This is a genomic window from Candidatus Pelagibacter sp. HTCC7211 (assembly GCF_000155895.1).
Lineage (GTDB): Bacteria > Pseudomonadota > Alphaproteobacteria > Pelagibacterales > Pelagibacteraceae > Pelagibacter.
The window spans coordinates 1,378,358-1,436,028 of sequence record NZ_DS995298.1 but is presented as its reverse complement, the minus strand read 5'-3'; the positions used below and the strand labels follow the sequence as shown (position 1 = coordinate 1,436,028).

Below are 57,671 nucleotides of genomic sequence, written 5' to 3'. Positions count from 1 at the left end.
TCAAAATTTAAAATTTTCTCCAGATAATAAAAAAATTTATTTTGAAATTGATCAAATTTTGAAAAATATAAATAAAATAATTAAAAAATATAAACTTATTATGAAATAAATTTCTATAAAATACTAATACTATTAAATTAATGTATAAATTTAAACCACTTGTATCCATTATAATTCCAACTTTTAATCATGCGGATTATCTCAACAAGGCATTACAATCAGTTCTTCATCAAACATACACAAATTGGGAAGCAATCGTAATCGATAATCATTCAACAGATGATACAGGTAAGGTAATTGCTAGATTCAATGATCATAGAATCAAGTACTTAAAAATCCAAAATTATGGAGTAATTGCTAAATCTAGGAATATAGGTATTAAATCAGCAAAAGGGGATTGGGTAGCTTTTTTGGACTCTGATGATTCTTGGACAAGTGATAAACTTAAAACCTGCATAGAGAATATTAATAATCAAATAGATTTAATTTATCATGATTTGGAAGTTACGTCTGATAGACAAATATTTTTTAAAGGCAAAATAAATAAATCTCGTCAATTAAAAAAACCAATATTAATAGATTTATTAGTAAATGGTAATGTGATCAGTAATTCCTCTGTGATTGTTAGAAAAAAAGTACTTACAAAAATTGGTTTAATTGAGGAAAATAAAGATTTAATTGCAGCTGAGGATTATAACACTTGGTTAAAAATTTCAAAATTTACCGACCAATTTTTATACATTCCCAAAAAACTTGGATATTATTATATACATCACGAAGGAGTATCTCGAAGAAATATGTCTATGCCAACTCAAAAAGCAACACAAGACTTTTTGTGTATTTTAAATAATAAGCAAAAAAAAAAATTAGAAGCAAATATTAAGTATATATCAGGTCGATTTAATTATTTAAATTTTAACTATAAACAAGCAAAAAAAGATTTAGTATTTGTATTAAGATATAGTTCTTTTAAATTGAGATTGAAATCATTAATTATGATTACTCATATAATGATTAGTTCCAATAGATGATTCAATTTAAAAAATTATATATAATAAATCTTTGTTGAATAAATGCATACTCGAATAAAAATTATTTCTATTTTACTAATTGCTTTAGCATTAATTAGCCCACCATTTGTATTCTCTCAACTTCCATTTTTTGGAAAAGAAATAAGAGGGTTGATTGGTGTAGTAATTATATTATTACTTTATCTTGAGAATACAAAATTTAAATTTTTAGAAATTAATTTTTTTATTCTTTTGATGATTATTTTAATTCTGGAGATTTTCTCTCAGAGGAGTAGCTTAAATAATGTTCTATCTGCATATGCGGTAATTTTTGTTGCTTATTCAATATTTAGAGTTTTAAGAACAAATAATTTTAGTAATGAAACTTTTCTTCGATTATGGATACGTTTTTCATTCATAATTTCAATTTTAGCAATTATTTCTTTTTTTGTTAATCAGTTCACAAATTTTAATACTTCTTTAGTAAGTTTCAATTCATCTGAGTCTTTATTTAACCCAGCTTACGATTATAAAATTAGTATTTTTGGTTTTACAGTCTTTAAACAATTTGCTTTTATTGGATTAGAGAGAGTTAGTAGTTTTTTTACTGAACCACAATATGCAGGTATGTTTTTTGCATTTAATTTATTGATTATCTCAAAGAATAGAAATTTATTTCCAATAAAATATTATCTTACAAGTTTGTTAGCTGGTTTGTTGACTTTTTCACTTACATTTTATTTGGTTTTAATAATTATTCTTATTCTAGATTTAAAATTTAAACAAATTAATGTTGTACTTACTGTATTAATGTCATCATTATTAATTTTAATTGTTTCTTATTTGTTTAATGTAAATTTTGAGTCATTCAATTTACATTTTTCTGAAACCTCATTTCTAGATCGAATGGAACGAAATTTCTTTGCTATTGAAGTTTTAAAGGATGCCTCTATTTCCAAACTTTTATTTGGTCATGGAATAAATAATTTTATCAAATATTCTGATGATGAACTAGGTAGAGGATTATCTTCAGGTTTTTTATATCTTTTCTTTGAATTTGGAATTTTAATTTCTTGCTTAGTGCTATTTATGTCCATATCTTTTTCAAATACAAATCGTACTCTCTTATTAATAAGTATGATTTATCTTCTGGCTATCCCTTGGTATAGATATTATTTTTGTTGGTATGCAATTATCTTGTGTGGTTTAAATCATTATAATTACAAAAGACCTGTTAACGTAAGTAATTTAAAAAACAAAAACACAATTAAGGATCTTATCAGTTGATACGTGTTGCTAACATTATAGAAGAAGCAAGAATAGGTGGTCCACAGATTCGAAATTTAAAAGTTGCAAAAGTTTTAAGAGGACAGGTTGATGTAACATTAATTTTCCCAAATCAAAATTCAAGAGCTATAAAAAAACAATGTAAATTACTTGGTGTTAATTATTTATCGTTATCTTTAACTACAATAAAACGTAATTTGATTGATATTTTACTTTATATAATTTTTTTTCCATTTGAGGTTATTATGCTAGCTAAAATATTGAAAAAATATAACTTTGACCTTGTACACGTAAGTGGTGGCTGTTGGCAAAGTAAAGGAATTTTTGCTGCAAAATTAGCTTCTATCAAGGTTATTTGGGAATTAAATGATACATATTCTCCTACTTTAATTAGAAATATATTTTTTTTTTTAAGTCATTTAGCAAATGGGTTTATTTTTGCTTCGGAGAAGACAAAAGATTATTATAAGAAATTAATACCTAATCGTAAAAGTTTTATAATTCAGTCACCTGTTGATACAAATTTTTTTAATCCTTATTTGAAATATCCAAAAGAGAAATTTATAAATAAAAAAATTGAAAAAAAAAAAATTATTATTGGTACAGTTTCAAATATAAATCCAGTTAAAAACCTTGAAATGTTTATAAAGGCTGCAAAAAAACTATCTTTTTACTCAGATAAAATAGTTTTTATTGTAATAGGTAATATTTACGCTAGTCAAAATGAATATTTTAAGAAATTAAATAGTTTAATAAAAGAACTGTCAATAAAAAATTTTTTTTTTCTGAATTATAGAGAAGATGTTAGGCCTTTGCTTAAGCTAATTAATATATATGTTTGTACTTCTAGAAATGAATCTTCACCCTTATCTGTATGGGAAGCTATGTCAATGGAGAAGGCAATAGTTTCCACTGATGTTGGTGACATTAAAAAATTTATTAATAATGGCAATAATGGTTTGGTTGTTAGAGTAGGAAATGATAAAAATTTGGCAAAAGGTATAAAAAAGCTTATTGATAGATCTAAACTAAGACAAAGATTTGGTAAAAAATCAAGACAAATAGCTGAAAATAAACTTAATTTAAAGAGATGTGGGGAACTTCATTCACTAGCTTATAAATACATATCTAATTATAAATAAAAATTAAGAGGGTAGAAAACTTATGTACATAATTGGCATCAATGCATTTCATGGAGATTCCTCAGCTTGCATTTTAAAGGATGGTCGTTTAATTGCAGCAGCGGAGGAGGAACGTTTTAGACGAATTAAGCATTGGGCTGGATTTCCATCAGAGGCGATTAAATGGTGCTTATCTGAAGCAGGGATTGGTTTAGAAAATGTGGAACACATTGCATTAAATCAAGATGTAAAAGCTAACCTTCTAAGAAAAATTATATTTACATTTAAAAATCGCCCAAATTTGAAAATGCTTTTAGACCGTCTTAAAAATAAGCGGAAGCGTCTTAATATTAATGACCAAATTTTAAAAGTATTTTCAAATTCAAAATTTAATGGCTCTATTCATGCAGTCGAACACCATGCTGCACACTTATCGTCTGCCTTTCATACATCTAATTTTAATGAGGCAGTAGTAGTTTCAGTAGATGGTTTCGGAGACTTTGCAAGTACTGCTTTTGGTATTGGAAAGGGTACAAAAATTAACTTAGCAGATCGTGTTTATTTTCCTCATTCGTTGGGTATTTTTTATCAAGCATTAACGCAGTATATTGGATTTCATAATTATGGAGATGAATATAAGGTCATGGGTTTAGCCCCATATGGTAAACCAGTTTATATCAAACAATTAAGAGATATAGTAAAATTAAAATCAGATGGCACATTTGAATTAAATCTTAAATATTTTAGACATCATCGTGAAAAAATTGATTATGAATGGGAAAAAGGATCACCTCATATTGGAACTTTATTCTCGCCTGATCTTGAAAAACTTTTAGGTTCAGCTCGAGGTAATAATCAAGAATTAACTCAAAAACATAAAGATATAGCACACTCTGTGCAGTTAATGTACGAAGAAGCATTCTTTCATTTATTAAACAAATTATATAAAAGATATAAAATAGATAATCTCTCGATTTCTGGTGGCTGTGGAATGAATTCAGTTGCAAATGGAAAAGTATCTTTAAAAACTCCGTTTAAGAAAATTTATATTCAAGCTGCAGCAGGTGATGCGGGTGGTGCAATTGGAGCAGCATTGATGACATGGCATAAAATTGGCGGTAAAAAATCAAAAGAAAGAGTTTTACCACATGATCATGCTTACTGGGGACCCTCTTTTACAGACGATTATATTAGCGATTTATTAAAATTACAAAAAAATAAAATAAAAAAAGAAAATTGTCTTATAGAAAATTTTTCTGAGATCACACAACTGACAAAACATATAGCTTCAGAGATTGCAGAAGGAAAAGTAATTGGATGGTTTCAGGGAAAAATGGAATGGGGACCAAGAGCTTTAGGAAATCGCAGCATTGTCTGCGACCCTCGCAGATCTGATATGAAAGATATATTAAATCTTAAGATAAAAAGAAGAGAGTCTTTCAGACCTTTTGCACCCTCAATTCTTAGTAAAGAAGTATCTGAATGGTTTGAGCAAAACGATGATGTGCCATTTATGATGCAGGTTTATCAAATTAAAAAAAATAAAAGATCAATAATTCCTGCAGTTACACATGTAGATGGGTCTGGGCGATTACAAACTGTAGATAAAAAAAATAACCCAAGATATTATTCATTAATAAATGAATTTAAAAATCTAACAGGAGTTCCAATGGTTTTAAATACTTCGTTTAATGAAAATGAGCCAGTTGTTTGTAAACCTGAAGAAGCACTCGAAACTTTTTTACGCACTAAAATGGATATCTTGGTGATAGGAGACTGGATAATAAAAAGAAATAATTAAAAGAGTATCAAAATATGAATAAATTTTTTTTATTAATTAAAAAAGACAATTTATATCAAAGTAAAATATCAATTTTAATAGGATTAATTTTTGGTTTTTTTTTCCTTACTTTTGTTACACATAATAGCAAAAAAGATATTAAATTTGAGGAATTAGCTCTAGGTGATGATAATAAAAAATCAATGGGGATAGAAGATGGTGAAAGAGTTCATTGTGGTGACTTAAGCGATTTAGATAGTTGTATTGATAGTTATAAAAACACTAATGATAAAATGCCAGTAATTTTATGGCTAGGCAATTCTCAACTGCACGCAATAAATCAACCTCAACCTGATGATGAAGTTTCACCATTAAAATTACATAAAAAACTGAAAAAATTTGGAATATATACTTTGACTTTTTCTCAACCAAATGCAAATTTACAAGAGCATTTTTTGCTTTTTGCACATTTAATAAAAAAATTTCCAATCGAAACTTTGATATTACCTTTAGTTTTTGATGATATGCGCGAAGATGTATTAAGATCAAACATTATAAGCGCCTTAGAAGATCAACAAACTTTAGAAAGTATTAAAAAAACGTTTACAGGCAAAAATCTAATTTTTCTCAATGATGCAAAAGATATAGTTGGAAATGAGTCAAAAATTGAAAAAAACACTAAACAAAATAATTGGGAAAATTTCTTAAATAAAGAACTTGGTGAAATTTGGTCGTTATGGAAAGATAGAGAGGTTTTAAGAGGAAAATTTTTTGGATTATTATATCAACTTAGAAATTCAATATTTGGTATTAATGCAACCTCGACTCGTAGAATGATTAAAGGACCTTATATAAAAAATCAAAAAGCGTATGAAGATATTCTAAATTTAGCCATCAAAAATAAAATAAAAGTATTAGTTTATATTCCACCATTAAGAAATGATGTGAAGATCCCTTATAATATTAATGAGTATTCTAATTTTAAAATAGAAACTAAAAATATCGCTGATAAATATTATGTTAATTTTGTTTCTTTAGAAAAGATTATCCCAAGTAAACTATGGGGATTTAAAGGTTCAACTAATTTAAAAAAAAAACAAGAATTAGATTTTATGCACTTTAAAGGTGAAGGACATAGTTTGTTAGCTGAAGCTTTATATGTCGAGATTCTAAAAATTATAGAATAATTGTTTGGTTATGATTTTTAATTCATTAACTTATATATTATTGCTATTTTTAGTTGTCGCTTTGTATTGGTCGCTACCTTACAAGGCTCGTCTAATTCTTATTTTTATTTCAAGTTTAGTATTTTATGGATTTTGGAAAATTTCATTTATTCCAATCTTATTAATTTCGGTAATTGTTGATTGGTGGGTTGCTCAAAAAATATATAAATGTCAAAAAAAACATAGGTTTTCCTTATTACTGATTAGTTTAACAACCAATCTTGGACTTTTAGTTTATTTTAAATATTTAATTTTCTTTGCGAACAATGCACTTGGTTTTGCTAATCTTTTAGGTGCTGAAATAGATCCTATTGCTCTAAAGATTATTCTTCCTTTGGGTATTAGTTTTTATACATTTCAAACAATAAGTTACACAGTAGATGTTTACAGGGGCTTCATTAAACCAGAAAAAGATTTTATTCTATTTGCATGTTATGTAACCTTTTTTCCTCAATTAGTTGCTGGTCCAATATTGCGTGCAAAAGAAGTAATTCCTCAATTTGTTAATCGATCATCATTTTCACTTGATCACCTTATGATTGGATTGCGATTTATATTATTTGGTTTATTTTTAAAGGTTGTTCTAGCAGATAATATTTCAATTCTTGTTGACAGGGGCTTTATAATAAACGTTGCTGATTTGTCAGCTATAGATGTTTGGACCTTAGCATTTTTGTTTGGTTTCCAGATTTACTTTGATTTTAGCGGATATTCTTATATAGCAATAGGTAGCGCAAGAATGATGGGAATAGTATTTCCTAATAATTTCAATTTTCCTTACATTTCAAGCTCTCCAAAGGAATTTTGGCAAAGATGGCATATCTCTTTATCAAGTTGGATACGTGATTATCTTTATTTACCTTTAAATAAAAAAAAAGTTGAAAATCGATCAGTAGGTGGATTTAAAAAAAGTTTAAAAAGTTCAGGAAGCAACAAATCTTTGTTTATAACATGGGGAATTATGGGGCTTTGGCACGGTGCAAATTGGACATTTGTAATATGGGGAATTTATCATGCAATTTTAATAAGTATTTATAGATTTATAGAACCATCTAAACGAAATCTTTCACATAGGTTAAGATCATTTTTAGGAATTATAATAACCATTCCACTAATAATGTTATCATGGATTCCGTTTCGAGCTAATTCTTTATCTGATAGTATAGAGATGTGGCTAAAAGTTATTAACCCATTTGCATATTTGTGGCTTGGTATGCGAGAAAATGTTTATTTAATTACTTTTCTAATCTTACTAAATTTTTATTTAGTTTATTTATTTAAAGAAAAAATTATTCCGAAATTAAATTCAAAAAAATTAATAACTATTTCGCTTGATATTGTTTTAATAACAATTATTTTTTCAACAGTTGTGATTTTCTTCAGATCAATAAATCAATTTATATATTTTCAGTTTTAAATGAAAGTATCTATCATTACAGTAGCATTTAATAGTTTTTCCGTTATTAATGATTGTTTAGCTTCAGTTAAATTACAAAAATATTCTGATATTGAACATATCATAATTGATGGAGCTAGTACTGATGGAACTTTATCAATTTTAGAGTCAAAACGTCATCAATTTGCATCATTAATTAGCGAGAAAGACGGAGGCATTTATCATGCTATGAATAAGGGAATTGGTATTGCATCAGGTGATATTATTGGTTTTTTAAATTCTGATGATTTTTATATAAACAATAATGTAATTTCTGAAGTTGTGAAAGAATTTAAGAAAGACTCTTCAATAGATGCTTGTTATGCAGATTTAATATATGTTGGAAAATCTGATACCTCAAAGATTATTCGTTATGTAAAATCCTGTGAATTTAAAGAAGGTTTATTTTCAAAAGGATGGTGCCCGCCGCACCCAACTTTTTTTGTTCGTCGTTCCGTATATGAAGATTTGGGTAATTTTGATATCAATTATAATATAGCTTCAGATGTCGAGCTTATGATGAGATTTCTTGAAGTTCATAAAATTAAGTCTAGATACGTACCTAAAGTTTGGATTAAGATGCGAATCGGCGGTACCACAAATAAAAGTATACGAAATATTTGGACTCAAAATATGGAAGTTTTTAATTCATTTAAAAAAAATGGCTTATCAGTAAACCCAATAAGTTTTTTTATTAATAAGTTAATTTCTCGATTTAATCAATTTTTAAAAAGGTAATTTTAGTGAAAAAAATTTTAATTACAGGAACATCGGGATTTATTGGAAAATCTCTAAGCGAGAAATTGTCAAAATCAGGCAAACATATTCGTGGCACAGTAAGAACTATTAATTCATTTTCAAAAAATACTGATATTGAATATGTATTAGTAGAAGATATTAGTCTTAAAACAAACTGGAAAGATATTTTAGTTGATGTTGATTGCATTATTCATTGTGCTGGAAGAGCGCATATAATGAATGAAAAGAAAAATGATACATCTAAAATTTTTCAATCAGTAAATGTCGAAGGCACCAAACAACTTGCTGAACAAGCGTCTAAAGCAGAAGTTAAAAGATTTATATTTTTAAGTTCAGTAAAGGTTAATGGAGAGTGTACTTATAATATTGATAATAAAGATATTTCTTATCATCAGAGAAAGAAAATATTTAGTTATAATGACTTACCAAATCCACAAGACTCTTATGCAGTATCTAAATTTGAAGCTGAAAATGCTTTGTGGGAAATTTCTTCCAGAACAGGATTAGAAGTTTCAATACTTCGCTTGCCATTAGTGTATGGTTATGGCGCAAAAGGAAACTTAGCAAATTTGTTAAAACTTGTAGCATTCCGCATCCCCCTTCCATTGAGAATGGTTAAAAATCAACGCTCTATGATTGGAATAGATAATTTAGTTGATCTATTAATTACATGTGTTGATCATCCTAACGCTGCTGGAAAAACTTTTTTAGTTTCAGATGGAGAAGATTTATCTACACCTGATTTTATAAGATATATTGCAAATTCAATGGGACATAGAGCTCGATTTTTTCCTATTCCTTTTTTTTTACTTAAACTGCTAGGCTTAATTTTTGGTAAACAAGCAGAAATTAATCGATTAGTTGGATCTTTAAAAATAGATAGCAGGTATACTCAAAAGGAATTAAATTGGACACCTCCTTTAAGTGTTGTAGAAGGTATAAGAAGAATGATTCAGGGTAAATGATCCGTATTTTTGATATTTTTTTTTCATTAACAGGGATAATTTTTTTATCACCTTTTTTAATTTTGCTATGGATGATAGGTGCATTTGATAATGGTTCTCCAATATTTTTACAGAAACGAGTTGGTCGAAATCTTAAATCTTTTACATTAATAAAATTTAGAACAATGCCAAAAAAAACCAAATCAGTTGGGACACATTTAATAAGGGATATAAAATTTACCTCCTTTGGTTATTTTCTAAGGAGAACTAAATTAGATGAAATTCCACAATTATTTAATGTGCTTTTAGGTGATATGAGTTTAGTTGGGCCCAGACCCTGCTTATTAAATCAAGAAAAATTAATTGCTGAACGAAAAAAAAGAGGAGTATTTAAAGTAAAACCAGGAATTACTGGTCTTGCTCAAATATCAGGTGTCAATATGCAAACGCCTACACAGTTAGCAAAAACAGACTCTAAAATGATAAAGAATATGAATTTATTTTATTATTTTTACTATATATTGAGAACAATCTTAAAATTATAACGCTATGTCATTTTTAACAGAAGCTTCAAAAAATATAATTAATTTACCACGTTTTGCTAAGAGGATTATTACCATTATTATTGATTTAGGTTTATGTATTTCATGTACTTGGCTAGCTTTTTATTTGAGATTAGAACAATTTATAAAAATTAATGATATAACTATTCTTGCAGTATTAATTTCCACAATTATAGCTATACCAATTTTTTGGCTTCATGGTTTATATAGAACAATACTACGTTTTGGAGGAACATCTATAATTTTTACTGTATCAGTTGCCGTATTAGTATATGGAATAATTTATTTTTCAATTATAAGTATTTTTGGAATACAAGGCATTCCTAGATCTATTGGAATTATTCAACCATTATTATTATTTCTAGGAATTACAAGTTCAAGAATAGCAATTAAATTTTTGTTTCCAATTAACACATCTATAAAAAATATAGAAAATAAAAAAAAATTATTAATTTATGGAGCTGGTAATGCCGGTAGACAGTTGTTACTTAGTTTAGAAAATAATCCTGAAATGAAAGCGGTAGGTTTTTTAGATGACAATAAACAATTTCACAACCAAACAGTATTGGGTCAAACAGTTTTTGACCCAATTAATATAAGTAAATTAATAAATTCAAAAAATATTGATCTAGTTTTACTTGCACTTCCATCAATTAGTCGAAAAAAGAGAAATGAAATTATTAATGATTTAAATAAACATAAAATATCGGTTAAAACATTGCCAAGTATTCAGGATATTGTAGATGGAAAAATATCAGTTTCTGATATTAAAGATTTAATTATTGAAGATCTTTTAAACAGAGAACAAGTTAAACCAGATATTGAATTGTTATCTAAAAATGTTAGCTCTAAAGTTGTGGTAGTAACAGGTGCAGGAGGCTCAATTGGTTCTGAATTATGTCGTCAAATAACAAGATTAAAACCAAAAAAATTGTTACTCATAGAGTTAAATGAGTTTGCCCTTTATAATATTTATGAAGAGCTAAAAAATTTAAATCAAAATTTAAATTATGTTCCTTTACTGCTTAATGTTCAAAGCATATCAAGGTTGAACGAAGTTTTTAGAACTTTTAAAGTAGATACGGTTTATCATGCTGCAGCTTATAAACATGTACCTTTAGTTGAAGAAAATATTTGTGAAAGCATTAAAAATAATGTTTTTGGAACTTTTTCAATTGCACAAACTGCGATTCAAAATAATGTTTCAAATTTTGTTCTGATCTCTAGTGATAAAGCAGTAAGATCAACGAATGTTATGGGTGCGAGTAAACGACTTGCTGAAATTTGTATACAAGCTCTTTATAATAAAGAAAATAAAAACACAAAATTTGCTATTGTTCGTTTTGGCAATGTTTTACAATCATCAGGTTCTGTAATTCCAAAATTTAAAAAACAAATTAGACAGGGAGGCCCAGTAACTTTAACTCATCCAGAGGTCACAAGATATTTTATGACGATAATTGAGGCATCACAATTGGTTATACAAGCAGGTGCGATGTCTGAAGCTTGTGAGGTATTTGTTCTTGATATGGGAAAAAGTGTAAAAATTAGAGATTTAATTAATAAAATGATTAAACTTTCAGGTTTATCTGTCAAAGATAATAATAATTTAGGGGGAGACATAGAAGTCAAGATTATAGGACTTAGACCAGGAGAAAAATTATATGAAGAACTATTGTTAGGAGATAATCCTCAAAAAACTTATCATGATAAAATTCAAAAAGCTCAAGACCCCTTCATTCCATTTGATCAACTTAAAATAGAATTGGATAATTTATCAGTTTTAGTTGAAGATAATAGGGCATCTGAAATTAAAGATATGTTGCATAGATTGGTCCCTAGTTATAAATCAAATTCAAAAATTGTTGATCTTTATTATGAAGAGAGTCTAAAAAATAAAAATGATTTAAAAAAATCTACTAAAGTTAAGGATCAAGAAAATAAAGTAGTAAGGATCAAGACTTAATACTTTTTATAAATTTAATTCTAAATTTTTTATGAATAAATTTAAATACTCGAATAAAATTTTAATTAATTTAATAGTTGTGTCTGTAATTCCCTTTTTAATTTCGGGGCCTTTTTTTCCAGATTTAATAGTAAGTGTTTCATCTTTATTTTTTTTATATTTTGTATTGCAAAATAATAATTTTTATTATTTTAATAACATACCATTTATTATATTTTTATCATTTTGTATTATATCTACTTTATTAAGCTTAGAGGCTGAAGATATATCTTTAAGTGTAAAAAGTTCTTTATTTTATTTTAGAATAGGAATATTCAGCTGTTTGATTTGGTATTTGATAGATAAAGATAAAAGTATTTTAATTTATTTTTATTATGCTTTAATTTTATGTTTTTCAGTTTTGGTAATTGATGGTTATTTTCAATATTTAACGGGAAAAAATTTATTAGGATTGGAAACAATAGGAAATAGGATTTCATCCTTATTTGGTGATGAACTTGTCATGGGCTCTTATTTATCAAGATTGTTTCCTTTATTATTTGCTTTATTTTTAATCAAACCAAAACAAAAATTTGAAATTTATTTTATAGGAATTTTATTTATTTTAGTTGATGTTTTAATATTTATGTCTGGCGAAAGGACTGCATTCTTTTTTTTAAATTTATCAACTGTATTTATAATTCTTTTGATCAAAAAATATCAAAAATTTAGATTAGTCACATTTATTGTGGCAATGTTTTTTGTCGTTATTTTAAGTCTAAATTCATCTAATTTAACTGATAGGATGTTTTTGTCGCCTGCTAAAAACATGGGTTTAATCAAAAGCTCAAACCAAAAAACAATTTTTACTCCTGTTCATGATAGTCATTTAAAAACAGCATATAAAATGTTTCAAGACAAACCTATTTTTGGTCATGGCCCCAAAATGTTTAGAATAAAATGTTCCGACTCCAAATATTCAACAGGACAACAACCATGTAGTACTCATCCTCATAATTTTTATGTACAATTATTAGCAGAAACTGGAATTGTAGGATTTATTTTTTTGTTAAGCGCAATATGTTATGTTCTATATTCTGCTTTAAGACAGATTAAGACTATTTTATTTAAACAAAAAAGATATTTTACAGATTATCAAGTATGTTTGTTAGCTGGATTATTAATAACTACATGGCCATTTTCTCCAAATGGCAATTTTTTCAATAATTGGCTAATAATAGTTTACAGTCTACCTGTAGGTTTTTATCTTCAATCTATTTATTCAAAAAAAAATATTTTTAAAAAAAAAAGTGTTAATTAATGTCTTGTAATCAAGTGAAATTTTATAAGAAATATTTATTTGTAATTTTGATTGATTAGTTTAATAAAACATAATTATAAATTATGTTAAAAATTTACGATTAAATTCAATGAAAAAAAAAATTCCTTTATACAGATACAATAATGACATAGAATTTATTGAAATTTTGCAAATAATTTGGAATGGAAAAGTAAAAATTTTTTTAATAACAATTATCTTCACATTAATTGGCGTAGGTTATACTAGTAAAATACCAAATTCATTTAAGCTTTCAATTACTATTCAACCAAGTAAGAATTCAAATTTTGTTAAATTTATACCTATAAATCAAATGTTAATTTCAAGTTTGTTAAATAATTCAACTCAAAAACATTTTACAAACCAGCAATTGGAAATTAACCAAGAACTCCAAGTAAACGAAATAACAATGATAGATCGATTTGTTAAAGAATTTTTAGATTTTGAGGAATTTATAAACGTTTTAGAAAGTAATTCTTATATAGATGAAAATACTCTTCAAACTGAAATTGAAAGACAAAGACAAATGCTGAAATATTCAAAATTACTTTCTCTTCAAAGATTAGATGAAACTAATAAAGATCTTGGATATGTCATAAAACTTATATGGGGAGATAGCGAGGAAGGTCTAAAAATTCTAAGCGAAACATTAAATCTCACAAAGATTAATTTACATAAATCAGTTTTTAAAGATTTAGATTATTTTTTAAAAATTAAAAAGGAGATAAAAATTAGCGAAAATGAAAGTAGAATACTATTTTTAACAGAACAAAGTGCAATTGCAAAAGAACTAAATATAGCAGAAAATCAAGTAGATACTGTTAATTTGCCACAAGATAAAATCGCAGTAAATGTTACCACCAACAACATTGGATACTATTTGCAAGGATATAAAGCAATAGACAAAGAAATTTCGCTAATAGAAAATCGAGAGTATAAGGATATTAAAAAGATAAAAGAAAGAATAGAAATATTAAAAACTGAAAAAATTAATTTAGTCGATTATAATTTATTTTTAATATCCGTAAATTCATTAAAAGATGAAAAGAAGTATTTATACTTTTCGATTTTCATTGGTATTATATTTGGAGTAATTTATGTTATTTTCTCAAATATATTAGGACAAAATAAATTAAATAGAAAAAACTAAATTAATAGAGCCTATAACTAAACTTCAATTGTCATATTTTGGGTTTTTTAAATATTTTAATAAACATAAATAAATCTTTACATTGTTAACTAATTTTAGTAATAGACAGTGCCTGGTAATTATTGCGAAAGTGTAATACCCGATCCCATTCCGAACTCGGAAGTCAAGCCTTTCAGCGCCAATGGTACTTTGTCTTAAGACACGGAAGAGTAGGACATTGCCAGGCATATTCTAAAATGAAAAATCTCATAATTGTAACTGGTGGTGCTGGATTTGTTGGCTCGAATTTAATTAAATCATTATTAAAAAAAACTAATAAAAAAATCATAAGTTTAGATAATTATTCCTCAGGAAATAAAAATAATCATTTAAAAAATATCAGAGTAAAGTATGTGAAAGGAAATACTGTTAATATTTCAAATCTTTTTAACAAGATAAAGAGTCAAATTCATTCAATTTTTCATTTTGGAGAATTTGCTAGAATTTATCAAAGTTTTAAAAGATTTGATGAATGCTTTAAATCAAATTCTATTGGTTCAAATGAAGTTTTTAAATTTTGTTTAGATAATAATATAAAACTTATTTATTCAGCAACTTCTGCATCTTTAGGAAATAAGGGTGGCGATAAAAATTTATCTCCATATGCCTTTACAAAGTCTAAAAATTTAGAATTATTAGAAAATTTAAGAAAATGGTTTAATTTTAAATTTGAAGTTATTTATTTTTACAATGTTTACGGTCCAGGTCAAATCAAAGTAGGAAACATGGCTACAGTTGTTGGAATTTTTGAAAATCAATATTCAAATAATAAACCTCTAACAATTGTAAAACCTGGAACTCAAACCAGAAGATTCACTCATATAGATGATACTATTAATGTTTGTATTGATGCTTGGAAGAAAAATAAATGTCATCATTATAGTATTAGTCATAAAAAATCGTATTCCATTATAAGTCTTGCTAAAATGTTTAAGTCAAAAGTAATCTATCTAAATCCTAGACTAGGTGAACGATATGCATCAGCATTAACTAAAATGTCAAATAATCGTAAAATAATTAATAAATATGGAAAAATAGATTTGAAAGATTATGTAACTTCGTTTATTAAAGGTGAAAAATTATGAAAATAAAAAGCTCATTAAAGTCGATTAAAAAAAGAGATCTTAATTCTAAACTAGTTAGAAGAAGAGGTCGTGTGTACGTTATCAATAAAACTAATCCAAAATTTAAAGCAAGACAGAAGTAATTTTTATGGATAATGAAAACCATAAAAATACCTGGAATAATTTCACAAAATTTGTGTTGTGGGGAACAGTCGCAGTTATTGGTGTTTTAGTTTTAATGGCAATATTCTTAATATAAGATTAATGTATGAAAATTGCTTCTATTTTAGAAAATCAAAAAATTGAAAAAAGAATTGCAATTACCCCTGAGATTGCAAAAAAATATATATCTCTTGGTCTTGGAGTTTCATTAGCTGAAAATTATGGAAGCCATCTTGGAATTAAAGATGAAGAGTATAAAGAATTAGGCGTATCAATTTCACAAGATGAAAAAGAAATCATATCTAGTGCAGATATTATTGTCCAATTAGGCTTATTCGATGATGACAAAAGTTCTTCATTAAAAGAAAATCAAACATTTATTGGAGTGTTAAACCCATATGATAATAAAGAGAAGATAAATGATTTAGTTAAAAAAAAAATTAATATTTTTTCACTTGAATTACTTCCAAGAATAACAAGAGCTCAATCAATGGATATACTATCTTCACAAGCAAACCTTGCAGGTTATAAAGCGGTAGTAGAGTCGTTCGCTCATTTTGAAAAAGCAATTCCAATGATGATGACTGCAGCAGGAACAATACCCGCTGCAAAAGTATTAGTTGTTGGAGCAGGGGTGGCAGGATTGCAAGCAATTGCAACTGCAAAACGAATGGGTGCAATTGTATTTGCGACAGATGTTAGAATGGCTTCTAAAGAACAGGTTGAAAGTTTAGGGGGAAAATTTTTAACAGTTGAAGGAGCTGAAAATTTAGAGACAGAAGGAGGTTATGCTAAAGAAGCATCAGATGATTTTAAAAAGAAGCAAGAAGAATTATTGTCAGAAACATTAAAGAAAATTGACATTGTAATTTGCACAGCTTTAATTCCTGGGAAAAAAGCACCAGTGATAATTAAAGAAGCCATGATTAATAATATGAATTCTGGTTCGATAATTTATGATTTAGCAGCCATTCAAGGTGGAAATACAGCACACACTAAAGTTAATGAAATTGTTGATAGCAATGGTGTTAAAATAATGGGGGAAAGTAATATTTTAAACAAGCTTCCAACTTCAGCATCCAATTTATATGCTAAAAATGTATTTAATTTTGTTTCGAATTTATATGATAAAGAAAATAATAGAATTAATATTAATTTAGAAGACGAGATAGTTGAAAAAACGTTAATAAAATGAAATTATGGAAATAGATCCTTTTATATTTAGATTAAGTATTTTTATCCTTTCAATTTTTATAGGATATTATGTGGTTTGGAGTGTTACGCCATCACTTCACACACCTTTAATGTCAGTTACCAATGCTATTTCATCTGTCATAATTGTAGGCGCGATCATTGCAGGATTAGCAGGGGACTCTGATACTATATTTAACACTTCAAGTATCTTTGGGTTTTTAGCAATATCACTAGCAGCTATTAATATATTTGGCGGTTTTTTAGTAACGCAGAGAATGCTTGCAATGTATAAAAAAAAGAAAAAGGATAAATAATGTTATCAGCAAATTTATCAGCCATATTTTATCTAATTTCAGGTGTATTATTTATTCTTGCTTTAAGGGGACTTTCATCACCAGAAACATCCAGACAAGGAAATTTCTTTGGTATTTTAGGAATGATTATTGCAATTACAGTTACTTTTTTATCAATTGGAAATTTTTCAACTGGATTTGCAGTTGTTTTAATATTTCTTTTAATAGGTGGATTAATAGGTGCGTTTATTGCTTATAAAATCCCTATGACAGCAATGCCAGAATTAGTAGCTGGTTTTCATAGTTTAGTTGGTCTTGCAGCAGTATTTGTTGCCATAGCTGCTTTTTTAAATCCAGATGCCTTCAATTTAGGATCACCAGGCAATATTAAACTTGGAAGCTTGATTGAAATGTCAATTGGTGCAGCAGTAGGTGCAATCACTTTTTCAGGTTCAATTATTGCTTTTTTAAAACTTCAAGGAATAATGTCAGGTTCACCTATAACTTTTAAGGGACAACATCCACTAAATGCCCTAATTTTGATTTCAATAATTGTATTAACTTATCTACTTTGCTCTACACAATCTTCTAATTTATTTTGGATACTGTTAGCTGTATCTTTTTTAATTGGTTTTTTACTTATCATTCCAATAGGTGGTGCAGATATGCCGGTAGTGATTTCAATGCTAAACTCATATTCTGGTTGGGCAGCGGCTGGAATTGGTTTTACTTTGGAAAATACAGCATTAATTATTACAGGTGCATTAGTTGGATCATCTGGAGCAATATTATCTTACATAATGTGTAAAGGAATGAATAGATCATTCTTTAATGTTATTTTAGGTGGATTTGGTGCAACTGAACAATCTTCATCATCACAAAACAAAGAACAAAGACCAGTTAAAAGTGGAAATGCAGATGATGCCGCATTTTTAATGAAGAATGCCTCATCAGTTATAATTGTACCAGGTTACGGAATGGCTGTAGCACAAGCACAACATGCTTTAAGAGAAATGGTTGATACATTAAAAAAAAATGACATAAAAGTTTCCTATGCAATCCATCCTGTTGCGGGACGAATGCCAGGTCATATGAACGTTTTACTTGCTGAGGCAAATGTTCCATATGATGAGGTATTTGAGCTTGAAGAGATCAATAATGATTTTGCAAATGCAGACGTAGCTTTTGTAATAGGTGCCAATGATGTAACAAATCCAGTTGCAAAAACAGATCCTCAAAGTCCAATTTATGGCATGCCAGTTCTTGATGTTGAAAAATGTAAATCAGTATTATTTGTTAAAAGAAGTTTATCCCCTGGCTACGCAGGAATTGATAATGATCTATTTTACAAAGAAAATACTCTAATGTTGTTTGCAGATGCAAAAAAAATGACAGAAGATATCACTAAGAATCTATAGGTATAAATTTGATTACTAAAATATTTTGTGACATTGCAGAATTAAATCAAATTAAAAGATTCAATAAAAAAAAAATTGTTAAAGGTTTTACAACAAACCCTAGCTTAATGAGAAAAGCTGGAGCAAAAAATTACAAATCTTATTCAAAAAAAATTCTTAAAATTTGTAATAACAAACCAGTATCACTTGAGGTATTTGCTGATGAATATGAAGAAATGAAAATTCAAGCAATGAAAATCAATAGTTGGGGAAAAAATGTTTATGTAAAAGTGCCAGTTGCCAATTCAAAAGGTAAATTTATGGGTAGAATTATTAAAGAATTAAATAGTCATGATATTAAACTTAATATAACAGCAGTCTATAGCGCTAAACAAACCAAAAACATTTTAAAATTAATTAATAAAAAAACAAAAGTGATTATCTCTATTTTTGCAGGAAGAGCAGGCGACGTTGGCAAAGATCCAGTGCCAGAATTTGTTAAGAGTATTAAATTGGCTAAGAGGTTTAAGAATGTTGAGATTTTATGGGCAAGTGTTCGTGAGCCTTACAATTATTTACAGGCAAAACAATTAGGTTGCCATATAATTACTGTGCCACCAACTATCATTGAAAAAATAGAAAAATTTGGAAAGTCATTTGACCAACTTACAAAAGAAACAGTTAGAGCTTTTATAATAGACAGTAAAAAATCTAATTTTAAAATTTAGTCTGGAATTGGTTGCGGGGGACGGATTTGAACCGCCGACCTTCAGGTTATGAGCCTGACGAGCTACCAGACTGCTCCACCCCGCGGTATACTTAAATTCTATTTTTAAGTTTATTTAACTTCTTAACTCTTTTTATATTTTCTTGAAGAATTCTTTTTTTCTTCTCAGATGGTTTCTCATAAGTATTTTTTAATTTTATTACTTTAAAAAAACCGTCGCGTTGTAGCTTTCTTTTAAGAACCCTAAGCGCTTGTTCAATGTTATTATCTTTAACTTCTATTTTCATATATTTTTTTAAAGTGAGTAATTATCACTATAAAATTTTGATGTCTATTAAATTTATTCAATGTTTGAAATTTCTTTAGCTTGTTTTTCTTTTTCTTTTTCTTTTTTTTCTCTTTTAATTCTTCTCTCAGCTTTTTCTAGTGCTTCTATCAGATCTTTCTGCGAAAATAAGTTTAAAGCAACAGGGTCTTTTGGATTTAAATTATTATAGTTCCAATAGCTTTTGTTTCTTATAGAGGTGACCGAATTTTTTGTTATACCAATTAGTTTTGCAATCTGAGAGTCTTTTAGCTTGGTATGTTGTCTGATTAACCATAATGCAGAGTCCGGCTTGTCTTGTCTCTTAGAGAGAGGTATATATTTTTTAGTTTTTTTCTCAATATTGGATATTTCAATATCTGTGCTTTTGATTTGAAGATCTCTATTTTCATCATTTGATGATAATTCAATTTCTTCTCTAGTGAGTTGACCTGAAATTATTGGGTTATAAGCTTTAATTCCCTTTGCAACTTCACCGTCTGCTATTCCTTGAACTTCAACTTCATGTAGGTTACAAAAATTTGCAATTTGTTTAAAAGTAAGTGTTGTATTTTCAACTAACCAAACAGCTGTAGCCATTGGCATCAAAGGTGCATTTGACATTTAATTTTTTTTATCTGATTTAAAATTTTGAAATTTTTTGTTAAATTTACTTATTCTGCCTTTATCCATTAGCTTTTGTTTTCCACCTGTCCACGCAGAATGTGATTTTGGATCGATTTCTAATTTAAGCAAATCACCTTCAGCACCCCAAGTTGATTTTGTTTCAAATTGAGTTCCGTCAGTCATTTCGACTTTAATTGTGTGGTAGTTTGGATGTATGTCTTTTTTCATACCGAGACTTATAGCAAAAGAATTTTATAACACAATTAAAAGTTAACTAAATTTTCCAACATTTTATCATTTATTGCAGCACTTGAAGCCCTAATATCAATATTATTTACTTCAAATTTATGAATATCATTCACTATTCCACCTGCCTCAGTTATCATCAATATTCCTGCGGCCACATCCCATATATTAATCTTATTCTGAAAGTATCCATCAAGTCTACCTGCAGCCACATAAGCTAAATCTAATGAAGCAGACCCACTACATCTCATATTTAAATTGCTAAATTTTACACCTTCATTATTACTTGAAAACAAACATTCATCTAAAGAATTTTTTTTTGAAACTCTTAATCTTTGATTATTTAAAAAAGCACCATTATTTTTTTCGGCAAAAAACATTTCATCCTTAATTGGATCAAAAATTAAACCACTTAATAATTCATCTTTTGACATAAGTGCAATAGAAATTGCAAAGTGAGGTATGCCGTGAAGAAAATTAGTTGTTCCATCAATTGGATCAATTATCCAAGTATTTTCATTATCTTTATTTTTAATAATACCAGTTTCTTCAGTCAAAAAAGAATAATTCTTTTTTGTTTTTGACAATTCTTCAATTAATATTTTTTCAACATGTTTATCTGTTTTAGTCACGAAATCATGTGGTCCTTTTTTAGATACTTGCAACTTTTCAATTTCTCCAAAATCTCTTATTATTGATTTAGATGCTTTTTCAGCAGCCTTAATCATTATGTTGAGATTTGCAGAGATAGATAACATTGAATTATATTTTTTTTATGTATTCAAGGGTTCTTGTATCAACAATTACTTCATCTCCAGAATCTATAAATGGTGGTACTTGAATATTCATGCCATTATCAAGTGTAGCAGGCTTGTAGGATGAAGAAACAGTTTGTCCCCTAAGAGCAGCATCTGTAGTTTCAATTTTACATTTTACCTGATTAGGAAGTTCAACTGAAATTGGACTTTCATTATGAAAGTTTACTTTGACCTCAAGATTTTCAGTCAATAACTCTCCTTTTTCACCAATTATATCTTTTTTAATTTCAATTTGTTCAAATGTTTTTGGATCCATAAAAATATAATTGACCTCATCATCATATAAATAATTATAATTTGTTTCTTCAAGCGATGCTTTTTCAACTGTTTCGCTAGATCTAAATCTTTCATTTAATTTTGTGTTTTTACCCACACTTTTCATTTCTACTTGAGCAAATGCTCCACCCTTACCAGGTTTTACATGTTGAGTTTTTAGCACTAACCATAAATCATTTTTGTATTCTAAGAGCATTCCTACTCTTATTTCTCCAGCATTTATTTTCATTTAATTTTTTCTATAGTTTTATAGGGTTTATATTTTTTATTATTCCAAACGTAGCCTGAAATAGCCAATAAATTAACATTGTTCAATAACAGTTTTTTATAATTACTTATATTAATTCCCCCAATGGCCACTATTGGTATTTTGGTTAACTTTTTTACTTTGTCTACAATTTTGGTTGTTGCTTTATATTTTACTTTTTTTGTTTTAGTAGAGAAGAAAGAACCAAAGGCAATATAATCTGCTTTTCTTTTAATAGCAGCTTTTGCTAAATTAATTGAGTTATGACAAGTAACCCCTATAATTTTATTTCCAATTATTTTTCTTGCTTCTACTATACTCATATCTTGTTGACCAATGTGACATCCATCAGCATTAATTTTTTTTGAAAGTGTTGGGTCATCATTTACTAAAAATTTTACCTTATTTTTTTTACATATTGGGTGAATTTTTTTTCCAATTGCAATTTTTTGTTTAAGTGAATATCTTTTAAATCTTAATTGAAATAGACTAATCTTGCCGGTTTCAAAGACTTTATTTAAATCATGATAAAATTTAGGGTAAATTTTGTTTGGGGAAATAAGATAAATAAATTTTTTTTTATTTATTCTCAAGCTCGTTAGTCCATTTTCCTTGAGCAGCTAAAGTATTCATTTTTGCTCTATGATTAAAAATAATTTGGGTTCCTTTAATATCTTTTATATCTTTCGACCAAAATTTTAGAGCACTTTGTTGAAGAGCTCTTCCATACGAATAAGTCATTATAAAATTAGTATCATTATTTTTATTAATTAAATTTAAATTTTCAGTTGCTTCTACCTCCGATTGACCACCAGATAAGAAAGCAATTCCAGGGACCTCATTCGGAACAGAATTTTTTAAACATTCGAGTGTTTTAGAGGCAACCTCTTCATTGGAAATTTTATTTTTTGATTTATTTCCTGCCAGGATCATGTTTGGTTTTAAAATTACTCCTGTTAAATCAATTTTATGAATTATAAGTTCTTCAAAGCATTTTTTAATTACTTCAGAAGTTTTTATTAAACAGTCATCTGCTGAATGCTCACCATCCATTAATACTTCTGGTTCTACAATTGGTACCATCCCACTTTCTTGAGCTAAAGCAGAATATCTTGCTAATGCATGTGCATTTGAATTGATAGCAATTTTGCTTGGGTATTTTTCTCCAATACTATATACCCCTCTCCATTTTGTGAATCTTGCCCCAAGCTCGTAATATCTTTTTAATCTTTCTCTTAGCCCATCTAAGCCCTCTGTAATTTTTTCATCTAATGAATTTGCTAAATCTTTTGCTCCAGTGTCTACTTTAATTCCTGGGACTGCTCCTATTTCTGAGATCATAGTTGGAATTGTTTTTCCATAATTTGATGTTTGATTTATTGTCTCATCAAATAAAATAACTCCACCAATACATTTTGACATACTTTCAGAAGCAAAAAGTGTTTCTCTAAAAAGAAGTCTATTTTCTGGTGATGATTGAATGTTAACTGCCTCAAGTCTTTTTGTCATAGTTCCATTACTTTCATCTGCAGCAAGTATACCTTTACCGTTTGAAAGAATTTTTAAAGCGATTGTATTAAGATCTGACATATTATTTTAAAGCTTTTATACCAGGAAGTTTTTTACCTTCAAGATATTCTAAGAAGGCTCCACCAGCAGTTGAAACAAAGTTAAAATTATTTATTGCATTTAAGCTATTTATCAATGAAACTGTATCTCCTCCTCCAGCAACTGAATAAATATTATTAGATTTATTATTTTCAATCATTTTTTTTGCAATTTTAATACTACCATTAGCAAACTTTGGGTTTTCAAAATACCCAGCAGGCCCATTCCATAAAATGGTTTTACTTTCATCAATTATATTATTAATAATTTTAATCGTTTTTGGGCCAATATCTAAAATCATGTCATCTGATAAAATTTCATTTAATTCTTTTATTTGTGGATTTCCGTCTAAATTCTTTCCTACAAGGACGTCCTTTGGGTATATTATTTTACAGTTTGTTTTTTCTGAAAGTAATAAAATTTCTTCGATAATTTTATCTGAGCCTTCTTCATGTAAAGATTTTCCAATATTATTTCCCATAAATTTAATAATATTATTAGCCATTCCACCAACAATTATAATATTATCAAATTTTGGTATTAAATTTTTAATTATATTAATTTTAGTTGAGACTTTTGAGCCTCCAATTATACATGTGATAGGTTTTTTAATTTCAGAAGTGATTTTTTTTAAAGCATTAACTTCTTGATCAAACTGTAAGCCAGAATAAGAAGGTAAAAAATTAGTGATCTCATCAATTGAAGCGTGAGATCTATGAGAACATGAAAAAGCGTCATTTACATAGATGTCAGCTAAGGTTGCAAGATGTTTTGCAAACTGTTCATCGTTTTTTTCTTCCTCAGAATAAAATCTTATATTTTCTAACATCATTATTCTTTCATCATTATTATTAAATAACTCTTTTGAATTGATTTCTTTAACATTTTTTGAAATAAGCTTTACATTTTGATTTGATTTTTTACTCAATTCTTCACATATTAGTTTAAGTGATAGCTCGTTAACAATTTTACCTTTTGGTCTTCCTACATGAGAAATAATTATGATTTTAGTATTTTGATCAATTAAAAATCTTAAAGTAGGTAAAATTTTATCTATTCTTGTAGTGTCCATAATTTTATTGTCAACTATAGGAACATTTAAATCTAATCTTAATAATATTTTTTTATTTTCGAGATTTACTTCTTCTTTTATGCTTTTCATTAAGAGATCTTATTGACATACTCAGCTATATCACACATTCTATTTGAAAATCCCCACTCATTATCATACCAGGCAGAAATTTTTCCCATATTTTTACCTACAACGCTAGTAAGTGATGAGTCAATAATTGCTGATGATGAATTATGATTAAAATCAATAGACACGAGTTTTTCAGAAGTTATCTCTAATATTTTTTTAGACTGAGTTTTTGAAACTTCTCTAAATGCATTATTAATTTTTTCTTTATTAATATCTTTTTTTGTACAAAAAACTAATTCAATAAGAGATACATTTGGAGTTGGAACCCGCATAGCTATACCCTCTAGTTTGCCTTTTAATGATGGAATTATTTCTCCAATTGCCTTTGATGCCCCAGTAGATGTTGGAACAATTGATTGACTTGCTGATCTTGCTCTTCTAGGATCTTTATGAGAATTATCTAAAATTCTTTGATCACTTGTAAAAGCGTGAATTGTGGTCATAAAACCTTTTTCTATTTCAAAATTTTTGTGAAGGACATTTGCAACAGGTGCCAAACAGTTTGTTGTACAAGAAGCAGCAGAAATTATTTGATCTTTTATTGTAAGCTCTTCTTCATTTACACCAAAAACAATTGTTTTATCAGCATTTTTACAAGGAGCAGATACAATAACCTTTTTTGCACCATTATTAATGTGTGCTAATAGTTTTTCTTTTGAATTAAATTTTCCAGTGCACTCAAAAACGTAATCAACACCAAATTTTTTCCAATTTATATCTTCAATTTTTGATTCTTGTGAAAAAGAGATTTTATCATTATTTATAATCAAATGATTTTCATTATAATTTAGGTTTGCATTAAACTTACCGTGGACTGAGTCATATTTAATTAGAGTACAGCTTGCCTCCAAATTAGATCTATTATTAATGTGTCTTATCTTTATATTTTTATTTTTGCTTTCAATAATTGCCCTGATAACCATTCGGCCAATTCTACCCATTCCATTGATACCAACATTTATTGTCATTTTTTTATTCTTAAAATTTTTTTTGATTTATTAGCAATATTTGTTGCTGTTAAACCAAAATGTTTATAAATTTCTTTATATGGAGCACTTTTACCAAAAGTATCAATTCCAAAAGCCAAACCATTATTTCCAATATATTTTTTCCAACTATCTGTTGATGCAGCTTCAATAGAAATTTTCATTTTTGTTTCATTAATTATTTTTTGTTTGTATGAATTAGACTGTAAGTCAAAAAGATCCTGGCATGGCATTGATATCACCTTTGAGTATATCTTTTCTTTGGCCAATTTATGACTAGTTTCAATTGCTAAATTAACCTCAGATCCACTTGCAAGTATAGTTAAATGAATTTTTTTGTTTGTTCTTAAAACTTCATAAGCTCCAAAAGAACATTTATTGGTTTTTGAGTATTTTTTTCTTATTGGATCTAGATTTTGTCTAGTTAAAGATAAGATGCTTGGTGTTTTTGGAGTATTTAATGCATGCTCCCAACATTCAATAGTTTCCATTCTATCTGCAGGTCTGAAAACATTTAGATTTGGAATAGAACGTAAACCTGATAATTGTTCTATGGGTTGATGAGTTGGACCATCTTCACCAAGGCCAATTGAGTCGTGTGTCATTACATATATAACTCTTTGCTCCATTAATGCTGATAATCTTATTGAGGGCTTACAATAATCTGAAAATATCAGAAAAGTTCCACCATAAGGAATAAAATTACTATGTAAAGCTAGCCCATTCATTATTCCACACATAGCATGCTCTCTCACACCATAGTGAATGTAATCACTATTAAAATCACCAGGTTTTATAATTTTATGATACTTTGTTTTAGTATTGTTTGATCCAGCCAAATCAGCAGAACCTCCAATTAAATTATTTTTTACACTAGTTAATTTATTTAAAGTTAGTTCAGATGATTTTCTTGTTGCTAAACTACTCAATTCATTAATTGCGCTGAGTTTTTCTGATTTTAAAATGTTTGAAAAATTATTTTTTAGCAGTTTGTTTATTAATACTTTTTTCTTTTTATATATTTTGTTCCAATTATTCTCAAGTTTCTGACCTTTCTTACCGATTTTTTTCCATTCGTTTAAAACTTTATTTGGAATTTCAAAAGGCTTGTAATTCCAGTTTAGAGCATTTCTTACTAACTTTATTTCATCTAAACCTAATGGGCTACCATGAGATGAGGATTTACCCGATTTATTTGGAGAGCCATAACCAATTTTAGTTTTACAAGAAATAATAGTTGGTTTTTTTGCTTTTTGAACTTTCTTTAAAGCTTTGAATATTTGTTTTTCGTTATGACCATCAATTAGAATATAATCCCACCCATAGCTTTCAAACCTCTTCTTAAAGTTATCTGACACAGCCAAACTAGTTGGTCCATCAATAGATATTGAATTGTTATCAAAAAGCATAACTAAATTTTTTAGCTTTAAATGTCCAGCTAAACTCATTGCCTCATGACTTATACCCTCCATTAAACAACCGTCTCCAGCAAGAACATAGGTTTTGTGGTCTATAATCTCTTTACCTAATTTTCTTTTTAAAATTTCCTCTGCAATTGAAAATCCAACAGCATTTGCGATGCCTTGACCAAGTGGTCCTGTTGTAGTTTCAATGCCAGTATTTGGATGATACTCTGGGTGTCCAGCACAAATTGAGTTAAGTTTTCTAAATTTTTTTATACTATTAAGTGTAACACTTTTATAACCAGTCAAATAAAGCAAAGAGTAAAGTAACATAGATCCATGACCTGCAGACAGAACAAATCTATCTCTATTAAGCCAATTAGGGTTTTTTGGATTAAATCTTAAAAAATTTTTAAAAAGAACAGTTGCTACATCTGCCATGCCCATTGGCATACCTGGATGACCCGAATTTGCTTTTTGCACTGCATCTATTGATAGAAATCTAATGCAATTTGCTAAATCATTGTGTAGTTTATTCAAAATTATCCTGACTAGACTAAGAAGATTCTATTTAATAATATAAACATATATATATGAATTCTATAATCGAAAAAGAAAAAAAATTAAATGAAGCCTTATTAGAACTAAAAAATTTAGATCTAAGTAATCCTGATTTACAAAATAATATTGAAAATTTAAGTATTCAAAAAAATCAATTAGAAATTGAAAAATCTGAATTAGAACAAAAATATAAAATTTTAATAGAAGAACATGAAAGTTTAACAAAAAAACTAGAAGAAATTCAAAATCAAGAAAAAAAAGAACAGAAAAAACAGGCTGAATTTTCTGAAAAAATTGATGAATTAAATCAAGAAACAGATACTTTATTAGATGAAATAGACAAATGGCAAATGTAAGTATTAAATTTAACAATAAAGAGTTTTTATTGTCTTGTGAGGACGGTCAAGAAGAACATCTTGAAGAGTTATTAATCCATATAAATCAAAAATTTAATAATTTGAAAAACGACCTAGGTAATTTGGGAGAAAATAAATTACTTTTAATCACTGCTGTAAAGATTATGGATGAATATTATGAAACCAAAAAAAATGTAGATCAAAAAAAAAACGAATTTAAAGACCTCTCAAACAAATTTAAAGAATTAAAGTCTTTAATATATGATTACAGAGATAAGAAAGAAGAAGAAATTCAAGAATTAAAAAATAGTCATCAAAAATTCAATGATGAGATTGAAGTGAATCAAAAAAAATATGAACAATTGATTGATGAAGCCGCAGATGAAATATCAAGTTTTGTTGAAAAGGCTAAACAAGATAATAAATCTCAATAAATTTTGTGAATAAATTTAAGTTAAGAAGTAAAATTTTAAAAATTAGAAAAAAAAACTCTAATAAGAAGCTTGAAATTAACTTAAATAAATTTTTTTACTTTTTAAAAATAAATAAATTAAAGTCTAAAAATATAGGTGGATATTTTACGTCAAATTTTGAAATTGATGACTTAAAAATTTTAGAAATGATGGAAAAAAAAAAATTTCATATTTCATTACCAGTTATAAAAAAAAATAATCAAATGAATTTTTTACAATGGTCAAGAAATGATCCATTAAAAATAAATAAATTTGGAATACCTGAACCTATCTCATCAAAGATTATCGTCCCTGATATTTTATTAGTTCCACTAGTCTCTTTTGATAATGAATTAAATAGATTAGGTTATGGTGGAGGTTTCTATGATCGTTATATTGAAAAAATTGAAAAAGTAAAAAAAGTTATTAAAATTGGGTTAGCTTTTTCGTATCAAAAAATAAAAAAAATACCTACAAATAAATTTGATAAAAAATTAGATTTTATAATTACAGAAAAAGAAATTTTACAATGAAAATTTTATTTTTAGGAGATGTGGTTGGAGTATCTGGGTGTTCAAAATTAATGAATTGTCTATTAAATGAAATTGAGACAAAAAAAATTGATTTTGTAATTGTTAATGCTGAAAATGCCGCAATAGAAGGCGTAGGTTTGACAAAAGAGATATGCAATGATTTTTTTAATTGTGGTGTAAATGTTATTACGACTGGAAATCATGTATGGGATCAAAAAGAGATAATGGAATTTATAGATAAAGAGGATAGGTTATTACGTCCAAAAAATCTTTTTGAACCAGCACCTGGAAAAGGTTTTAATATATATGAAACAAATGAAAACATCAAAATTGGAGTATTAAATTTAATGGGAAATGTTTTCATGAAAAAATGTGAGGATGTTTTTGAAATTTCAGACAAATTTATGAAGCAATTTAAATTAAAAGAGGATTATGATTTTCTAGTTGTTGATTTTCATGGAGAAATAACAAGTGAAAAAAATGCAATCGGTCAGTTTTTTGACGGCAAAGCTTCGTTAGTAGTTGGAACACATACTCATATTCCAACTAATGATGCAAGAATTTTACAGAATGGCACTGGATATCAAACAGATGCAGGAATGTGTGGTGATTACAACTCTGTAATTGGAATGAATAAAGAAAATTCATTAAATAGATTTTTAAAAAAAAATTCAACAAAACATTTTCCAGCCACTGGAGAGGCTACTTTGTGTGGTGTAATTGTTGAATGTGATATACAAACTGGTTTAGCTAAAAATATCGAAAGTTACATTAATGGAGCTCAACTAAAAAATACTTAAAAAAATGGCAGGACATTCTCATTGGGCTGGTATAAAACATAAAAAAGGAAAAGCTGACAAACAACGTTCAAAAATATTTTCAAAATTATCAAAAGAAATTACTGTAGCAGCAAAACTAGGAGATAAAGATCCTGTAATGAATCCAAGGTTAAGGTCAGCAATTCAAGCAGCAAGATCTGCTAATATGCCAAAAGATAATATAGAAAGAGCAATAGATAAATCTGCTGCTGCATCGGGAGTAAATTTTGAAAATTTGAGATATGAGGGTTTTGGTCCTGATAAAATAGCAGTTATAGTTGAAACTTTAACTGACAATAAAAATAGAACTGCCTCAAATATTAGAACTATATTTCAAAAAAGTGGTGGAAGTTTAGGAACCCAAGGATCCGCTTCTCATAATTTTAATCAATTAGGTATTATCAAAATTGATAGAAATGAAATTTCCGATGAAAATATTTTTGAGCTAGCTATAGAGTCGGGTGCAGATGAATGCATTTCAAATGATGAATTTCATGAAATTCAATGTCCCGTAAGTGAAATTTATAATGTTAAAAAAAAATTAGAAAAGATAGTTGCAAATTTTATTTCAACAGAGATTGAGTGGGTTCCATTAAATAGTGTTAATGTTACAAATGATAGAAGAGAGGATGTAATTGAATTTTTAGAAACTATTGAGGATGATGATGATGTTCAAAATGTTTATTCAAATGTTCAACTCGGTAATATCTAATGTTAGTTATTGGAATTGACCCAGGTATTTCAGGATCGATTTGTTTTTTTCAGGATGGAAAAATAATTGATGTTGTGGAAATGCCTACAATGATAGAGGGTAAGAAAAATAAAAAACAAGTGAATGGTTCTCAAATTTTCAATGAAATTTCCTATAGAATTAAAAAGATTGATAAAAAAGATATAAAAGTGGTAATTGAACAAGTATCCGCAATGCCAGGTCAAGGGGTGACCAGTATGTTTAATTTTGGTCAATCATTTGGAATTTTAAAAGGAATATGTTCAGCAATGCAATTGCCAATGTATTTTGTAAGACCAGCAAAATGGAAAAAATATTTTAACCTTATAAATTCAGAAAAAGACGCGAGCAGAACAAGAGCAATTGAAGTTTTTCCATATTTTTCATCACAATTATCAAGAAAAAAAGACTCAAATAAAGCAGATGCTATTCTTTTAGCTAGTTTTTATTATGAAACTTATAAACTAGATGATTAATCAAAAATAAAAGTCAAAATCATGACACATTTAAGTGTGATGAGTAAATATGGAAGCTGATATCGCATCTCAAGCAGTTGGATTAGGAACTAATACTGATTTTTCTTTGCTAAGCCTTTTTTTACGAGCGGATATAGTAGTAAAATCAGTAATTATAATTTTAATTCTATGTTCAATATATTCTTGGGCAGTAATTATTGAAAAGTTTAGATTATTTAAAAAAATAAATAAATCATCAGAGGAATTTGAAGAAAAATTTTGGAACTCAAAATCTGCTGAAAATTTTTATAACAGTTTACCAACAAAAGTTGAGGATCCAATGGCTCTAGTTTTTCAAAGTGCTATGGAAGGATTATTAAAAAAGAAATCTAAAACAAATTTAAGTGAGAGAATGACTGCAATGTTAGAGACTGGAGTTGAAAAACAGATGACAAAAATTGATAAAGGGTTTACTTTTTTGGCAACGGTAGGTTCAACTGCACCCTTTATAGGTTTATTTGGAACAGTCTGGGGAATAATGAATTCGTTTCAGTCAATAGCAATTTCAAGAAATACTAGTTTAGCTATTGTTGCACCAGGTATTGCAGAAGCTTTATTTGCTACAGCTCTTGGATTGTTAGCTGCCATTCCAGCTGTCGTAGCTTATAATAAATTCAATACAGATTCTCAAAAATATTCTCAAAAACTAGAAAACTTCTCTAAAAAATTTTTAACAATTATCTAAATGGCTTTTAAACTTAATCGTTTATCAAAAGAACCAATTAGCGAAATCAACGTAACCCCTTTTGTTGATGTAATGTTAGTTCTTTTAATTATTTTTATGGTTACAGCTCCATTATTAACCGTTGGAGTACAAGTTGATTTACCAGAAAGTTCAGCTGACTCTCTTCCAGAGGAAGCAGAACCACTTACTCTATCTATTAATTCAAAAGGAGAGATTTTCATTCAAGAAGCAAAAGTTGAATTTGACAATATAATTGCAAAAGTATTAGCAGTCTCAAAAAATAGAACAGATACAAGAATTTATGTTCGAGGAGATAAAACTATAAATTATGGCAGAGTCCTTGAAATAATGGGATTGTTATCAGGCTCCGGCTTTACAAAAGTTGCATTGATTTCTGAACCATTAAAACAAAGGTAATTTAAAGTGAATAGAAGTTTAATTATATCTTCTGTTTTACATGGCGCTCTAATTTTTATTACAGCAATGAGTCTCCCTTTTTTAGCAAAAAAACCAATTGATATTCCTCCAGTAGTCTCAGTTGAACTAATACAAATTGCAGAAAAGACAAATATTCCTTTTGCACCTAAAGCAAAAAAAATAATTGAAAAAAAAAAGAAAAAGAAGTTAAAAGAAAAAGAAAAAAAATTAGTATCTGAACAAGCCCCTCCAAAAAAAGTTAAAAAATCAAAAACTAAAACTGTTGTTTCGTTAGATAACCAAAAAGAAAAAATTGACAACCAAAAACCAGAGGCAATCCCTCTACCGGATAAAACAGTTAAGAAAATAGAAAAAAAAAAAGAAACCAGACAAAATCCTGAAAAGGTAGATAATGAAGTAAAACAAGTATCAGAGTTCGAAAAAAAAGATTTATTTGATCCAAGCAACATAGCAGCTTTAATTGATAAATCTAAAATTGAGGAAACAGATAATATAAAGAAAAATAATGATATTACACAAGATCAAGATAGAAATATTGAGTCTAATAAACTAACTTTAAGTGAGGAAGATGCTTTAAAGGCACAAATTTTTGGTTGTTGGAGTGTCCCACTAGGTTTGCCTTACAATGAGGATTTATTAGTTAGAATTAAATTAAAATTGGAGCCAGATGGATCGGTTGCAAAAACTGAAATATTAGATCATGCTAGAATGAATAAACCTGGTCAAGGGTTCTATAAAGTTTTAGCAGAAAGTGCTTTAAGAGCAGTTAAATTGTGTCAGCCGTTAAGAGTTCCGAATACAGGATATGAAAGATGGAAAGAATTACAATTAAATTTTGATGCAAGAGAGATGTTAGAAGGTTAAGATAAGTAAATGAAAAAAAAATTAATTTTTATATGTTTATTTTTAATAATTCCAATTAAGGCATTTGCTTTAATTGAAGTTGATATTACAAGAGGAAATTTAAACCCATTACCATTAGCAGTCTCACCGTTATCTATTGATGAAAATTCTAAAAAAAGCTTTGAAAAAATTCTTGATAAAGAAAATATTGGATCTGAGATTTCAATTATTGTTGAAAATAATTTAAGAACATCTGGACTCTTTAATCCGTTAAACAAAGATGCATTTTTACAAGCACCAGATATAGCAAATTTAAAACCAAGATTTGAAGATTGGAATTTAATTAAAGCTCAAGCGTTGATCACTGGCAAAGTAGCATATATTGATGAAAAATTAAGAGTTGAATTTAGATTATGGGACGTACTTGCAGGTAAAGAAATGATGGCACTTGCATTCACTACAGTTCCTAATAACTGGAGAAGAGTTGGACATATAATATCAGATAAAATTTATGAAAGACTAACAGGGGAAAAAGGATATTTTGATACTAGAATAATTTATGTTGCTGAAGAGGGTCCAAAAACACAAAGAAAAAAAAAATTAGCAATAATGGATCAAGATGGAGCTAATAATAAGTTTTTGACACTTGGAAATGAACTTGTATTAACTCCAAGATTTAATCCCACTAGTCAGATGGTTACATATTTGTCATACTTTAAAAATTTACCTAGAGTATATCTTTTAGATATTGAGACAGGGACCCAAGAGGTAGTTGGAGATTTTCCAGGGATGACATTTGCTCCAAGATTTTCTCCAGATGGTAAAAAAATAATAATGAGTTTTGCAAAAGATGGTAAGTCAGATATTTTTACAATGGACTTGGAAAATAGAATAGTTGAACGAATTACAAATCATCCTTCAATTGACACATCTCCATCTTATTCTCCAAATGGAAAATTCATTGCATTTAATTCTGATAGAAGTGGATACCAACAAATTTATATTATGAAAAATGATGGTAGTGATGTTAAGAGAATTTCATTTGGTAATGGGATTTATGGAACACCAGTTTGGTCTCCAAGAGGAGATCTAATTGCTTTCACAAAGTTACATAATGGAAAATTTTATATTGGTGTTATGAGAACTGATGGAACTGGAGAAAGACTATTAACTGAAAATTATTATCAAGAAGCCCCGTCTTGGTCGCCTAATGGCAGAGTCTTGATTTTTTATAGAGAAACAAAGACTAACGCAAAAGGCGAAGGTTTTTCTGCTAAACTCTGGTCTATTGATTTAACAGGATATAATGAGCGTTTAGTGACTACCCCAACTGATGCGTCGGACCCATCATGGTCATCTTTATTGAGTAATTAGTTTGTTAATTAATTGAAATATCTTGATTTTTAGACTTGAAACCTCTAATTAGTTGTGAAAAAATAGTTTATTGAAATTAGCAGCAAGGAGCAATTTAATGATATTAAGCAAAATTTTTAAAAACACACTATTGTTATTAGCGGCATGCCTGGTCTTATCAGCTTGTGCAACAAAAAAAGAAGTAACTACTTCAACAGACATCCAAGGACAAATGCAAAGTGATGTTTATACTGGAACAGATACAGTTGAATATTTAGCTGATGGTGTTCCTGATAGAGTTTTCTTTGCAACAAACGAGTCAATATTAACTACTGCCTCAAGAGAAACTTTAAGAGCTCAAGCGGCTTGGTTAAGAAAAAATTCTAGCATCAATATAGTATTAGAAGGACACGCTGATGAAAGGGGTACTAGAGAGTATAACTTAGCTTTAGGAGAAAGAAGAGCAAATTCAGCTAAGGATTACCTAATGACTTATGGAATTTCTTCAGACAGAATATCAGTTCTTAGTTATGGTAAAGAAAGACCAGTGGATGGTGGTTCAAGTCCATTAGCTTGGTCAAAAAACAGAAGATCAGTAACTGTTAAAGCAAATTAACAAAATTAATTTAAAGACCCTAAAGCTAAAAGTTTTAGGGTCTTTTTTTTGCCATTTTTATAATCATAAACTAATTTTGTCATGAGGTTTTCATTAAAAATAATAATTCTAAATATATTTTTTATACTAAGCTTAATTTCTACTAAAATTTCTTTTGCAGATAATCATAATATTTATGAAACATTAGAAAATATACAGAATGATCTTAAAACTCTTGAAAGAGCAGTTTACTCAGGTTCAATTGAGATAAAAACTACAAATAAAGAAAATTCTAATGTTGAATTGGATGCTAATTCTGAAGATGTTCTTACAAGACATTTATTAAAATTATCAGAAGTAGAAGATCAATTTAGACAACTGACAAATAAATTTGAGGAAATAAATTTTAAATTAGATAAATTATCCAATAGGTTGTCTAAAATTCAGGCTGACAATCAAATAAGATTTCAAGATATTGAGACATCAATGAACACTGGAGCAACAACAAAGATGACATCAAAACCCAAAATAGAGTCTAACCAAATATTACCAGGCACTTCTCAACCTCAAGACCTTGGATCAATATCATATAAAGATACAGAAACTTCTGAAACATCTCAGCAGATCCAATCTGTAGATACAACAGCAACAGTTATAACTGAAACTTTTCAAGCAGAGGAAAAAATACTTCCACAAGATTTATCACCTAAAAAACAATATGAGTTTGCTACTAGTTTCTTAAAAGTTGGAGACTATAGCACCGCAGAAAGGGCATTTAGAGAATTTGTTTTATCAAACAGAGAACATGAATTAGCAGGAAGTGCTCAATATTGGTATGCAGAAACATTTAGAATAAGACAACTTTATACTGATGCTGCATCAGCTTACCTAGAGGGTTATCAAAAATATCCAAAAGGTAATAAGGCTCCTATAAATTTATTAAAACTTGGTGTATCAATGGTTCAGATAGGAGAAAAAGATCAAGGTTGTAAAATGATTAATGGTGTTGAATTACAATACCCTAATGCAAATCAATCTGTAATTCAAAAAGCAAAGTATGAGTCAAAAAAATTTGAATGTACAAAACAAGACTCATAAGTTTTTATTAGACAAATTAAAGGATAAACGCACTCTTCGAATTTATAAAAAATTTGAAAAGAATCTTAAAGTTAGAAAAAGTGCAATAGTGGCTGTATCAGGTGGTCCAGATAGTCTTGCACTTTCATTTTTGACAAAAATTTATTCTTTAAAAAAATCTTTAGATGTAAAATATTTTCTTGTTGATCATAGACTTAGAATAAATTCGACAATAGAAGCAAAAAGTGTTCAAAAACTTCTAAAAAATTTTTATATTAATCTTAATATTTTAACCTGGAAAGGATCTAAGCCAGAAAAAAATATCCAATCTATTTCTAGAGATAAAAGATATAAATTATTAATTAAAAAGGCTAATAAATTTAGAATAAAAAATATTTTATTAGGTCATCATTTAGATGATTTATTTGAAAATTTTTTTATTAGAATTTTAAGAGGAAGTGGTCTTAACGGATTAGTTTCATTAGATAGAGAAACGCAAAGAGATACAGTCAATTTAATAAGACCTTTATTAGAAATTAATAAAAATGATTTAGTTTATTTAAGTAAGTATGTTTTCGGATCATATGTGAATGATCCATCAAATGAAAATGATAAATTTAAAAGAGTTAAAGTAAGAAATTTTATAAATCAATTAGGGTTAGAGGGATTAGATAAAAATAAACTTTTTTTAACAATTAGAAATTTGAAATTAGCCAATGAAAATATAAAACATTATGTAGAAGAAAATTTAGAAAAAAACATAACTATTTTGTCAACTAAAGATAAACTTATTTTAAAAAAAAATTTTTTTTCACACTCGGATGAAGTTGTATTTAGATCATTTACTGAAATATTAAAAATTATTGGGAAAAAATACTATCCAGTCAGAGGAAAAAAAATAGATAAAATTTTACAGAGTATAAAAGCAAAATCTTCATTTAAATTAACATTAGGCGGTTGTGTAATTAAAAAAGTAAATGATACTATAATTGTGTCAAAAGAGACGTAAAATACAATTATTTAATGATATTTTGTCACTTGTTAAACTTATAATAATTCTTATCTTATACACATGAATTTAAAAAATCTAGCCATGTGGGGCATCATTGTTTTTTTAACAATTGGTCTATACAATATGTTCAAAAATCCCCAATCAAATATTAGAGGTGGAAACCAAATCATATTTTCAGAATTTTTAACATCAGTAGAAAATGGTGAAGTTTTAAAGGTTGAAATTCAGGGTAATAATATAAAAGGAGTTTACTCAAATGGAAACTCGTTTTCTACGTACTCTCCTAATGATCCAAATTTAATTGAAAAATTATCTGATAAGGGCGTGAGCATTTCAGCTGCACCTTTGGAAGAAAAAATGCCATCATTGTTTGGTGTCTTACTCTCATGGTTTCCAATGCTGTTACTAATCGCTGTATGGATATTCTTTATGAGACAAATGCAAGGTGGAAAAGGTGGCGCTATGGGTTTTGGAAAATCAAAAGCCAAAATGATGAATGAACTTAAGGGGAAAGTTACTTTTAATGATGTTGCAGGAGTTGAAGAAGCAAAAGAAGAAGTTGAAGAAATAGTTGAATTTTTAAAAGATCCAAAAAAATTTAGTAGACTAGGTGGAAAGATACCTAGAGGTGCATTATTAGTTGGACCTCCAGGAACTGGTAAAACATTATTAGCTCGAGCAATTGCTGGGGAGGCGGGTGTACCTTTTTTCACAATATCTGGGTCAGACTTTGTAGAAATGTTTGTTGGTGTTGGGGCATCAAGAGTAAGAGATATGTTTGAACAAGGTAAAAAAAATTCACCATGCATAATATTTATTGATGAAATTGATGCAGTGGGAAGAAGTAGAGGTGCTGGTTTAGGTGGTGGAAATGATGAAAGAGAACAAACACTTAACCAATTGTTAGTTGAAATGGATGGTTTTGATACTAATGAAGGTGTAATTATAATAGCTGCAACTAACCGACCGGACGTTCTTGATCCAGCTCTATTAAGACCAGGTAGATTTGATAGACAAGTAGTTGTTTCTAATCCAGATATAATTGGAAGAGAAAAAATTTTAAAAGTTCATGTTAAAAAAATCAAAATGGCTCCAGATGTAAATTTAAGAACTATAGCCAGAGGTACGCCGGGATTTTCAGGAGCTGATCTTGCAAATTTAGTTAATGAGGCAGCTTTATTAGCAGCAAGAAAAAATAAAAGAATTGTGACTTTAACAGAATTTGAAGAAGCCAAAGATAAAGTAATGATGGGTGCTGAAAGACGTTCAATGGTAATGACTGAAGATGAAAAAAAACTTACAGCATATCATGAAGGTGGCCATGCTTTAGTATCTTTTAATATGCCTAGTTATGACCCAATTCACAAAGCTACTATTATTCCAAGAGGAAGAGCACTTGGTATGGTTATGAATTTACCAGAAAGAGACAAGCATGGATATTCAATTAAGTATTTAAAAGCTAGGATGGCAGTTTGTTTTGGTGGCAGAGTTGCTGAGGAAATAATTTATGGAAAAGATGACATATCCACAGGAGCTGGTGGAGGAAGTGGATCAGATATAAATCAAGCAACTCAACTTGCTAGAGCAATGGTAACAAAGTATGGTATGAGTGAGGTAATGGGACCTGTAGAATATGGTGAAAATCAAGAGGAAGTCTTCTTAGGTAGATCTGTTACTCAAACACAATCAGTTTCAGAGGAGACTTCTCAGAAAATAGACAAAGAAATAAGAAAACTAATTGACGAAGGTTATAATCAAGCAAAGAAAATATTAACTGAAAAAATAGATGATTTACACAAGATAGCCAAAGCGCTAATGACATATGAAACATTAACAGGTGAAGAAATTGAAAATATAATCAGTAAAAATTTATATCCAAAAGATAAGATAATTGAGAAACCTGAGGAAAATGATGATCAAAATTCAGCCCTAGGTGCGATGGGCTTGAAACCAAAAATAGTTCATTAAAAGTAGATGAGAAGATATTACACAAGAGCGTGTAATTTCTACTATGGCAAAGAGTCAAAAATATTATTAAGTAAAAAAAAAACACTTCCTTTAAATGGTCTACAAGAAATATCATTTGACCATATAGAAATAATAACCAGAAAATCAAAGAAAAAAATCTTTATTAAAGATTTAAAAAAATTATCTAAAAAACTGCAAAAACAAATTATTTTTGATCTTAATAAAATTACATTAAAAAATAAAAATTTTTCAAATTTAAATTTTCAAAAATTACCAAACATTATGGGGGTATTAAATCTTACACCAGATAGTTTTTCAGATGGTGGAAGATTTAATAAAACAAGCAAAGGCATAAAACATGCACTTGAAATGACTAGTGCGGGAGCTAATTTAATTGATGTTGGAGGTGAATCAACAAGACCAGGATCTAAAACTGTAAATCCAAAAAATGAATGGAATAGAATTTATAGAATACTTAGATTAGTCTGCAAAAAAGTTCCTGTATCATTAGATACTAGAAAATCAGAGATAATGGAAAAAGGTATTAAACTTGGTGTTAAAATTATAAATGATGTATCCGGATTAAATTACGATAAAAAAACATTAGATATTCTCAAAAAATATCAAATTCCTTTTGTAATTCAACACTCAAAAGGTACCCCAGAAAACATGCAAATTAAGCCCACTTACAAAAATGAATTATTAGAAATTTATGATTTTTTTGAGAAGAAAATCAAAACTTTAAGATCTATTGGCATAAAACATAGCGATATAATATTAGACCCGGGCATAGGTTTTGGAAAAAATCTGAAACATAATATGAATTTAATAAGTAAAATTTCTATTTTCCACTCCTTGGGCTTTCCTATACTTGTGGGAAATTCAAGAAAAAGATTTATTAAAGAAGTTGCAAAAAATAATGACTCTAAGAAAAGAATAGGTGGAACAGTTGCTTCTTCTATATACTTGATGATGCAAGGAGTACAAATTTTAAGAATTCATGATGTAAACGAATTGATTCAAGGAGTAAAAGTCTTTAAAGAGTTATTAAATAACTAATGTCAAAAAAATATTTTGGAACTGATGGAATTAGGGGTCGAGTTAATAGTAAAAATATTAACGGTGATATGTTTTTTAAATTTGGCTTAGCGTCAGGAACTTACTTTAGGTCACAAAAAAAAATTAAACAAACAGCAATAATTGCCAAAGATACTAGACTTTCTGGCTACACTTTAGAGCCTGCGCTTGTTTCAGGTTTAACATCCGCAGGTATGCATGTTTATACGCTAGGACCTTTACCGACAAATGGCTTAGCTATGTTGACAAAATCAATGAGGGCAAATATGGGAATTATGATCACTGCTTCACATAATCCACATCAAGATAATGGATTAAAACTATTTGGTCCTGATGGTATGAAATTGTCTGACAAAATTGAAAAAAAAATAGAGAACTTGATTGATAAAAAAGTATCAATTCATTTGTCTCAACCTAAAAAATTAGGAAGAGTAAAAAGATTAGAAACTGGAACAAAAGATTATTTAAAAATTTTAAAAAAAAATTTTACTAAAGATTTTAATTTAAAGGGTTTAAGAATTGTAATTGATTGTGCAAATGGTGCAGGATATAAAGCTGGTCCAGAATTATTAAATTCATTAGGTGCAAAAGTTATTACAATTGGTGTAAAACCAAATGGACTTAACATAAATAAAAGATGTGGCTCAACTTATCCCAACAAAATAAAATCTGCTGTAATAAAAAATAAAGCACATTTGGGAATTTCTTTAGATGGTGACGCTGATAGAATTATTATGTGTGATGAAAAAGGAAATATTATTGATGGTGATCAAATAATTGCAGCTTTAGCTACAAGATGGAAATCAAAAAAAATGTTAAAAGGTGGCGTAGTTGGAACCTTAATGTCAAATTATGGATTAGAAAAATTTTTTAAGTCTGAAAAAATAAGATTTATTAGAGCAAATGTAGGCGATAGATACGTCAAAGAAAAAATGAAAAAAAAAAACTTTAATTTGGGTGGTGAGCAATCTGGTCATATTATTTTAGGAAAGTTTGCAACAACAGGGGATGGGCTACTTGTTGCGTTAGAAGCATTGTTTACAATTAGAAAAGGAAAAAAAGCCAGTATTTATTTTAATAAATTTAAAAAAACACCACAAATTTTAGAAAATATAGAAGTTAAAAATAAAAATATAATAAATCATCCAGATACAAAAAAATCTATAAAAATTGCAGAAAAATTGATAAAAGGTCAGGGACGAATAGTGGTTAGAAAATCAGGTACAGAGTCTAAAATAAGAGTGATGGGTGAAAGCGAAAATAAAGAACTCTTAAAAAAATGTGTAGATTTAATCTCAAGAAAAATTAAGTAAATTGAAAACAAAATCTAAGGTATTAATTATAGCAGGCTCTGATTCGTCAGGAGGAGCAGGCATACAAGCAGATATAAAAACAGTAACTGCACTAGGATCTTATGCAATGACTGCAATTACAGCAGTCACAGCTCAAAATACCACAGGTGTAAAATCAATAGTTGCTATTGAGCCTAAGGAAATATCAAATCAGATAAATTTTAGCTCAAGAGATATAAAGCCTGATGCAATTAAAATTGGGATGCTGCATTCGACGAAAGTAATAGATGCTGTTGTTAGATCTATTAAAAATATGCAGGTAAAAAAAATTGTGCTTGACCCTGTGATGGTAGCAAAAGGTGGCACCAAGCTAATAGATGAAAAAGCAATTAAATCACTTAAGTCAAAATTAATTAAAAAAGTATTTTTGATTACCCCAAATATTCCAGAGGCAGAAATTTTAACAAAAATAAAAATTAATACAAAAGAAGATATGATTTTTGCAGCAAATAAACTGATAGAGTCAGGTGCTAAAAATGTTTTAATTAAAGGAGGACACTTAAAACATAAATTTGTTCATGACATATTAGTAAATAAGTTTGAAATTAAAATTTTTAATAGTCTAAGATATAAGACTAAAAACACTCATGGCACAGGATGCACCTTATCTAGCGCAATAACTACTTTTTTATCATGTGGAAAACCGATAAAGAAATCTTGTGAGCTTGGAATTAAGTATGTAAATTCTTCCATAAAAACAAACCCAAGATATGGAAAAGGACATGGTCCAATTAACCACATTAATTCAATTAGTTTAAACAGAAAATTTAGATAATGAAAAATATAGTTGTAGTTGGTTCTCAATGGGGAGATGAGGGAAAAGGAAAAATTGTTGACTGGCTCTCTGAACAAGCCGATGTGGTAATTAGATTCCAGGGTGGTCATAATGCAGGTCATACCTTGGTTATTGATGGAGTGACTTACAAGTTGAGATTATTACCATCAGGTATAGTGAGAAAAGATAAAGTTTCAATTATTGGAAATGGAGTTGTAGTTGATCCTTGGGCATTACTTGAGGAAATAGATGAAATAAAATCAAAAGGCATTAACGTTTCGACTGATAATTTTATAATCTCTGAAGCTGCAAATTTGATTTTACCATTCCATAGAGAAATGGATGAGATTAGAGAAGATGCTGCAGGTAAAGGTAAGATAGGAACTACTAGAAGAGGAATTGGCCCAGCTTATGAAGATAAAGTAGGCAGAAGATCTATTAGAGTTATGGATTTAAGATCGGAAAACAATTTAGATCAAAGACTAGAGTCAGTGCTAATCCATCATAATGCTATTAGAAAAGGTTTAGGAAAAAAAATTTTTGAAAAAGCTCAATTAAAATCTGATTTACTTAAAATCGCACCTGAAATATTACAATATTCACAACCAGTATGGCTTAAAATTGATGAATTTAAAAAACAAAAAAAGAAAATTTTATTTGAAGGAGCTCAAGGAATTTTACTTGATGTAGATCATGGGACTTATCCGTATGTTACATCTTCAAATACAGTTGCTTCAAGTGCTGCAACAGGAACAGGATGTGGACCTAACTCAATAAATTACGTTTTAGGAATTGCAAAAGCTTACACAACTAGAGTTGGTGAAGGTCCTTTTCCAACAGAATTAACTGATGATATTGGAGAATTATTAGGAACACGTGGAAAAGAATTTGGGACTGTAACTAGTAGAAAAAGAAGATGTGGATGGTTCGACGGGGTACTTGTTAGACAAACGATAAAAATTTCTGGTATTGACGGGATAGCACTAACAAAACTGGATGTTCTTGACGAATTGGATGAAATTAAAATGTGTGTTGAGTATGAACTCGATGGAAAAAAAATAGATTATTTACCTGCTGCAGTTGAAGATCAGTTAAAAATAAAACCAGTTTATAGAACATTTCCAGGATGGAAAACTTCAACAAATGGAATAAAAAATATGGATGCATTACCAGAAAACGCAAAAAATTATATATATGCTGTAGAAGATTTTATTGGGGCAAAAGTATCAAGTGTCTCTACTAGTCCAGAACGAGATGATACTATCTTAGTAGAAAATCCTTTTGATATTTAATTAACTGGTAATAGATTTTTAGATTTTGCTAAAAGAAGCATATGTTTTTGTAGTTTTTCAAATGCCTTATTTTCTATTTGACGAACTCTTTCTCTACTAATTTTGTATTTTTTACTTAAATCCTCTAATGTTGTAGGATCATCATTAAGTCTTCTTGAGTACAAAATTTCTCTTTCTCTATCATTTAATACTTTAATTGAATTTTTTAATAAATCTTTTCTCTGTTCCATTTCCTCTTGATGTGCAAATTTTAAATCATGGTCTAATTCTTTATCCACCAACCAGTCTTGCCATTCATCTCCATCTTCACCAACTTGAGCATTTAAAGAAAACTCTTTACCAGAGAGTCTTCTATTCATTGAAACAACCTCTTCTTTGCTTACATCTAGCTTGTTAGCTATTTCATTTACGTGTTCGTTTCTTAAATCACCTTCAGTTTGAGGTGCAATTTGATTTTTAATTTTTTTTAAATTAAAAAATAGCTTTTTTTGCGCTGTAGTTGTCCCAATTTTTACTAAACTCCATGATCTTAATATGTACTCTTGGATAGAGGCTTTAATCCACCACATTGCATAAGTCGCAAGTCTAAAACCTTTTTCTGGCTCAAATTTTTTTACTGCTTGCATAAGACCTACATTTCCCTCAGATATCATTTCATTTACAGGTAGACCGTATCCTTTGTATCCCATTGCAATTTTAGCAACTAATCTTAAATGGCTTGTAACTAATTTTTCTGCTGCTTTAACATTTCCAGTTGTTTTCCAGTTTTTTGCCAACATATATTCCTCTTCAGCTGCAAGCATAGGGAACTTTTTAATTTGTTCCAAATACGCTGAAAGTCCTCCCTCGTTAGTAAGGGCTGGTAGGTTATTGTTATATGTTGTGCTCATGGATGTATTTATTTAATTAAGTATAATTATTTTTCAATGATTTATTAGTCAGTATTTTTAAGCATTTTTAATAAATTATTTAGTTCTTTTGGCAAATTTGAGGAAAAAATCATTTCTTTGTCTGTTTTAGGATGAACAAACCCTAATGTTTTTGCATGTAAGAATTGTCTTTTCAATTTAGAAATTAAATTTTCTAATCCAACATCAACATTCTTTAACTTTTTATATTTTTTTTTATATTTATCATCTCCTACTATGCTATTTCCCATATAAGTCATGTGGACACGTATTTGATGAGTTCTTCCAGTCTCTAATTTACACTCTATTAAACTTAATGTTGGTGTTTTATTACTTTCAAAGATTTTTATAGTTTTATAATTTGTTATTGCACGCTTTCCCTTAGATCGACTAACCTCCATCAGTTGTCTATTTTTTGAGCTTCTAGTTATGAAAGTATCAATTTTACCAGAAGAAGGTCTTAGTTTTCCCCAAATTAGAAGTTGATAAACTCTTGTTATAGAATGGTCACTAAATTGTTTAGATAAACTCTCATGTGTTTCATTATTTTTTGCTACAACAACTAATCCAGATGTATTTTTATCTATTCTATGAACTATGCCAGGTCTAAGTTCGTCACCAATATTTGAAAGAGAATCTTTATCATAATTCATTAAAGCATTGACAATTGTTTTGTCATAATTCCCAGCTCCAGGGTGCATAATTATTCCAGCGGGTTTATTAATTACCAATAAATCCTCATCTTCATAAATAATATCTAATTTAAATTTATAAGGCTTTAGTGAAGCTTCTTCAGGTTCTGGAATATTAAGACTTAATTTATCACCAGTAACAACTTTTTTTGATGGGCTTATAACAATCTTATTATTTAATTTTAGTTTATTTTTTAGGATTAAGTTTTTAATTCTAGTTCTGCTAATTAACTGTTCACGTTTATTTATTATTACATCAACCCTTAGATTGTTTTCACTTTCTTCAACAATAAAATTAATGTTTTTTTCCATAAAATGTAATATTAATACTATATGCGCTTGTAGCTCAACTGGATAGAGCGCCTGACTTCGGATCAGGAGGTTCTGGGTTCGACTCCTAGCAGGCGCGCCAATTATTTATTCTCCAATATTAATTAGTGTGCCTTTATCTCTTGCTTTATCAAAAGAATAATAAAACAATGATATTGCCATGATTAGATATAAAGCATTTAAACAAAGTGCTTGTACAATATTCTCATAATTTACTATTTGATTGACAAGTATATTTCTACTTTCCTCAAATATATAAACTAGTGGAAGTGCATAGGCTATTGATTGAAAAATTTCTGGAAGTGTTTCAACAGGATAATAAATACATCCAAAGGGAGCTAATAAAAACATAGTAGACCAAGCGATATTTTCAAATGATGGCCCAAATCTTAACAAACCTGCTGACACAAATAATCCAAGTGTAATACCAAAAATATATAAACTTAAAAAAAGAAAAGCTAATGGCAAACCTAAATCCAATAAAGAAATTCCAAATATAGGAGAAGTTAGTAATATTGCAGGAACCAAACCTATTAAAGCTCTTATTAATGCTGTGATGATTAACGACGTAATAATTTCACTAATCCTCATTGGAGCAATAAAAAGATTTGTAAAATTTCTGCTCCATATTTCCTCTAAAAACAACATATTAAAACCTATGCTAGTCCTGAATAAAAAATCATAAAGAATTGCACATGAAAGTATCACGCCAACTGCACCATTATAGTAGGTGCTATATTCTGCAAAAAAATTTGAAATAAAACCCCACAAAGTAATCTGAATAGATGGCCAGTAAATTAAATCTAATATTCTAGGAAACGATCTTGAGATTAAATAAAAGTGTCTTAAAAAAAGACCATAAATTCTAGTTAAGTTCATCTGAATTTCTCACAAGCTCTAAAAACACTTCCTCTAGGTTTTTTCTTCCATGTTTTTTAATTAAATCATCTGGAGCACCTCTATCAACAATATCCCCATCTTTCATCATCAAAACAGAACTACAAAGTCTTTTAACTTCATCCATATTGTGTGAAGCTAGTAAAACTGCTATTTTTTTTTCTTTTTTATAATTTTCTAAAAATGTTCTTATAAAATCTCCAGTTTCAGGATCTAAAGATGCCGTAGGCTCATCTAGTAAAAGTATCGTGGGATCGTTAATTAATGCCTTTGCTAAGCTAACCCTATTTTTTTGACCAGAAGAAAGTTCTCCTGTAATTTTATCTAGTAGTTGATTTAATCTTAGTTTCTCAGATAGATAGTCAATTTGTTCATTTAAATTTTTGATATCATATAATTTTCCATAAACAATTAAATTTTGCTTAACTTTGAGTTTTTTTGGTAACTCAATATATGGAGAAATAAAATTCATTTTATGGAGAAGAGAAATTTTATTTTTTTCAATATCTATTCCGTTAATTAATACTTTTCCACTAGTTGGTTTTAATAAGCCGAGTATCATTCCAATTGTAGTAGTTTTACCACTACCATTTGGACCTAGTAAGCCAACAATTTCATTTTCGTTTATTTTAAAATTTATACTATTTACAGCTTGTTTAGATTTGTATGATTTAGACAGATTAATTACTTCAATTGAATTTTTCATTTAGTAATTAGAAGCTCTATTTAATCTATCATTTATTGTTTTACCAATACCAATATTTGGAATTTTTTCTACTGCAATCATCTTATAACCATCTTTTTTAATTTTTCTCAATATGGAATATAAATTTTTTGCTGCTTCATTGAGATTATTCTTTTTACTTAAATAATAATAATTTTTAGAATTAATATTTCTTTTTTTAATTAAAACAAAAGCTTCATTTGACTTAGATTTTTTAACATTTACTCTTAATGGTACTCCAGGAGAATAATGTAAAGGAAATTGACCAGGTGCAATTTTTTTTTTGGAATTAATATTAATTGAAATTTTTTTCTTTAAAATTTTTTCTATTCTAGAGATTTCAAGACCTCCATACCTTAACAGTGTTGGTTTATTTGTAAGATTAATGATAGTTGACTCAACACCTATATTACATTTACCTCCATTTAATATATATCTAACTTTTGATCCAAATTCCTCTTTAACATCAGAAGCTTGAACCGAACTTAATTTTGTAGATATATTTGCGCTTGGAGCAGCCAATGGATAATCTAAATTTTTAAGTAATTTTTTAAATAGAGGATGTTTAGGAAATCGAACAGCAAGACTTTTTTGTTTGTTAGTTACAAATTTAGAAATTTTGCAATTTTTTTTTAGACTAAGTACATAGGTTATTGGTCCAGGGGAAAATCTCTTATAAAGTTTTTTAAAATTTTCGTTAATATTACAATCGTTTTTAAGTTTATTAATATTGTAATAATGAACAATTAAGGGGTTGTTAGATGGTCTTTTTTTAAGCTTAAATATTTTTTTTACAGCTATATTTGAATATGCATTTCCTGCTAATCCATATACTGTTTCGGTTGGTACAGCTATGCAATCATTATTATCTAAATATTTTTTTGCTTTTTTGATATTTGATTGAATAGTTTTCATGTATTAATAATTATTATATGAAAGATAAAAATTTACCACATGATAATATTTCAAGCTCACTTGAAGAGCTAACAGATGAAGCCAATCAAATAATAGAGTCTTTAGAAAATGAAAAAGATCTTAACAATTCTATAGAAAGCTATCAACAATTGTTAAAATTAAATAAAATCATTGAAAAAGAATTTAATAAAAATTTTAAATCAATAAGTGAAGAAACAAAAAAAAAAATTCAAGCAATAATCAAAAAAAATGATAAATAAACTTAATAAGATTGCAAAAGACACAAATATTTTTCTAAAAGATTTTATCAATAAACAGAAAAATTCTAAATTAATTCTAGCCATGAAGTATGGTTTATTTCCTGGGGGAAAAAAAATTAGATCCAAAATTTTAATCGATATTGGCTCAATGATGTCCATTGATTACAAAACGTTAATAGCAATTGGAGCAGCGGTTGAGTGTATTCATGCATATACACTTATTCATGATGATTTACCATGTATGGATGACGATAAAATTAGAAGAGGAAAGCCATCAACTCATATTAAATTTGGAGAGTCTACTGCAATATTAGCTGGAAATTCTTTACAAACAATGGCATGTGAAATTTTAACAAGCTCCAAGTTAAAGATTGGTGATAAAATTAAAATTGAATTAATAAAAAAATTATCAGAGTGTTCTGGTCATTTAGGAGTAGCTGGAGGTCAGTATTTGGATCTTAGTTATGAAAAAAGAAAAGTATCTAAAAAAAAAATTATTGAGATGGAGATTAAAAAAACTGGAAAATTATTTAGTTTCTGTTGTGTTGCCCCAGCAATAATCAAAAAAAAAGATAATCAAGAAATCAAATTCTTTGAAGATTTAGGCTCTAAAATTGGTCTTTTGTTTCAAATAGCTGATGATTTGATAGATTTTCATGGCAATTCCAAAAGTGCTGGAAAACAAACCGGAAAAGATCAAAAAAAAGGAAAAGCGACACTTATAAGTTTAATGGGATATACTAATGCAGTTAAATACTGTGATAGAATAATAATTGATACTAATAAAACTTTAAAAAAATATGGTTCAAAATCAAAAAATATAAAGGATACATTAGAATATATTTTAAAAAGAGATAGATGACACAAAATTATAAATTTTTAGATAATATTAATTTTCCATCTGATTTAAAAAAAATTTCAGAAAAAGATTTACAAAAAGTTTCCGATGAAGTTAGAAAAGAAATGATCAGTGCAGTTTCTGAAACTGGAGGACACCTTGGTGCTGGTTTAGGTGTTGTTGAGCTGACAGTTGCTCTTCATTATGTTTTTGATACTCCAAATGATAAATTAATATGGGATGTTGGCCATCAATCTTATCCGCATAAAATTATAACAGGTAGAAAAAAAAAAATTAGAACATTAAGACAAGGTAATGGATTATCAGGTTTTACAAAAAGATCAGAAAGTGAGTATGATCCATTTGGTGCAGCACATAGCTCAACTTCTATATCTTCTGCATTAGGAATTGCAGAAGCAAATAAATTAGCAAATAAAACCTCAAATGTAATAGCTGTAATTGGGGATGGTGCAATAAGTGCGGGTATGGCGTATGAGGCTATGAATAATGCGGGAGCATCTAAAACTAAAATGATTGTCATATTAAATGATAACGACATGTCTATTGCTAAACCAGTGGGTGCCATGAGGACCTATTTAGCAAAATTATTTACAGGAAAAATTTATTTTAGTTTTCGAGAAACCTTGAAACTTATTACATCTGCATTCTCAAAGAGATTTAGTGCAAAAGCTGGTAAAGCTGAAGATTTTTTAAGATCAGCAGTTACTGGTGGTACCTTATTTAGCTCATTAGGTTTTTATTACGCTGGTCCTATAGATGGTCATGATTTAAATGATTTAATTCCAATTTTAAAAAACGCAAGAGACTCAAAACACGAAGGCCCAATAATGATACATGTCAAAACACAAAAGGGTAAAGGTTATTCTTATGCGGAAAAGGCCACAGACAACTATCATGGTGTTTCAAAATTTAATGTTGAAACGGGAGAACAGATTAAAAGTATTAGCAATCTTCCAGCTTATACAAAAGTATTCGCTAACACATTAGTGAAACATGCTCAAAAAGACAGTAAAATTGTTGGAATAACAGCTGCGATGCCTGGTGGCACAGGAATGGATATTTTTGGAAAAGAATTTCCAAAAAGAATGTTTGATGTTGGAATTGCAGAACAGCATGCTGTAACTTTTTCAGCAGGTTTAGCTACTGAAGGGTATAAGCCTTATGCGGCAATTTACTCTACTTTTTTACAAAGAGCTTATGATCAAGTCGTTCATGATGTGGCAATTCAAAGTCTGCCAGTAAGATTTGCAATAGATAGAGCAGGATTGGTTGGTGCAGATGGATCTACACATGCAGGCTCATTTGATATCACTTATTTATCAACACTACCAAACTTTATCGTAATGGCTGCAAGTGATGAAGCTGAATTAGTAAAAATGATTAATACATCAGTAGATATAAATGACAAACCTTGTGCTATTAGATATCCAAGAGGAAATGGTGTTGGACTTGAATTACCTTCAATTGACGAAAAAATTGAGATAGGTAAAGGAAGAATTATTCAACAGGGTAAGCAAGCTTGCATTTTAAGTTTGGGAACAAGACTGGAAGAATGTAAATTTGCAGCTGAGGAATTAAAGAGCAAAGGTGTGTCAACAACAATTATTGATGCCAGATTTGCAAAGCCATTGGATCGAGAACTTATTTTAAAGTGTGCTCGAGAACATGAAGTTATGATTACTATTGAAGAAGGATCGATAGGTGGTTTTGGTTCTCATGTTAAGAATCTTTTAGCTGAAACAGGTGTTTTTGACAAAGGATTAAAGTTTCGATCAATGACATTACCAGATAGTTTTATTGACCAAGATACTCCAAAAAATATGTATGAATTAGCAGGCTTGAGCTCATCACAAATCTCAAAAAAAATATTGGATATCTTATTTACAAAAGATTCAATAAAGGTTGTAAAAAATTAGCACTAGCCACATTGTGCTTTGTGCATCAGATAGTGATCTAATAAAACACAATTCATCATTGCTTCTCCAACTGGAACTGCCCTTATTCCAACACATGGGTCATGTCTTCCTCTAACAGAAATAGTAGTATTTTTTCCAAATTTATTAATTGTTTTTCTGCTTGTTAAAATTGATGAAGTTGGTTTTACAGCAAAGGACGCAATAATTTCTTGACCACTAGATATACCACCTAAAATTCCACCAGCATTATTACTATTGAATTTTAATTTTTTACCTGTTTGAGAAATTTCATCTGAATTTTGTTCTCCGCTTAATTGTGCTGAATTCATTCCAGAGCCAATGTTTACTCCTTTAACAGCATTTATACTCATTAAACCTGAAGCAATGTCAGAGTCTAATTTTGAGTAAATTGGAGCACCAAGTCCAGCAGGCACACCTCTTGCTCTTATTTCTATTATTGCCCCACATGAAGATCCAGATTTTCTTACACCTAGTAAATATTTTTCCCAAATTTTTATCATTGATTTGTCAGGACAGAAAAAAGGATTTTTATTAATTATTTTATCGTTCCACTCATTAGTATCACAACCTAATATTCCTAATTGAGTGACAGCGCCAATTACTTCAAATTTTTTTCCAAATTTTTTCTGTAAAACTAATTTTGCAATTGCACCAGCTGCAACCCGTGAAGCAGTTTCTCTAGCAGAAGACCGTCCTCCTCCTCTGTAGTCTCTAATCCCATATTTTTTGAAATAAGTAAGGTCAGCGTGACCTGGTCTAAATTTATCTTTAATATTTCCATAATCTTTTGATCTCATATCTTTATTATAAATAATCATAGATATGGGTGTTCCAGTAGTTTTTCCCTCAAAGACACCAGATAATATTTGAACTTTATCGTCTTCTTTTCTTTGTGTTGTAAATTTAGATTGTCCTGGTTTTCTTTTATCTAATTCTTTTTGAATATCTTGCTCTTTTAAGTAGATATTAGGCGGACACCCATCTACGATACAACCTATTGCTGGGCCATGAGACTCTCCCCATGTAGTAAAACGAAATTGCTTTCCAAATGTATTAAATGACATTATTTATATTATATAGATTATTTTGTTTAAATTATGAATCAAAAAAACTCACTTGGGCTTAATAGTTGTTTTTTAGATCTGAATGATCCAATGCAGTTATTTAAAGTATGGATGGATGAAGCTAAAAAAACAGAGCCTAATGATCCAAATGCAGTTGCGTTAGCAACATCCGATAAGAAAAATTTGCCTTCAGTGAGAATGGTTTTGCTAAAAGATTTTAATGAATATGGATTTGTATTTTATACAAATTTAAATAGTCAAAAAGGTATTGAGTTAAAAGAAAACCCCAATGCATCCATGTGCTTTCATTGGAAAAGTCTTTTAAGACAGGTAAGAATTAGCGGATCGGTATCATCTGTATCTGATAAAGTTGCTGATCAATATTATAATACAAGGGGCTATGAAAGTAGAATAGGAGCTTGGGCTTCCAAACAAAGTAAAGTTTTAAGTAGTAGAGATGAATTAATAAATTCAATAAAGGACTATAAAAAAAAATTTGAAGACCAAAATAATGTCCCAAGACCTTCACACTGGTCTGGTTGGAATTTATCACCTTTAACAATTGAATTTTGGCTTGATGGCGAAAGCAGAATACATGAAAGACTTAAGTATTCAAAAGATAGTAATGGAATTTGGTCACAATCACTTTTAAGTCCTTAGAAATTTCTAGCCAAACTAAAAGATGTTAGATTTTTAAAAATATTTTTTTCTTTTGATTCTTCAAATACTGTTAAAGCATTTGATGCGAGATTAATATAATGCTGAGCTTTTTGATAACATTCTTCAATAATTTTATACTTTTTGATTAAAGAAATTGTTTTTTCAAAATCATCTTTATCCCTTATTTCTTTAATAAAAATTTTCTTTAAATTTTCTTTTTCAATTAAATCCAATTTTTGAAAAAGTAAAATTATTGGTAAAGTAATTTTTCCCTCAAAAAAATCTTGACCAACTGTTTTTCCGAACATTTTAAGTTCTGAATTATAATCAAGTGTATCATCAGCAATTTGAAAAGTAAGTCCAAGATTTCTTCCATAAAATTCTAAAGCATCTTTTTCTTTGTTATCTACATCTGACAATATTGCACCAACTTTTGTTGATGCTGCAAATAACTCAGCTGTTTTTGCTGATATTATTTTTAGATATGTTTCTTCAAGCATATCAACTTCCCCTTTATGCTGAAGTTGTAAAACTTCTCCTTGAGCAATTTTAGACGATGTAGAGGATAATAATTTTAAGACCTCTAAATTTCCATCTTCTACCATCATTTCAAAACATCTACTTAATAAATAATCACCAATTAAAACTGAAGAATGATTACCCCAAATTTCATTCAAAGTTTCTTTGCCTCTTCTAATAATCCCCTCATCAATCACATCATCATGCATCAAGGTTGCGCCATGTATCAACTCAACACAGGCTGCTAAATTTACATCTCTAGATCCTTTTGAATATCCACATAATTTTGCTGAACCGAGTGTTAATAAAGCTCTTAATCTTTTGCCACCAGTTTTGATATGATAATTAGTCATTTTTTGGACTAACTCCACATCACTATTTAGTTTTAATTTTATTTTTTCCTCAGTTAATACAAGTTTATCTTCTACAGATTCTTTAAGCTGAAAATAAGAATCATTTATTTGATTTTTAAGCTGTATTACTGTTCCCATAAATTTATTAAGTTAATATAATTAGGTTTTATATATTACTTATCAATTGACGCACCTTTTTCTTCAATTATAAGTAGCTTTATAATCAATTAATAATTCTATAAGGAATAAAAATGTTCTCTTTTTTTAAAAAGAAAAAGATAGTAGCCCACCTAAAATTGAATGGAGTTATTGGGAATGCTGGAAAATTCAAACAAGGGATTGACTTTGCTGGTCAAGAAGAAGTTATAAAAAAGGCTTTTTCGCTTAAAAAAGCTCACACTGTAGCTATTACAATCAATTCACCTGGAGGGTCACCTGTACAGTCACATTTGATTTATAGTTTTATTAGACAAGAAGCAAAAAAAAATAAAAAAAAGGTTATAGTGTTTGCTGAGGATGTAGCTGCCTCTGGAGGTTATTTAATTTCCTGTGCTGGAGATGAAATTTATGCAAATTCAAGCTCAATAATTGGATCAATAGGAGTAATTTATTCTTCATTTGGCTTTACTGAATTGATAAAAAAAATAGGTGTTGAAAGAAGAGTCCATACTGCAGGAAAAAATAAAAGTACTTTGGATCCATTTCTTGAAGAAAAAAATGAAGATATTGAAAGATTAAAAAAAATCCAAATAGATTTACACAAAGATTTTATTGACGTTGTAGAAAAAAGCAGAGGTCTGAAGCTAGATAAATCTGGAGTTGAACTTTTTTCAGGAGAATTTTGGTCAGGTAGCAAGGCAAAAGATTTAGGATTGATAGATGGAATTGGTAACGCGCATGAAGTTTTAAAAGAAAAATTTGGAGACGATGTAATAATTAAAAAATTTGAAAAAACAAAAGGTTGGTTAAGTCAAAAACTTTCTTCATCAAATAATCAAGTAGATCAATTAGCAAACATTTTGGATGAAAGGTCGATTTGGCAAAGATATGGTTTCTAAAATAAAAAAACCAAAACAAAAAATTCAAACATTTCAAGAATCGATTTTAAATCTTCAAAAATTTTGGAGTAAAAAAGGATGTATTGTCTTGCAACCTTATGACATGGAAGTAGGTGCAGGTACATTTCATCCAGCGACAACGCTTAGATCTCTTGGTTCGAAACCATGGAAAGCAGCTTATGTTCAACCCTCAAGAAGGCCAACAGATGGAAGGTATGGAAATAATCCTAATAGATTACAACATTACTATCAATTTCAAGTTTTAATTAAACCGTCACCAGAAAATATTAAAAAATTATACCTTAATAGCTTGTCAGTTATCGGTATCGATCATAACGAACACGATGTTAGATTTGTTGAAGATGATTGGGAAAGCCCAACTTTAGGTGCGGCTGGTTTAGGGTGGGAAGTTTGGTGTGATGGAATGGAAATAACACAATTTACCTATTTTCAACAGATGGCTGGCTTTGAATGTAAACCTGTTTCAGTTGAAATTACTTATGGATTAGAGAGAATTTGCATGTTCACTCAACAAAAAAAAAATGTTTACGATTTATTATGGAATGATGAGGGAGTAAAGTATCAAGAAGTTTTTCATCAAGCAGAAAAAGAATTTTCAGCATATAATTTTGAGCATGCAAATATTGAAAATTTATTTAAAATATTTGATATGCACGAGATGGAAGCAAAATCTCTTGTTGAAAAAAATATTTCATTACCTGCATACGATCAGTGCTTGAAGGCAAGCCATGTATTTAATATTTTAGATGCCAGAGGTGCTATAAGTGTTGCTCAAAGAGCTGGATATATTGGAAGAATTCGAGATATCACAAAAGCTGCTGCAGGAATTTGGTTAGATAGTCAAAGCTAAATGTCAGAATTTTTCTTAGAGTTATTTAGTGAAGAAATACCTTCATCTCTTCAAAAAAATCTACGAGAAGATTTGTTAGGTAATTTTAATAAATTCTTCAATGATAGATTAATTTCTTTCAAAAAAGGCTCATCTTTTTCTACACCTAATAGATTGATAATTTTGTTTGAGGGCCTGCAAAAACAGGTAGTTTTAAAATCTGAAGAAATAAAAGGGCCTAATATAAATGCTCCCGAAATAGCGTTAGAAGGATTTATAAGATCAAACAATATTTCTAAAAACGATCTTTATAAAAAAACAATAGATAACAAAGAGTTCTATTTTTTTAAAACCAAATTAAAAAGACTTAATACATATGAATTATTAGAGGAATTTATACCCAAAACATTAGAAAAGATTCAATGGAAAAAATCAATGAAATGGGGCAATTATAATTTAAAATGGGGTAGACCATTAAAGTCAATACTCGCTGTTTTTGATAAAAAAAAACTAATTTTTGATTTTCATCATTTAAGCTCTTCAAACACAACTTTTATTGACAAAGAATTTGAGGAAAACAAAAAAATTTTTACTAACTTTAAAGATTACAATAACTTTTTTAAAAAACTTAATATTATTATAAATCAAGAGTTAAGAAAAAATTTGATTGAAAAAAAATTTAACGAAATTTTAACTAAAAAAAATATTAAAATTGAAAAAAACACTAGACTACTTGATGAGGTAGTAGATTTAACAGATCAACCTAATGTATTACTTTGTGAATTTGATAGAAAATTTCTAAATATTCCAAAAGAAATTTTAATAATAACCATGCAAAATCATCAAAAATACTTCCCAACTTTTGATAACAAAGGAAATATTACAAATGAATTTTTGGTTGTAACAAACAAACAAGATAAAAAAGGATTTATTAAATTAGGTAATGAAAGAGTTGTTGAAGCAAGATTAAGTGATGCTGAGTTTTTTTGGTTTAAAGATAAATCTCATAATTTAGTTAAAAAAGTTTCAAAATTAAAATCAATGAATTACTTTAAGGGACTAGGTACATATTTTGATAAAGTACAACGTATGAGAAAACTTGGAGGAATGCTATCAGATGAATTATTGATAAGTAAAGAAAAAGTAGAATTATCAGCTTCAGTTTGTAAAGTTGATTTAGTCTCTGAGCTTGTAGGTGAATTTCCTGAACTTCAAGGTATCATGGGAGGCTATTTTGCTGAGGCTCAAGGGTTTGAAAAAGATGTATCACTTGCAATAAGCGAACAATACTTGCCAATAGGTTCAGACTCAAAAATACCAAAAAAACCATATAGTATTGCATTATCATTAGCTGATAAAATAGACACGCTAGTAGGTTTTTTTGGGATAAATCAAAAGCCAACTAGTTCTAAAGATCCTTATGCTTTAAGAAGATTAGCACTTGGTATTATTAGAATAATTGCCCAAAATAAAAAAGATTTTAAAATTCGAGATTTAATAAGTTATTCATCAAGTTTATATGTCGATCAAGGCTTTGAATTTCAAAATAAATTTTTACAAAAAGATTTATCAGAATTTTTAATGGAAAGGTTAAAGTTTTTCATGAAAGAAGAAAAAATTCGTCATGATATAATTCAAGCGTCAGTAAATTCTTTTAATTTAGATCATATAGTCGTTATTTTTGGAAAGGCTAAGTGCCTAAATAAAATTATTAGAAAACCAAATGGAATAGATTTAATTTCAAGCTATAAGAGAGCTTCGAATATTATCGAAAGTGAAATTAAAAATCAAAAAATTGAGCTATCAAATTCAACTGATCCTGGTATTTTTAAAACAGATTTTGAAAAAAACTTATTCAAAAAAATAAATGAATTAAGTAAGTATTTTAATAGTATCAATAAAGATGAGAATTTTGAGAAATCTTTAACCTATTTAGCTGACTCCAAAAAAGTAGTGTTCGATTTTTTTGACAATGTCATAGTAAATGAAGAGGATACGACTATAAAAAAAAACAGACTGGAACTAATTCAAATGTTATGTAAAACATTTGATAATTATGTTA

Annotated in this window: 62 protein-coding genes, 2 tRNA genes and 1 rRNA gene (2 of these 65 running past the window's edge); 47 read left to right on the top strand and 18 right to left on the bottom strand. The window is 28.5% G+C overall.

Features of this window, described 5'->3' with window-relative positions; genetic code table 11:
- From PB7211_RS07675 to PB7211_RS07575, 21 genes are all read left to right on the top strand, one after another.
- Nucleotides 1-109 carry the 3' end of an NAD-dependent epimerase/dehydratase family protein gene (locus tag PB7211_RS07675; RefSeq protein ID WP_008544737.1) on the top strand. The gene continues 803 nt to the left of window position 1, outside the view, so 109 of the gene's 912 nt are visible here — the last part of the coding sequence; its start codon lies off the left edge, out of view; its stop codon occupies nucleotides 107-109.
- Between the two features lie 31 nt (nucleotides 110-140).
- A complete protein-coding gene (locus PB7211_RS07670; protein WP_008544062.1) occupies nucleotides 141-1,031 on the top strand; it encodes a glycosyltransferase family 2 protein in 891 nt (296 codons plus the stop codon).
- 42 nt (nucleotides 1,032-1,073) lie between these two features.
- Nucleotides 1,074-2,297, top strand: coding sequence for a hypothetical protein (locus PB7211_RS07665; RefSeq protein ID WP_034399185.1), 1,224 nt, complete (start codon nucleotides 1,074-1,076; stop codon nucleotides 2,295-2,297).
- Nucleotides 2,294-3,439 carry a glycosyltransferase family 4 protein gene (locus PB7211_RS07660; protein WP_008544619.1) on the top strand — a complete coding sequence of 382 codons (1,146 nt, stop codon included), beginning with the start codon at nucleotides 2,294-2,296 and terminating at the stop codon, nucleotides 3,437-3,439. Before PB7211_RS07665 ends, PB7211_RS07660 begins: the two co-directional genes overlap by 4 nt.
- Nucleotides 3,440-3,461: 22 nt before the next feature.
- Entirely contained in the window at nucleotides 3,462-5,219 is a 1,758-nt protein-coding gene (locus PB7211_RS07655) for a carbamoyltransferase family protein (RefSeq protein ID WP_008545613.1), read from the top strand.
- Between the two features lie 14 nt (nucleotides 5,220-5,233).
- Nucleotides 5,234-6,385, top strand: coding sequence for a hypothetical protein (locus PB7211_RS07650; RefSeq protein ID WP_008544206.1), 1,152 nt, complete (start codon nucleotides 5,234-5,236; stop codon nucleotides 6,383-6,385).
- A 10-nt stretch (nucleotides 6,386-6,395) separates the two neighbouring features.
- Nucleotides 6,396-7,841, top strand: a complete 1,446-nt coding sequence (locus tag PB7211_RS07645; protein ID WP_008544901.1) for an MBOAT family O-acyltransferase — start codon at nucleotides 6,396-6,398, stop codon at nucleotides 7,839-7,841.
- The gene (locus PB7211_RS07640; RefSeq protein WP_034399184.1) at nucleotides 7,842-8,597 is read left to right on the top strand and encodes a glycosyltransferase family 2 protein; all 756 of its coding nucleotides are present in this window, start codon (nucleotides 7,842-7,844) and stop codon (nucleotides 8,595-8,597) included. It begins immediately after the preceding gene.
- Between the two features lie 5 nt (nucleotides 8,598-8,602).
- On the top strand, nucleotides 8,603-9,583 hold the full coding sequence (locus PB7211_RS07635) for an NAD-dependent epimerase/dehydratase family protein (protein WP_008546030.1): 981 nt from the start codon (nucleotides 8,603-8,605) through the stop codon (nucleotides 9,581-9,583).
- Nucleotides 9,580-10,107, top strand: coding sequence for a sugar transferase (locus PB7211_RS07630; RefSeq protein WP_008545211.1), 528 nt, complete (start codon nucleotides 9,580-9,582; stop codon nucleotides 10,105-10,107). The genes PB7211_RS07635 and PB7211_RS07630 overlap by 4 nt, the downstream gene beginning before the upstream one ends.
- Before the next feature lie 4 nt (nucleotides 10,108-10,111).
- Entirely contained in the window at nucleotides 10,112-12,091 is a 1,980-nt protein-coding gene (locus PB7211_RS07625; RefSeq protein ID WP_008546038.1) for a polysaccharide biosynthesis protein, read from the top strand.
- A 31-nt stretch (nucleotides 12,092-12,122) separates the two neighbouring features.
- On the top strand, nucleotides 12,123-13,391 hold the full coding sequence (locus tag PB7211_RS07620; protein WP_008545764.1) for an O-antigen ligase family protein: 1,269 nt from the start codon (nucleotides 12,123-12,125) through the stop codon (nucleotides 13,389-13,391).
- Nucleotides 13,392-13,500: 109 nt separating this feature from the next.
- Nucleotides 13,501-14,559: a Wzz/FepE/Etk N-terminal domain-containing protein gene (locus PB7211_RS07615; RefSeq protein ID WP_008544133.1), complete on the top strand. Its 1,059-nt coding sequence runs from the start codon at nucleotides 13,501-13,503 to the stop codon at nucleotides 14,557-14,559.
- Between the two features lie 111 nt (nucleotides 14,560-14,670).
- Nucleotides 14,671-14,785, top strand: a 5S ribosomal RNA gene (gene rrf, locus PB7211_RS07610).
- 10 nt (nucleotides 14,786-14,795) lie between these two features.
- A complete protein-coding gene (locus tag PB7211_RS07605; RefSeq protein ID WP_008544768.1) occupies nucleotides 14,796-15,683 on the top strand; it encodes an NAD-dependent epimerase/dehydratase family protein in 888 nt (295 codons plus the stop codon).
- Nucleotides 15,680-15,805, top strand: a complete 126-nt coding sequence (gene ykgO, locus PB7211_RS07600) for a type B 50S ribosomal protein L36 (protein WP_008545413.1) — start codon at nucleotides 15,680-15,682, stop codon at nucleotides 15,803-15,805. The genes PB7211_RS07605 and ykgO overlap by 4 nt, the downstream gene beginning before the upstream one ends.
- A 5-nt stretch (nucleotides 15,806-15,810) precedes the next feature.
- Entirely contained in the window at nucleotides 15,811-15,921 is a 111-nt protein-coding gene (locus PB7211_RS07595; RefSeq protein WP_034399183.1) for an aa3-type cytochrome c oxidase subunit IV, read from the top strand.
- A 9-nt stretch (nucleotides 15,922-15,930) separates the two neighbouring features.
- Nucleotides 15,931-17,019, top strand: coding sequence for an NAD(P) transhydrogenase subunit alpha (locus PB7211_RS07590; protein ID WP_008544521.1), 1,089 nt, complete (start codon nucleotides 15,931-15,933; stop codon nucleotides 17,017-17,019).
- 4 nt (nucleotides 17,020-17,023) lie between these two features.
- On the top strand, nucleotides 17,024-17,332 hold the full coding sequence (locus PB7211_RS07585) for a proton-translocating transhydrogenase family protein (RefSeq protein WP_008545133.1): 309 nt from the start codon (nucleotides 17,024-17,026) through the stop codon (nucleotides 17,330-17,332).
- A complete protein-coding gene (locus PB7211_RS07580; protein WP_008544726.1) occupies nucleotides 17,332-18,729 on the top strand; it encodes an NAD(P)(+) transhydrogenase (Re/Si-specific) subunit beta in 1,398 nt (465 codons plus the stop codon). The genes PB7211_RS07585 and PB7211_RS07580 overlap by 1 nt, the downstream gene beginning before the upstream one ends.
- Nucleotides 18,730-18,737: 8 nt before the next feature.
- Entirely contained in the window at nucleotides 18,738-19,436 is a 699-nt protein-coding gene (locus tag PB7211_RS07575) for a transaldolase family protein (protein WP_008544624.1), read from the top strand.
- Between the two features lie 8 nt (nucleotides 19,437-19,444).
- On the opposite strand, the gene PB7211_RS07570 is transcribed toward PB7211_RS07575, so the two are convergent.
- The 11 genes from PB7211_RS07570 to tkt all read right to left on the bottom strand — a co-directional run bounded on the left by PB7211_RS07570 (nucleotide 19,445) and on the right by tkt (nucleotide 27,691).
- Nucleotides 19,445-19,521: transfer RNA gene (locus PB7211_RS07570), tRNA-Met, on the bottom strand.
- A 6-nt stretch (nucleotides 19,522-19,527) separates the two neighbouring features.
- Nucleotides 19,528-19,722: a 30S ribosomal protein S21 gene (gene rpsU, locus PB7211_RS07565; protein WP_008544401.1), complete on the bottom strand. Its 195-nt coding sequence runs from the start codon at nucleotides 19,720-19,722 to the stop codon at nucleotides 19,528-19,530.
- Nucleotides 19,723-19,775: 53 nt separating this feature from the next.
- Nucleotides 19,776-20,363: a DUF1013 domain-containing protein gene (locus tag PB7211_RS07560; protein ID WP_008545712.1), complete on the bottom strand. Its 588-nt coding sequence runs from the start codon at nucleotides 20,361-20,363 to the stop codon at nucleotides 19,776-19,778.
- Nucleotides 20,364-20,594 (bottom strand): 50S ribosomal protein L31, encoded by a 231-nt coding sequence (gene rpmE, locus PB7211_RS07555; RefSeq protein ID WP_029455604.1) that lies wholly within the window; start codon nucleotides 20,592-20,594, stop codon nucleotides 20,364-20,366.
- Nucleotides 20,595-20,629: 35 nt separating this feature from the next.
- The gene (locus PB7211_RS07550; RefSeq protein ID WP_034399181.1) at nucleotides 20,630-21,370 is read right to left on the bottom strand and encodes an inositol monophosphatase family protein; all 741 of its coding nucleotides are present in this window, start codon (nucleotides 21,368-21,370) and stop codon (nucleotides 20,630-20,632) included.
- A gap of 4 nt (nucleotides 21,371-21,374) precedes the next feature.
- Nucleotides 21,375-21,935 carry an elongation factor P gene (gene efp, locus PB7211_RS07545; protein ID WP_008544823.1) on the bottom strand — a complete coding sequence of 187 codons (561 nt, stop codon included), beginning with the start codon at nucleotides 21,933-21,935 and terminating at the stop codon, nucleotides 21,375-21,377.
- Entirely contained in the window at nucleotides 21,932-22,546 is a 615-nt protein-coding gene (gene thiE / locus PB7211_RS07540; RefSeq protein WP_008545629.1) for a thiamine phosphate synthase, read from the bottom strand. The genes efp and thiE overlap by 4 nt, the downstream gene beginning before the upstream one ends.
- Nucleotides 22,533-23,543, bottom strand: a complete 1,011-nt coding sequence (locus PB7211_RS07535; protein WP_008544395.1) for a class I fructose-bisphosphate aldolase — start codon at nucleotides 23,541-23,543, stop codon at nucleotides 22,533-22,535. The genes thiE and PB7211_RS07535 overlap by 14 nt, the downstream gene beginning before the upstream one ends.
- A 1-nt stretch (nucleotide 23,544) precedes the next feature.
- Nucleotides 23,545-24,723 (bottom strand): phosphoglycerate kinase, encoded by a 1,179-nt coding sequence (locus tag PB7211_RS07530; RefSeq protein WP_008544439.1) that lies wholly within the window; start codon nucleotides 24,721-24,723, stop codon nucleotides 23,545-23,547.
- Entirely contained in the window at nucleotides 24,723-25,730 is a 1,008-nt protein-coding gene (gene gap / locus PB7211_RS07525; RefSeq protein WP_008545853.1) for a type I glyceraldehyde-3-phosphate dehydrogenase, read from the bottom strand. Before gap ends, PB7211_RS07530 begins: the two co-directional genes overlap by 1 nt.
- A complete protein-coding gene (gene tkt, locus PB7211_RS07520) occupies nucleotides 25,727-27,691 on the bottom strand; it encodes a transketolase (RefSeq protein ID WP_008544239.1) in 1,965 nt (654 codons plus the stop codon). The genes gap and tkt overlap by 4 nt, the downstream gene beginning before the upstream one ends.
- A gap of 53 nt (nucleotides 27,692-27,744) precedes the next feature.
- Here tkt and PB7211_RS07515 point away from each other — a divergent pair, with 53 nt between their 5' ends.
- From PB7211_RS07515 to PB7211_RS07430, 18 genes are all read left to right on the top strand, one after another.
- Complete coding sequence (locus tag PB7211_RS07515) at nucleotides 27,745-28,068, top strand: hypothetical protein (protein WP_008544666.1); 324 nt, start codon at nucleotides 27,745-27,747, stop codon at nucleotides 28,066-28,068.
- Nucleotides 28,056-28,502: a cell division protein ZapA gene (locus tag PB7211_RS07510; RefSeq protein ID WP_008544559.1), complete on the top strand. Its 447-nt coding sequence runs from the start codon at nucleotides 28,056-28,058 to the stop codon at nucleotides 28,500-28,502. The genes PB7211_RS07515 and PB7211_RS07510 overlap by 13 nt, the downstream gene beginning before the upstream one ends.
- A 5-nt stretch (nucleotides 28,503-28,507) precedes the next feature.
- On the top strand, nucleotides 28,508-29,053 hold the full coding sequence (locus tag PB7211_RS07505) for a 5-formyltetrahydrofolate cyclo-ligase (RefSeq protein WP_008544902.1): 546 nt from the start codon (nucleotides 28,508-28,510) through the stop codon (nucleotides 29,051-29,053).
- Nucleotides 29,050-29,853 (top strand): TIGR00282 family metallophosphoesterase, encoded by an 804-nt coding sequence (locus PB7211_RS07500; protein WP_008544443.1) that lies wholly within the window; start codon nucleotides 29,050-29,052, stop codon nucleotides 29,851-29,853. The genes PB7211_RS07505 and PB7211_RS07500 overlap by 4 nt, the downstream gene beginning before the upstream one ends.
- 4 nt (nucleotides 29,854-29,857) lie before the next feature.
- Nucleotides 29,858-30,583, top strand: coding sequence for a YebC/PmpR family DNA-binding transcriptional regulator (locus tag PB7211_RS07495; RefSeq protein ID WP_008544897.1), 726 nt, complete (start codon nucleotides 29,858-29,860; stop codon nucleotides 30,581-30,583).
- Entirely contained in the window at nucleotides 30,583-31,077 is a 495-nt protein-coding gene (locus tag PB7211_RS07490; protein ID WP_008544305.1) for a hypothetical protein, read from the top strand. The genes PB7211_RS07495 and PB7211_RS07490 overlap by 1 nt, the downstream gene beginning before the upstream one ends.
- A gap of 49 nt (nucleotides 31,078-31,126) precedes the next feature.
- A complete protein-coding gene (gene tolQ, locus PB7211_RS07485; RefSeq protein ID WP_008544712.1) occupies nucleotides 31,127-31,801 on the top strand; it encodes a protein TolQ in 675 nt (224 codons plus the stop codon).
- The gene (gene tolR / locus PB7211_RS07480; protein ID WP_029454221.1) at nucleotides 31,802-32,218 is read left to right on the top strand and encodes a protein TolR; all 417 of its coding nucleotides are present in this window, start codon (nucleotides 31,802-31,804) and stop codon (nucleotides 32,216-32,218) included. It begins immediately after the preceding gene.
- A gap of 6 nt (nucleotides 32,219-32,224) precedes the next feature.
- Nucleotides 32,225-33,103, top strand: coding sequence for a hypothetical protein (locus PB7211_RS07475; protein WP_008545240.1), 879 nt, complete (start codon nucleotides 32,225-32,227; stop codon nucleotides 33,101-33,103).
- Nucleotides 33,104-33,112: 9 nt separating this feature from the next.
- Nucleotides 33,113-34,456, top strand: coding sequence for a Tol-Pal system beta propeller repeat protein TolB (gene tolB, locus PB7211_RS07470; RefSeq protein ID WP_008544791.1), 1,344 nt, complete (start codon nucleotides 33,113-33,115; stop codon nucleotides 34,454-34,456).
- 97 nt (nucleotides 34,457-34,553) lie between these two features.
- Nucleotides 34,554-35,051: a peptidoglycan-associated lipoprotein Pal gene (gene pal / locus PB7211_RS07465; RefSeq protein WP_008544851.1), complete on the top strand. Its 498-nt coding sequence runs from the start codon at nucleotides 34,554-34,556 to the stop codon at nucleotides 35,049-35,051.
- 81 nt (nucleotides 35,052-35,132) lie between these two features.
- Nucleotides 35,133-36,128 carry a tol-pal system protein YbgF gene (ybgF, locus tag PB7211_RS07460; RefSeq protein WP_008545943.1) on the top strand — a complete coding sequence of 332 codons (996 nt, stop codon included), beginning with the start codon at nucleotides 35,133-35,135 and terminating at the stop codon, nucleotides 36,126-36,128.
- Nucleotides 36,088-37,116 carry a tRNA lysidine(34) synthetase TilS gene (gene tilS / locus PB7211_RS07455; RefSeq protein ID WP_034399179.1) on the top strand — a complete coding sequence of 343 codons (1,029 nt, stop codon included), beginning with the start codon at nucleotides 36,088-36,090 and terminating at the stop codon, nucleotides 37,114-37,116. Before ybgF ends, tilS begins: the two co-directional genes overlap by 41 nt.
- A 63-nt stretch (nucleotides 37,117-37,179) precedes the next feature.
- The gene (gene ftsH / locus PB7211_RS07450; RefSeq protein WP_034399178.1) at nucleotides 37,180-39,087 is read left to right on the top strand and encodes an ATP-dependent zinc metalloprotease FtsH; all 1,908 of its coding nucleotides are present in this window, start codon (nucleotides 37,180-37,182) and stop codon (nucleotides 39,085-39,087) included.
- A 6-nt stretch (nucleotides 39,088-39,093) separates the two neighbouring features.
- Nucleotides 39,094-40,146 carry a dihydropteroate synthase gene (folP, locus tag PB7211_RS07445; RefSeq protein ID WP_008544103.1) on the top strand — a complete coding sequence of 351 codons (1,053 nt, stop codon included), beginning with the start codon at nucleotides 39,094-39,096 and terminating at the stop codon, nucleotides 40,144-40,146.
- Nucleotides 40,146-41,477, top strand: a complete 1,332-nt coding sequence (glmM, locus tag PB7211_RS07440; RefSeq protein WP_008544904.1) for a phosphoglucosamine mutase — start codon at nucleotides 40,146-40,148, stop codon at nucleotides 41,475-41,477. The genes folP and glmM overlap by 1 nt, the downstream gene beginning before the upstream one ends.
- A gap of 1 nt (nucleotide 41,478) precedes the next feature.
- A complete protein-coding gene (gene thiD, locus PB7211_RS07435; RefSeq protein WP_008544482.1) occupies nucleotides 41,479-42,291 on the top strand; it encodes a bifunctional hydroxymethylpyrimidine kinase/phosphomethylpyrimidine kinase in 813 nt (270 codons plus the stop codon).
- Nucleotides 42,291-43,583, top strand: coding sequence for an adenylosuccinate synthase (locus tag PB7211_RS07430; protein WP_008544093.1), 1,293 nt, complete (start codon nucleotides 42,291-42,293; stop codon nucleotides 43,581-43,583). Before thiD ends, PB7211_RS07430 begins: the two co-directional genes overlap by 1 nt.
- On the opposite strand, the gene rpoH is transcribed toward PB7211_RS07430, so the two are convergent.
- Nucleotides 43,580-44,473 (bottom strand): RNA polymerase sigma factor RpoH, encoded by an 894-nt coding sequence (gene rpoH / locus PB7211_RS07425; RefSeq protein ID WP_008545999.1) that lies wholly within the window; start codon nucleotides 44,471-44,473, stop codon nucleotides 43,580-43,582. The genes PB7211_RS07430 and rpoH overlap by 4 nt on opposite strands.
- 44 nt (nucleotides 44,474-44,517) lie before the next feature.
- On the bottom strand, nucleotides 44,518-45,495 hold the full coding sequence (locus PB7211_RS07420) for an RluA family pseudouridine synthase (RefSeq protein WP_008544573.1): 978 nt from the start codon (nucleotides 45,493-45,495) through the stop codon (nucleotides 44,518-44,520).
- 23 nt (nucleotides 45,496-45,518) lie between these two features.
- On the opposite strand from PB7211_RS07420, the gene PB7211_RS07415 reads away from it, so the two are divergent.
- Nucleotides 45,519-45,595 (top strand) — tRNA-Arg (locus PB7211_RS07415).
- Nucleotides 45,596-45,600: 5 nt separating this feature from the next.
- On the opposite strand, the gene PB7211_RS07410 is transcribed toward PB7211_RS07415, so the two are convergent.
- The 3 genes from PB7211_RS07410 to PB7211_RS07400 are packed head-to-tail and all read right to left on the bottom strand — an operon-like array spanning nucleotide 45,601 to nucleotide 48,049.
- Nucleotides 45,601-46,392, bottom strand: a complete 792-nt coding sequence (locus PB7211_RS07410) for an ABC transporter permease (protein ID WP_008544314.1) — start codon at nucleotides 46,390-46,392, stop codon at nucleotides 45,601-45,603.
- Complete coding sequence (locus PB7211_RS07405; protein WP_034399177.1) at nucleotides 46,379-47,116, bottom strand: ABC transporter ATP-binding protein; 738 nt, start codon at nucleotides 47,114-47,116, stop codon at nucleotides 46,379-46,381. The genes PB7211_RS07410 and PB7211_RS07405 overlap by 14 nt, the downstream gene beginning before the upstream one ends.
- Nucleotides 47,117-48,049, bottom strand: coding sequence for an L-threonylcarbamoyladenylate synthase (locus tag PB7211_RS07400; RefSeq protein WP_008545330.1), 933 nt, complete (start codon nucleotides 48,047-48,049; stop codon nucleotides 47,117-47,119).
- Between the two features lie 17 nt (nucleotides 48,050-48,066).
- Between PB7211_RS07400 and PB7211_RS07395 the strand changes: the two genes are divergently transcribed.
- The 3 genes from PB7211_RS07395 to dxs are packed head-to-tail and all read left to right on the top strand — an operon-like array spanning nucleotide 48,067 to nucleotide 51,084.
- Complete coding sequence (locus PB7211_RS07395) at nucleotides 48,067-48,309, top strand: hypothetical protein (protein WP_008546100.1); 243 nt, start codon at nucleotides 48,067-48,069, stop codon at nucleotides 48,307-48,309.
- Entirely contained in the window at nucleotides 48,299-49,171 is an 873-nt protein-coding gene (locus PB7211_RS07390) for a polyprenyl synthetase family protein (protein WP_008544493.1), read from the top strand. The genes PB7211_RS07395 and PB7211_RS07390 overlap by 11 nt, the downstream gene beginning before the upstream one ends.
- Nucleotides 49,168-51,084: a 1-deoxy-D-xylulose-5-phosphate synthase gene (gene dxs, locus PB7211_RS07385; protein WP_008545693.1), complete on the top strand. Its 1,917-nt coding sequence runs from the start codon at nucleotides 49,168-49,170 to the stop codon at nucleotides 51,082-51,084. Before PB7211_RS07390 ends, dxs begins: the two co-directional genes overlap by 4 nt.
- A gap of 2 nt (nucleotides 51,085-51,086) precedes the next feature.
- Here the strand turns inward: dxs and aroC are convergent, their stop codons facing one another.
- Nucleotides 51,087-52,169, bottom strand: coding sequence for a chorismate synthase (aroC, locus tag PB7211_RS07380; RefSeq protein ID WP_008545364.1), 1,083 nt, complete (start codon nucleotides 52,167-52,169; stop codon nucleotides 51,087-51,089).
- Nucleotides 52,170-52,202: 33 nt separating this feature from the next.
- Between aroC and pdxH the strand changes: the two genes are divergently transcribed.
- Complete coding sequence (pdxH, locus tag PB7211_RS07375) at nucleotides 52,203-52,829, top strand: pyridoxamine 5'-phosphate oxidase (RefSeq protein ID WP_008544611.1); 627 nt, start codon at nucleotides 52,203-52,205, stop codon at nucleotides 52,827-52,829.
- On the opposite strand, the gene PB7211_RS07370 is transcribed toward pdxH, so the two are convergent.
- On the bottom strand, nucleotides 52,826-53,839 hold the full coding sequence (locus PB7211_RS07370; protein ID WP_008545914.1) for a polyprenyl synthetase family protein: 1,014 nt from the start codon (nucleotides 53,837-53,839) through the stop codon (nucleotides 52,826-52,828). The two genes, pdxH and PB7211_RS07370, sit on opposite strands and share 4 nt — an antisense overlap.
- A 113-nt stretch (nucleotides 53,840-53,952) precedes the next feature.
- Here PB7211_RS07370 and PB7211_RS07365 point away from each other — a divergent pair, with 113 nt between their 5' ends.
- The 3 genes in view from PB7211_RS07365 to glyS are tightly spaced (each overlapping or abutting the next) and all read left to right on the top strand, a layout consistent with a single transcriptional unit that may run on beyond the window.
- Nucleotides 53,953-54,759 carry a S49 family peptidase gene (locus PB7211_RS07365; RefSeq protein ID WP_008545854.1) on the top strand — a complete coding sequence of 269 codons (807 nt, stop codon included), beginning with the start codon at nucleotides 53,953-53,955 and terminating at the stop codon, nucleotides 54,757-54,759.
- A complete protein-coding gene (locus PB7211_RS07360; RefSeq protein WP_034399273.1) occupies nucleotides 54,749-55,630 on the top strand; it encodes a glycine--tRNA ligase subunit alpha in 882 nt (293 codons plus the stop codon). The genes PB7211_RS07365 and PB7211_RS07360 overlap by 11 nt, the downstream gene beginning before the upstream one ends.
- Nucleotides 55,631-57,671: the 5' portion of a glycine--tRNA ligase subunit beta gene (glyS, locus tag PB7211_RS07355; RefSeq protein ID WP_008544905.1), read on the top strand. 26 nt of this gene lie beyond the right edge of the window; only the first 2,041 of its 2,067 coding nucleotides appear in the window; the start codon lies at nucleotides 55,631-55,633; its stop codon lies off the right edge, out of view.

Coding starts and splice junctions, on each gene's coding strand:
- PB7211_RS07670 (WP_008544062.1), top strand. CDS start 141: ATGTATAAATTTAAACCACTTGTATCCATTATAATTCCAACTTTTAAT.
- PB7211_RS07665 (WP_034399185.1), top strand. CDS start 1,074: ATGCATACTCGAATAAAAATTATTTCTATTTTACTAATTGCTTTAGCA.
- PB7211_RS07655 (WP_008545613.1), top strand. CDS start 3,462: ATGTACATAATTGGCATCAATGCATTTCATGGAGATTCCTCAGCTTGC.
- PB7211_RS07650 (WP_008544206.1), top strand. CDS start 5,234: ATGAATAAATTTTTTTTATTAATTAAAAAAGACAATTTATATCAAAGT.
- PB7211_RS07645 (WP_008544901.1), top strand. CDS start 6,396: ATGATTTTTAATTCATTAACTTATATATTATTGCTATTTTTAGTTGTC.
- PB7211_RS07640 (WP_034399184.1), top strand. CDS start 7,842: ATGAAAGTATCTATCATTACAGTAGCATTTAATAGTTTTTCCGTTATT.
- PB7211_RS07630 (WP_008545211.1), top strand. CDS start 9,580: ATGATCCGTATTTTTGATATTTTTTTTTCATTAACAGGGATAATTTTT.
- PB7211_RS07625 (WP_008546038.1), top strand. CDS start 10,112: ATGTCATTTTTAACAGAAGCTTCAAAAAATATAATTAATTTACCACGT.
- PB7211_RS07620 (WP_008545764.1), top strand. CDS start 12,123: ATGAATAAATTTAAATACTCGAATAAAATTTTAATTAATTTAATAGTT.
- PB7211_RS07615 (WP_008544133.1), top strand. CDS start 13,501: ATGAAAAAAAAAATTCCTTTATACAGATACAATAATGACATAGAATTT.
- PB7211_RS07605 (WP_008544768.1), top strand. CDS start 14,796: ATGAAAAATCTCATAATTGTAACTGGTGGTGCTGGATTTGTTGGCTCG.
- ykgO (WP_008545413.1), top strand. CDS start 15,680: ATGAAAATAAAAAGCTCATTAAAGTCGATTAAAAAAAGAGATCTTAAT.
- PB7211_RS07595 (WP_034399183.1), top strand. CDS start 15,811: ATGGATAATGAAAACCATAAAAATACCTGGAATAATTTCACAAAATTT.
- PB7211_RS07590 (WP_008544521.1), top strand. CDS start 15,931: ATGAAAATTGCTTCTATTTTAGAAAATCAAAAAATTGAAAAAAGAATT.
- PB7211_RS07585 (WP_008545133.1), top strand. CDS start 17,024: ATGGAAATAGATCCTTTTATATTTAGATTAAGTATTTTTATCCTTTCA.
- PB7211_RS07580 (WP_008544726.1), top strand. CDS start 17,332: ATGTTATCAGCAAATTTATCAGCCATATTTTATCTAATTTCAGGTGTA.
- rpsU (WP_008544401.1), bottom strand. CDS start 19,722: ATGAAAATAGAAGTTAAAGATAATAACATTGAACAAGCGCTTAGGGTT.
- PB7211_RS07560 (WP_008545712.1), bottom strand. CDS start 20,363: ATGTCAAATGCACCTTTGATGCCAATGGCTACAGCTGTTTGGTTAGTT.
- rpmE (WP_029455604.1), bottom strand. CDS start 20,594: ATGAAAAAAGACATACATCCAAACTACCACACAATTAAAGTCGAAATG.
- PB7211_RS07550 (WP_034399181.1), bottom strand. CDS start 21,370: ATGTTATCTATCTCTGCAAATCTCAACATAATGATTAAGGCTGCTGAA.
- efp (WP_008544823.1), bottom strand. CDS start 21,935: ATGAAAATAAATGCTGGAGAAATAAGAGTAGGAATGCTCTTAGAATAC.
- PB7211_RS07535 (WP_008544395.1), bottom strand. CDS start 23,543: ATGTCAGATCTTAATACAATCGCTTTAAAAATTCTTTCAAACGGTAAA.
- PB7211_RS07530 (WP_008544439.1), bottom strand. CDS start 24,723: ATGAAAAGCATAAAAGAAGAAGTAAATCTCGAAAATAAAAAAATATTA.
- gap (WP_008545853.1), bottom strand. CDS start 25,730: ATGACAATAAATGTTGGTATCAATGGAATGGGTAGAATTGGCCGAATG.
- PB7211_RS07515 (WP_008544666.1), top strand. CDS start 27,745: ATGAATTCTATAATCGAAAAAGAAAAAAAATTAAATGAAGCCTTATTA.
- PB7211_RS07510 (WP_008544559.1), top strand. CDS start 28,056: ATGGCAAATGTAAGTATTAAATTTAACAATAAAGAGTTTTTATTGTCT.
- PB7211_RS07500 (WP_008544443.1), top strand. CDS start 29,050: ATGAAAATTTTATTTTTAGGAGATGTGGTTGGAGTATCTGGGTGTTCA.
- PB7211_RS07495 (WP_008544897.1), top strand. CDS start 29,858: ATGGCAGGACATTCTCATTGGGCTGGTATAAAACATAAAAAAGGAAAA.
- PB7211_RS07490 (WP_008544305.1), top strand. CDS start 30,583: ATGTTAGTTATTGGAATTGACCCAGGTATTTCAGGATCGATTTGTTTT.
- tolQ (WP_008544712.1), top strand. CDS start 31,127: ATGGAAGCTGATATCGCATCTCAAGCAGTTGGATTAGGAACTAATACT.
- tolR (WP_029454221.1), top strand. CDS start 31,802: ATGGCTTTTAAACTTAATCGTTTATCAAAAGAACCAATTAGCGAAATC.
- tolB (WP_008544791.1), top strand. CDS start 33,113: ATGAAAAAAAAATTAATTTTTATATGTTTATTTTTAATAATTCCAATT.
- pal (WP_008544851.1), top strand. CDS start 34,554: ATGATATTAAGCAAAATTTTTAAAAACACACTATTGTTATTAGCGGCA.
- ybgF (WP_008545943.1), top strand. CDS start 35,133: ATGAGGTTTTCATTAAAAATAATAATTCTAAATATATTTTTTATACTA.
- tilS (WP_034399179.1), top strand. CDS start 36,088: ATGAGTCAAAAAAATTTGAATGTACAAAACAAGACTCATAAGTTTTTA.
- ftsH (WP_034399178.1), top strand. CDS start 37,180: ATGAATTTAAAAAATCTAGCCATGTGGGGCATCATTGTTTTTTTAACA.
- folP (WP_008544103.1), top strand. CDS start 39,094: ATGAGAAGATATTACACAAGAGCGTGTAATTTCTACTATGGCAAAGAG.
- glmM (WP_008544904.1), top strand. CDS start 40,146: ATGTCAAAAAAATATTTTGGAACTGATGGAATTAGGGGTCGAGTTAAT.
- PB7211_RS07430 (WP_008544093.1), top strand. CDS start 42,291: ATGAAAAATATAGTTGTAGTTGGTTCTCAATGGGGAGATGAGGGAAAA.
- rpoH (WP_008545999.1), bottom strand. CDS start 44,473: ATGAGCACAACATATAACAATAACCTACCAGCCCTTACTAACGAGGGA.
- PB7211_RS07420 (WP_008544573.1), bottom strand. CDS start 45,495: ATGGAAAAAAACATTAATTTTATTGTTGAAGAAAGTGAAAACAATCTA.
- PB7211_RS07410 (WP_008544314.1), bottom strand. CDS start 46,392: ATGAACTTAACTAGAATTTATGGTCTTTTTTTAAGACACTTTTATTTA.
- PB7211_RS07405 (WP_034399177.1), bottom strand. CDS start 47,116: ATGAAAAATTCAATTGAAGTAATTAATCTGTCTAAATCATACAAATCT.
- PB7211_RS07400 (WP_008545330.1), bottom strand. CDS start 48,049: ATGAAAACTATTCAATCAAATATCAAAAAAGCAAAAAAATATTTAGAT.
- PB7211_RS07395 (WP_008546100.1), top strand. CDS start 48,067: ATGAAAGATAAAAATTTACCACATGATAATATTTCAAGCTCACTTGAA.
- PB7211_RS07390 (WP_008544493.1), top strand. CDS start 48,299: ATGATAAATAAACTTAATAAGATTGCAAAAGACACAAATATTTTTCTA.
- dxs (WP_008545693.1), top strand. CDS start 49,168: ATGACACAAAATTATAAATTTTTAGATAATATTAATTTTCCATCTGAT.
- aroC (WP_008545364.1), bottom strand. CDS start 52,169: ATGTCATTTAATACATTTGGAAAGCAATTTCGTTTTACTACATGGGGA.
- pdxH (WP_008544611.1), top strand. CDS start 52,203: ATGAATCAAAAAAACTCACTTGGGCTTAATAGTTGTTTTTTAGATCTG.
- PB7211_RS07370 (WP_008545914.1), bottom strand. CDS start 53,839: ATGGGAACAGTAATACAGCTTAAAAATCAAATAAATGATTCTTATTTT.
- PB7211_RS07365 (WP_008545854.1), top strand. CDS start 53,953: ATGTTCTCTTTTTTTAAAAAGAAAAAGATAGTAGCCCACCTAAAATTG.
- PB7211_RS07360 (WP_034399273.1), top strand. CDS start 54,749: ATGGTTTCTAAAATAAAAAAACCAAAACAAAAAATTCAAACATTTCAA.